General features: G+C 62.2%; 50 protein-coding genes and 2 tRNA genes (1 of these 52 running past the window's edge). 18 read left to right on the forward strand and 34 right to left on the reverse strand.

Features of this window, described 5'->3' with window-relative positions; translation table 11 throughout:
• Positions 1 to 52: 52 nt before the first annotated feature.
• From msrQ to mrcB, 9 genes are all read right to left on the reverse strand, one after another.
• Positions 53 to 661, reverse strand: coding sequence for a protein-methionine-sulfoxide reductase heme-binding subunit MsrQ (msrQ, locus tag FEM01_RS21265; RefSeq protein ID WP_138221431.1), 609 nt, complete (start codon positions 659 to 661; stop codon positions 53 to 55).
• Complete coding sequence (gene msrP, locus FEM01_RS21270) at positions 661 to 1,674, reverse strand: protein-methionine-sulfoxide reductase catalytic subunit MsrP (RefSeq protein ID WP_138221432.1); 1,014 nt, start codon at positions 1,672 to 1,674, stop codon at positions 661 to 663. The genes msrQ and msrP overlap by 1 nt, the downstream gene beginning before the upstream one ends.
• A gap of 77 nt (positions 1,675 to 1,751) precedes the next feature.
• Positions 1,752 to 2,603: a CDP-diacylglycerol--serine O-phosphatidyltransferase gene (pssA, locus tag FEM01_RS21275; protein ID WP_138221433.1), complete on the reverse strand. Its 852-nt coding sequence runs from the start codon at positions 2,601 to 2,603 to the stop codon at positions 1,752 to 1,754.
• 151 nt (positions 2,604 to 2,754) lie between these two features.
• On the reverse strand, positions 2,755 to 3,771 hold the full coding sequence (ilvC, locus tag FEM01_RS21280) for a ketol-acid reductoisomerase (protein ID WP_138221434.1): 1,017 nt from the start codon (positions 3,769 to 3,771) through the stop codon (positions 2,755 to 2,757).
• A 54-nt stretch (positions 3,772 to 3,825) separates the two neighbouring features.
• Positions 3,826 to 4,317 carry an acetolactate synthase small subunit gene (gene ilvN, locus FEM01_RS21285; protein WP_101322126.1) on the reverse strand — a complete coding sequence of 164 codons (492 nt, stop codon included), beginning with the start codon at positions 4,315 to 4,317 and terminating at the stop codon, positions 3,826 to 3,828.
• A 1-nt stretch (position 4,318) separates the two neighbouring features.
• Positions 4,319 to 6,043, reverse strand: a complete 1,725-nt coding sequence (locus tag FEM01_RS21290; protein WP_138221435.1) for an acetolactate synthase 3 large subunit — start codon at positions 6,041 to 6,043, stop codon at positions 4,319 to 4,321.
• A gap of 413 nt (positions 6,044 to 6,456) precedes the next feature.
• Positions 6,457 to 6,783 carry a YqcC family protein gene (locus FEM01_RS21295; protein WP_138221436.1) on the reverse strand — a complete coding sequence of 109 codons (327 nt, stop codon included), beginning with the start codon at positions 6,781 to 6,783 and terminating at the stop codon, positions 6,457 to 6,459.
• Positions 6,780 to 7,532, reverse strand: a complete 753-nt coding sequence (locus FEM01_RS21300) for a tetratricopeptide repeat protein (protein WP_138221437.1) — start codon at positions 7,530 to 7,532, stop codon at positions 6,780 to 6,782. Before FEM01_RS21300 ends, FEM01_RS21295 begins: the two co-directional genes overlap by 4 nt.
• Before the next feature lie 26 nt (positions 7,533 to 7,558).
• Entirely contained in the window at positions 7,559 to 9,880 is a 2,322-nt protein-coding gene (mrcB, locus tag FEM01_RS21305; RefSeq protein WP_138221438.1) for a penicillin-binding protein 1B, read from the reverse strand.
• Between the two features lie 118 nt (positions 9,881 to 9,998).
• On the opposite strand from mrcB, the gene FEM01_RS21310 reads away from it, so the two are divergent.
• The 3 genes from FEM01_RS21310 to FEM01_RS21320 all read left to right on the forward strand — a co-directional run bounded on the left by FEM01_RS21310 (position 9,999) and on the right by FEM01_RS21320 (position 12,439).
• Positions 9,999 to 11,561 (forward strand): AAA family ATPase, encoded by a 1,563-nt coding sequence (locus tag FEM01_RS21310; protein ID WP_138221439.1) that lies wholly within the window; start codon positions 9,999 to 10,001, stop codon positions 11,559 to 11,561.
• 88 nt (positions 11,562 to 11,649) lie between these two features.
• Complete coding sequence (locus tag FEM01_RS21315) at positions 11,650 to 11,997, forward strand: pentapeptide repeat-containing protein (protein ID WP_138221440.1); 348 nt, start codon at positions 11,650 to 11,652, stop codon at positions 11,995 to 11,997.
• A gap of 163 nt (positions 11,998 to 12,160) precedes the next feature.
• A complete protein-coding gene (locus FEM01_RS21320; RefSeq protein WP_138221441.1) occupies positions 12,161 to 12,439 on the forward strand; it encodes a TfoX/Sxy family protein in 279 nt (92 codons plus the stop codon).
• A gap of 170 nt (positions 12,440 to 12,609) precedes the next feature.
• On the opposite strand, the gene FEM01_RS21325 is transcribed toward FEM01_RS21320, so the two are convergent.
• Genes FEM01_RS21325 through FEM01_RS21340 form a run of 4 tightly spaced genes read right to left on the reverse strand, consistent with a single transcriptional unit; the run spans position 12,610 to position 16,201 of the window.
• Positions 12,610 to 13,503 carry a ChaN family lipoprotein gene (locus tag FEM01_RS21325; protein ID WP_138221442.1) on the reverse strand — a complete coding sequence of 298 codons (894 nt, stop codon included), beginning with the start codon at positions 13,501 to 13,503 and terminating at the stop codon, positions 12,610 to 12,612.
• Positions 13,504 to 13,515: 12 nt separating this feature from the next.
• Entirely contained in the window at positions 13,516 to 14,283 is a 768-nt protein-coding gene (locus FEM01_RS21330) for a heme ABC transporter ATP-binding protein (protein ID WP_138221443.1), read from the reverse strand.
• On the reverse strand, positions 14,283 to 15,266 hold the full coding sequence (locus tag FEM01_RS21335) for a FecCD family ABC transporter permease (protein ID WP_171031008.1): 984 nt from the start codon (positions 15,264 to 15,266) through the stop codon (positions 14,283 to 14,285). Before FEM01_RS21335 ends, FEM01_RS21330 begins: the two co-directional genes overlap by 1 nt.
• A 50-nt stretch (positions 15,267 to 15,316) precedes the next feature.
• Positions 15,317 to 16,201 (reverse strand): heme/hemin ABC transporter substrate-binding protein, encoded by an 885-nt coding sequence (locus FEM01_RS21340; protein WP_138221445.1) that lies wholly within the window; start codon positions 16,199 to 16,201, stop codon positions 15,317 to 15,319.
• A 144-nt stretch (positions 16,202 to 16,345) separates the two neighbouring features.
• On the opposite strand from FEM01_RS21340, the gene FEM01_RS21345 reads away from it, so the two are divergent.
• On the forward strand, positions 16,346 to 16,663 hold the full coding sequence (locus FEM01_RS21345; RefSeq protein ID WP_138221446.1) for a Rieske (2Fe-2S) protein: 318 nt from the start codon (positions 16,346 to 16,348) through the stop codon (positions 16,661 to 16,663).
• On the opposite strand, the gene sfsA is transcribed toward FEM01_RS21345, so the two are convergent.
• Complete coding sequence (gene sfsA / locus FEM01_RS21350) at positions 16,653 to 17,366, reverse strand: DNA/RNA nuclease SfsA (RefSeq protein WP_138221447.1); 714 nt, start codon at positions 17,364 to 17,366, stop codon at positions 16,653 to 16,655. The two genes, FEM01_RS21345 and sfsA, sit on opposite strands and share 11 nt — an antisense overlap.
• The gene (locus FEM01_RS21355) at positions 17,366 to 18,538 is read right to left on the reverse strand and encodes a pyridoxal phosphate-dependent aminotransferase (protein ID WP_138221448.1); all 1,173 of its coding nucleotides are present in this window, start codon (positions 18,536 to 18,538) and stop codon (positions 17,366 to 17,368) included. Before FEM01_RS21355 ends, sfsA begins: the two co-directional genes overlap by 1 nt.
• Before the next feature lie 213 nt (positions 18,539 to 18,751).
• On the opposite strand from FEM01_RS21355, the gene dksA reads away from it, so the two are divergent.
• From dksA to FEM01_RS21420, 13 genes are all read left to right on the forward strand, one after another.
• Complete coding sequence (gene dksA / locus FEM01_RS21360; protein ID WP_138221449.1) at positions 18,752 to 19,201, forward strand: RNA polymerase-binding protein DksA; 450 nt, start codon at positions 18,752 to 18,754, stop codon at positions 19,199 to 19,201.
• 64 nt (positions 19,202 to 19,265) lie between these two features.
• The gene (gluQRS, locus tag FEM01_RS21365; RefSeq protein ID WP_138221450.1) at positions 19,266 to 20,153 is read left to right on the forward strand and encodes a tRNA glutamyl-Q(34) synthetase GluQRS; all 888 of its coding nucleotides are present in this window, start codon (positions 19,266 to 19,268) and stop codon (positions 20,151 to 20,153) included.
• A gap of 168 nt (positions 20,154 to 20,321) precedes the next feature.
• The gene (locus tag FEM01_RS21370; protein WP_003250005.1) at positions 20,322 to 20,498 is read left to right on the forward strand and encodes a hypothetical protein; all 177 of its coding nucleotides are present in this window, start codon (positions 20,322 to 20,324) and stop codon (positions 20,496 to 20,498) included.
• Entirely contained in the window at positions 20,482 to 23,457 is a 2,976-nt protein-coding gene (locus tag FEM01_RS21375) for a sensor histidine kinase (RefSeq protein ID WP_171031006.1), read from the forward strand. The genes FEM01_RS21370 and FEM01_RS21375 overlap by 17 nt, the downstream gene beginning before the upstream one ends.
• Positions 23,458 to 23,461: 4 nt before the next feature.
• On the forward strand, positions 23,462 to 24,910 hold the full coding sequence (locus FEM01_RS21380; protein ID WP_138221452.1) for a sigma-54-dependent transcriptional regulator: 1,449 nt from the start codon (positions 23,462 to 23,464) through the stop codon (positions 24,908 to 24,910).
• A 753-nt stretch (positions 24,911 to 25,663) separates the two neighbouring features.
• Positions 25,664 to 27,058, forward strand: coding sequence for a polynucleotide adenylyltransferase PcnB (locus FEM01_RS21385; protein WP_138221453.1), 1,395 nt, complete (start codon positions 25,664 to 25,666; stop codon positions 27,056 to 27,058).
• Complete coding sequence (gene folK, locus FEM01_RS21390; protein ID WP_138221454.1) at positions 27,055 to 27,537, forward strand: 2-amino-4-hydroxy-6-hydroxymethyldihydropteridine diphosphokinase; 483 nt, start codon at positions 27,055 to 27,057, stop codon at positions 27,535 to 27,537. The genes FEM01_RS21385 and folK overlap by 4 nt, the downstream gene beginning before the upstream one ends.
• A 248-nt stretch (positions 27,538 to 27,785) precedes the next feature.
• Positions 27,786 to 28,586 (forward strand): 3-methyl-2-oxobutanoate hydroxymethyltransferase, encoded by an 801-nt coding sequence (panB, locus tag FEM01_RS21395; protein WP_138221455.1) that lies wholly within the window; start codon positions 27,786 to 27,788, stop codon positions 28,584 to 28,586.
• On the forward strand, positions 28,583 to 29,446 hold the full coding sequence (gene panC, locus FEM01_RS21400; RefSeq protein WP_138221456.1) for a pantoate--beta-alanine ligase: 864 nt from the start codon (positions 28,583 to 28,585) through the stop codon (positions 29,444 to 29,446). The genes panB and panC overlap by 4 nt, the downstream gene beginning before the upstream one ends.
• A gap of 185 nt (positions 29,447 to 29,631) precedes the next feature.
• On the forward strand, positions 29,632 to 31,296 hold the full coding sequence (pgi, locus tag FEM01_RS21405; RefSeq protein WP_138221457.1) for a glucose-6-phosphate isomerase: 1,665 nt from the start codon (positions 29,632 to 29,634) through the stop codon (positions 31,294 to 31,296).
• Between the two features lie 261 nt (positions 31,297 to 31,557).
• On the forward strand, positions 31,558 to 33,492 hold the full coding sequence (gene acs / locus FEM01_RS21410; RefSeq protein ID WP_138221458.1) for an acetate--CoA ligase: 1,935 nt from the start codon (positions 31,558 to 31,560) through the stop codon (positions 33,490 to 33,492).
• Positions 33,493 to 33,532: 40 nt separating this feature from the next.
• Positions 33,533 to 34,402 (forward strand): oxygenase MpaB family protein, encoded by an 870-nt coding sequence (locus FEM01_RS21415; RefSeq protein ID WP_138221459.1) that lies wholly within the window; start codon positions 33,533 to 33,535, stop codon positions 34,400 to 34,402.
• Positions 34,403 to 34,481: 79 nt separating this feature from the next.
• On the forward strand, positions 34,482 to 37,418 hold the full coding sequence (locus FEM01_RS21420; protein ID WP_138221460.1) for a DUF748 domain-containing protein: 2,937 nt from the start codon (positions 34,482 to 34,484) through the stop codon (positions 37,416 to 37,418).
• A gap of 192 nt (positions 37,419 to 37,610) precedes the next feature.
• Here FEM01_RS21420 and FEM01_RS21425 read toward each other — a convergent pair whose 3' ends face one another.
• The 16 genes from FEM01_RS21425 to rlmE all read right to left on the reverse strand — a co-directional run bounded on the left by FEM01_RS21425 (position 37,611) and on the right by rlmE (position 53,669).
• On the reverse strand, positions 37,611 to 37,961 hold the full coding sequence (locus FEM01_RS21425) for a BON domain-containing protein (RefSeq protein WP_138221461.1): 351 nt from the start codon (positions 37,959 to 37,961) through the stop codon (positions 37,611 to 37,613).
• 345 nt (positions 37,962 to 38,306) lie between these two features.
• Complete coding sequence (gene pnp / locus FEM01_RS21430; protein WP_138221462.1) at positions 38,307 to 40,412, reverse strand: polyribonucleotide nucleotidyltransferase; 2,106 nt, start codon at positions 40,410 to 40,412, stop codon at positions 38,307 to 38,309.
• 248 nt (positions 40,413 to 40,660) lie between these two features.
• Entirely contained in the window at positions 40,661 to 40,930 is a 270-nt protein-coding gene (gene rpsO / locus FEM01_RS21435; RefSeq protein WP_138221463.1) for a 30S ribosomal protein S15, read from the reverse strand.
• 150 nt (positions 40,931 to 41,080) lie between these two features.
• On the reverse strand, positions 41,081 to 41,998 hold the full coding sequence (gene truB, locus FEM01_RS21440) for a tRNA pseudouridine(55) synthase TruB (RefSeq protein WP_138221464.1): 918 nt from the start codon (positions 41,996 to 41,998) through the stop codon (positions 41,081 to 41,083).
• A gap of 3 nt (positions 41,999 to 42,001) precedes the next feature.
• Positions 42,002 to 42,400, reverse strand: coding sequence for a 30S ribosome-binding factor RbfA (rbfA, locus tag FEM01_RS21445; RefSeq protein WP_138221465.1), 399 nt, complete (start codon positions 42,398 to 42,400; stop codon positions 42,002 to 42,004).
• Positions 42,401 to 42,517: 117 nt separating this feature from the next.
• On the reverse strand, positions 42,518 to 45,058 hold the full coding sequence (infB, locus tag FEM01_RS21450; RefSeq protein WP_138221466.1) for a translation initiation factor IF-2: 2,541 nt from the start codon (positions 45,056 to 45,058) through the stop codon (positions 42,518 to 42,520).
• A gap of 27 nt (positions 45,059 to 45,085) precedes the next feature.
• On the reverse strand, positions 45,086 to 46,567 hold the full coding sequence (nusA, locus tag FEM01_RS21455; protein WP_138221467.1) for a transcription termination factor NusA: 1,482 nt from the start codon (positions 46,565 to 46,567) through the stop codon (positions 45,086 to 45,088).
• Positions 46,568 to 46,626: 59 nt separating this feature from the next.
• Positions 46,627 to 47,085, reverse strand: coding sequence for a ribosome maturation factor RimP (gene rimP / locus FEM01_RS21460; protein WP_171031009.1), 459 nt, complete (start codon positions 47,083 to 47,085; stop codon positions 46,627 to 46,629).
• Positions 47,086 to 47,214: 129 nt separating this feature from the next.
• A tRNA-Met gene (locus tag FEM01_RS21465) sits at positions 47,215 to 47,291 on the reverse strand.
• A gap of 99 nt (positions 47,292 to 47,390) precedes the next feature.
• Positions 47,391 to 47,476 (reverse strand) — tRNA-Leu (locus tag FEM01_RS21470).
• Positions 47,477 to 47,497: 21 nt separating this feature from the next.
• Positions 47,498 to 47,890, reverse strand: coding sequence for a preprotein translocase subunit SecG (gene secG / locus FEM01_RS21475; protein WP_138221468.1), 393 nt, complete (start codon positions 47,888 to 47,890; stop codon positions 47,498 to 47,500).
• 4 nt (positions 47,891 to 47,894) lie between these two features.
• A complete protein-coding gene (gene tpiA, locus FEM01_RS21480) occupies positions 47,895 to 48,650 on the reverse strand; it encodes a triose-phosphate isomerase (RefSeq protein ID WP_138221469.1) in 756 nt (251 codons plus the stop codon).
• A 66-nt stretch (positions 48,651 to 48,716) separates the two neighbouring features.
• Entirely contained in the window at positions 48,717 to 50,057 is a 1,341-nt protein-coding gene (glmM, locus tag FEM01_RS21485; protein WP_138221470.1) for a phosphoglucosamine mutase, read from the reverse strand.
• A gap of 16 nt (positions 50,058 to 50,073) precedes the next feature.
• Positions 50,074 to 50,925, reverse strand: a complete 852-nt coding sequence (gene folP, locus FEM01_RS21490; protein WP_138221471.1) for a dihydropteroate synthase — start codon at positions 50,923 to 50,925, stop codon at positions 50,074 to 50,076.
• An 8-nt stretch (positions 50,926 to 50,933) separates the two neighbouring features.
• Positions 50,934 to 52,841, reverse strand: coding sequence for an ATP-dependent zinc metalloprotease FtsH (gene ftsH / locus FEM01_RS21495; protein WP_138221472.1), 1,908 nt, complete (start codon positions 52,839 to 52,841; stop codon positions 50,934 to 50,936).
• 201 nt (positions 52,842 to 53,042) lie between these two features.
• Entirely contained in the window at positions 53,043 to 53,669 is a 627-nt protein-coding gene (gene rlmE / locus FEM01_RS21500) for a 23S rRNA (uridine(2552)-2'-O)-methyltransferase RlmE (protein WP_138221473.1), read from the reverse strand.
• A gap of 102 nt (positions 53,670 to 53,771) precedes the next feature.
• Here rlmE and FEM01_RS21505 point away from each other — a divergent pair, with 102 nt between their 5' ends.
• On the forward strand, positions 53,772 to 54,080 hold the full coding sequence (locus FEM01_RS21505) for a YhbY family RNA-binding protein (RefSeq protein WP_138221474.1): 309 nt from the start codon (positions 53,772 to 53,774) through the stop codon (positions 54,078 to 54,080).
• A 127-nt stretch (positions 54,081 to 54,207) separates the two neighbouring features.
• On the opposite strand, the gene FEM01_RS21510 is transcribed toward FEM01_RS21505, so the two are convergent.
• The 3 genes in view from FEM01_RS21510 to carB are tightly spaced (each overlapping or abutting the next) and all read right to left on the reverse strand, a layout consistent with a single transcriptional unit that may run on beyond the window.
• A complete protein-coding gene (locus FEM01_RS21510) occupies positions 54,208 to 54,648 on the reverse strand; it encodes an MFS transporter (protein WP_138221475.1) in 441 nt (146 codons plus the stop codon).
• Positions 54,626 to 55,108, reverse strand: a complete 483-nt coding sequence (greA, locus tag FEM01_RS21515) for a transcription elongation factor GreA (protein ID WP_171031007.1) — start codon at positions 55,106 to 55,108, stop codon at positions 54,626 to 54,628. Before greA ends, FEM01_RS21510 begins: the two co-directional genes overlap by 23 nt.
• Positions 55,105 to 57,671 carry the 3' portion of a carbamoyl-phosphate synthase large subunit gene (gene carB, locus FEM01_RS21520; protein ID WP_138221476.1) on the reverse strand. The gene runs 655 nt beyond the window's last position, so only the last 2,567 of its 3,222 coding nucleotides appear in the window; its start codon lies off the right edge, out of view — the gene reads right to left on this strand; it ends in the stop codon at positions 55,105 to 55,107. Before carB ends, greA begins: the two co-directional genes overlap by 4 nt.

Raw genomic sequence — 57,671 nt, forward strand, 5'->3', positions numbered from 1 at the left:
GGCGCATTATAAGGGGATCTGAAACCCCGTCAACCCTTAATTTGCAAAAATCTCAAAATCCCCTGGCCCGCCCGAACAACCGCGGCACACGCCGCCAAACCGGGGGAATACGTAGCACCATCAACAGCCCGCCTATGCCGGCATAAATGGCCCACTCCTTGAGGTCGGAACGCACGATCCACAGAAAATGCAGCAACCCCAATCCAAGAATCACGTAGACCAACCGATGCAGCTTCTTCCACCGACTGCCCAGGCGCTTCTGACTGTAGCGATTGGACGTCACCGCCAACGCCAGCAAGCCCAGAAAACCAAGCGCCCCCACAATGATGTAGGGCCGCTTGCGCAACTCCACCCCCAACTGCCCCCAGTCCAAGCCAAGGATGAACACCATATAGGCCATCAGGTGCAGCACAATATAAGCAAAGCACCACAACCCCAGCTGGCGGCGTACCACGATCCAGCCAGACCAACCGCTCAAGCGCTGCAACGGCGTCATCGACAGGGTGATCAGCAGGAACACCAAGGCGCCCAGCCCAAGCCGGTCCATCAGGATTTTCCCAGGGTCCGGCCCCAACAGCCCCATCGCGGCTTCATACAACCACGCAGCGGGGAACAGGCAACCGGCCACGAAAATGGCCAGACGAAACCAGGGATAACGCATCAGTAATTCTTCCGCAGGTCGAGGCCGCTATACAGAGACGCCACTTCATCGGCATAGCCATTGAACATGAGCGTATCGCGCACATTTGGACTGAGCAGCCCGCTGGGCAGTCGGCGTTCGCGGGCCTGGCTCCAACGCGGATGATCGACCGTCGGATTGACGTTGGCATAGAAGCCATACTCGTCCGGCGCCAACCCCTGCCAGGTGGTGCCTGGCTGCTCAGCCACCAAGCTGATGCGTACGATCGACTTGATGCTCTTGAAGCCATACTTCCACGGCACCACCAGACGCAACGGCGCACCGTTCTGGTTGGGCAACGCCCGCCCGTACATCCCTACCGCCAGGATCGCCAACGGGTTCATTGCCTCATCCAGACGCAACCCCTCTACATAAGGCCAATTGATCAAGGCAAAACCGGAACGCTGCCCCGGCATGCTCTTGGGGTCTTGTAGCGTTTCGAAGCGCACATAGCGCGCCTTGGAGGTCGGCTCCACCTGCTTGAGCACCTGGGCCAGCGAAATGCCCAACCAGGGAATCACCATCGACCAGGCCTCGACGCAGCGCAAACGATAGATACGCTCTTCGAGCTGATAGGGTTTGACGAAGTCTTCCAGGGCATAACGTCCAGGCTTGCCCACCTCGCCATCCACCACCACGCTCCACGGCTCGGTCTTGAGACTCCCGGCATTGGCCGCAGGGTCGCCTTTGTCGGGCCCGAACTCATAGAAGTTGTTGTAGTGGGTGGCGTCCTTGAACGGGGTAATCGCCTCCCCTTGTACCGTCACCGCCTGCCAGCGCGCGGCATCGAGCTTGCTCGCGAACCAGCCAGGTGCGGTCCCAGGCTCGACATCGGCATAGCGAGACGCCTCGCCAGCCACTCCCAGGCGCGGCAATGCGCCGACAGCCAAGCCGGCCAGCGTGCCACCCAGTAGGTGACGGCGGGACAGGTAAAGTGCTTCGGGGGTAACGTCCGACAGTTTGCAGTCAGAGGTGCGGGGGATCTTGATGAGCATGGCGGCTCCACAGTACGGGTAACTGATGTACCCGTAAGACTATGGAGCCGGCAGGTTATTCCGCGATTAAATTTTTATCAGGCTTTCTTTCGACGCGTGCGCAACAGGTACTGCACAGGACCCGAAATCGCATAGCCGAGGAAGATCAGCAGCAGGATGCGCGGCGGATCGCTGAACACCACGGCGAACACCAACACCACGGCCAAAATCGCAACGAACGGCACGCGCCCCTTGAGATCCAGCTCCTTGAAGCTGTTGTACTTGATATTGCTGACCATCAGCATGCCGGCAGCAGCCACCAGCAGCGCCACCAGGAACGACAGCTTCGAGCCCTGGATACCATAGTCGCTGAACGCCCACACAGTACCGGCCACCACGCCCGCAGCAGCGGGGCTGGCCAAGCCGATGAAGTAGCGCTTGTCGGCAGTGCCGACCTGGGTGTTGAAACGCGCCAGACGCAACGCCGCACCCGCCACATAGATGAAGGCAACCATCCAGCCGACCTTGCCCATGTCTCCCAGCGCCCAGCCGAACGCCAGCAGCGCCGGCGCCACGCCGAATGCGACCATATCCGACAGCGAGTCGTACTCGGCCCCGAAGGCGCTCTGCGTATTGGTCATGCGCGCGACACGGCCGTCAAGGCTATCGAGCACCATGGCCACGAAGATCGCGATGGCGGCAAAGGCAAAATACTTGCTCGCCTCTCGCGGGTCACCGGCGCTCAGGGCGCTTTGCGCGCTCATCGAGCTGATGATGGAATAGAAACCAGCGAACAGGTTCGCGGTGGTGAACAGATTGGGCAGCAGGTAGATGCCGCGGTGGCGGACCTTGCGCCCTTCGGCGTCATGCCCTTCTTCGACGTGCTCATCGACAGGTAGCAGGCTTTCGGCGTCGGAGGGCTTATTCGGCTCTTCGGGACGTTCGCTCATGAAAAGTACCTTGCAACAGGGTGGAATATGTTCGACATGGGCCCGCGAAACAGGTTCTAACGGCGGGCCACTGGTCGCTTTATACCAGATGCAGCCCACACAAACGAAAAAACGCGGCCGAAGCCGCGTTTTTCATCTACCGAAGCAAGACTCAGTTCTTGGTCTTGTCGACGATCTTGTTGGCCGAGATCCACGGCATCATCGAGCGCAGTTGCTCGCCGATGATTTCGATGCCGTGAACGGCGTTGTTACGACGCTTGGCGGTCATCGATGGGTAGTTGGTGGCGCCTTCGGAGATGAACATCTTCGCGTACTCGCCGTCCTGGATGCGCTTCAGAGCATTGCGCATGGCCTTGCGGGATTCTTCGTTGATGACTTCTGGGCCGGTGACGTACTCACCGTACTCGGCGTTGTTGGAGATCGAGTAGTTCATGTTGGCGATACCGCCTTCGTACATGAGGTCAACGATCAGCTTCAGCTCGTGCAGGCACTCGAAGTAGGCCATTTCTGGCGCATAACCCGCTTCGACCAGGGTTTCGAAACCGGCCTTTACCAGCTCGACGGTACCGCCGCACAGAACGGCCTGCTCACCGAACAGGTCGGTTTCGGTCTCGTCCTTGAAGGTGGTTTCGATGATGCCGGTACGACCGCCACCCACGCCTGCGGCGTAGGACAGCGCGACGTTCTTGGCATTGCCCGAGGCGTCCTGGTAGATCGCGATCAGGTCAGGGATACCGCCGCCTTTGACGAACTCGGAACGTACGGTGTGGCCCGGAGCTTTCGGCGCGATCATGATCACGTCGAGGTCGGCACGCGGAACGACCTGGTTGTAGTGGATCGAGAAGCCGTGGGAGAAGGCCAGGGTAGCGCCCTTCTTGATGTTCGGCTCGATTTCGTTCTTGTACAGGGCGCCCTGGAACTCGTCCGGGGTCAGGATCATGACCAGGTCGGCAGCAGCGACGGCAGTGGCGACGTCGGCGACTTTCAGGCCGTGGGCTTCTGCCTTGGCCACGGTAGCCGAGCCTTTACGCAGACCGACGGTGACGTCTACACCGGAGTCCTTCAGGTTGCACGCCTGGGCGTGACCTTGCGAACCGTAACCGATGATGGCGACTTTCTTACCCTGGATGATGGAAAGGTCGCAGTCTTTATCGTAGAAAACTTTCATGAAATACCCCTGGTTATATCTCGGCCCCTGAGGAGCCATCGCTAATTTTTGATGTTAAACGCTGAGCACTTTGTCGCCACGGGCAATGCCGGTAACGCCGCTGCGCACGGTTTCGAGAATCGATGCAGTGCCGATGGCCTGGATGAAGCTGTCCAGTTTGTCGCTGGTGCCGCTCAGTTGCACGGTGTACACACTGGCAGTCACATCGACGATCTGGCCACGGAAGATATCCGTGGTGCGCTTGATCTCGGCACGCTGGGCACCGGTAGCCTTGACCTTGACCAGCATCAGTTCGCGCTCGATGTGCGCGCTTTCCGACAGGTCGACCAACTTGACCACTTCGACCAGCTTGTTCAGGTTCTTGGTGATCTGTTCGATCACTTCATCATGGCCAACGGTGGTCAGCGTCAGACGCGACAGGGTCGGGTCTTCGGTTGGCGCCACCGTCAGGCTTTCGATGTTGTAGTTGCGCTGAGAAAACAGGCCGACCACGCGAGACAAGGCACCGGGTTCGTTTTCCAGCAGCAAGGAGATGATGTGCCGCATATCAGGTACGCTCCGTCTTGCTCAGCCACATGTCACGCATCGAACCGTCCTTGATCTGCATTGGGTAGACGTGTTCGGTACGGTCGATCGCGATGTCGATGAACACCAGTCGATCCTTCATCGCAAAGGCCTCTTCCAGCTTCGGCTTGAGGTCCTTCAGGCTGGTGATGCGGATACCCACATGGCCATAGGCCTCAGCCAGCTTGACGAAGTCAGGCAGCGACTCGACATAGGAATGCGAGTGACGGCCGTTGTAGGACATGTCCTGCCACTGGCGCACCATGCCCAACACACCGTTGTTCATGTTGACGATCTTGACCGGCAAGCCGTACTGCATGCAGGTGGACAGTTCCTGGATGTTCATCTGGATACTGCCTTCACCGGTAACGCAGGCGACATCCTGATCGGGGAAGTTCAACTTCACGCCCATGGCCGCCGGGAAACCGAAGCCCATGGTGCCCAGGCCACCGGAGTTGATCCAGCGATTGGGTTTGTTGAAGCGGTAATACTGCGCCGCGAACATCTGGTGCTGGCCCACATCGGAGGTGATGAAGGCGTCGCCGTGGGTAACCTCGCACAGGGTTTCGATCACGTGCTGCGGCTTGATCACACTGCCGTCGCCCTTGTCGTAGGGGAACAGGCCAGCGTCACCACGCCACTCGTCGATCTGCTTCCACCAGGCATCGAGCGCCACCTTGTCAGGCTGCTCGCCGATTTCCTTGAGGATGGTCAGCATTTCGTTCAGCACGCTCTCGACCGGACCTACGATCGGTACGTCGGCCTTGATCATCTTAGAGATCGACGCCGGGTCGATGTCGATGTGAATGATCTTGGCGTTCGGACAGAATTTGGCCGGGCCGTTGACCACACGGTCGTCGAAACGCGCACCGACCGCGAAGATCACGTCGGCGTTGTGCATGGCCAGGTTGGCAGTGTAGCTGCCGTGCATGCCGAGCATGCCGAGGAACTGGCGATCGGTACCTGGGAAGCCGCCCAAGCCCATCAGGGTATTGGTGACTGGCAGGTTGAGCGACTTGGCGATTTCGGTGAGGGCTTCGGAGCCGCCGCCGAGGATCACGCCACCGCCGGAGTAGACGATCGGACGCTTGGCCGCCAGGAGCATTTCGGCTGCCTTGCGGATCTGGCCGGAGTGACCACGTACAGCCGGGCTATAGGAACGCAGCTTGACCTTTTTCGGGTAGATGTACTCGAACTTCTCGGCCGGGTTGGTCATATCTTTTGGAATGTCGACCACGACCGGGCCTGGACGGCCGGACTGCGCCAGATAGAAGGCTTTTTTCAGGACTTCCGGGATTTCCGAAGCGTGTTTGATCATGAAGCTGTGCTTCACGATCGGCCGGGAAATACCGATCATGTCGGTTTCCTGGAAGGCATCGGTGCCGACCATGGTGCTAGGCACCTGGCCCGACAGGATGACCATCGGAATGGAATCCATGTAGGCAGTGGCAATACCGGTGATGGCATTGGTCGCGCCGGGGCCGGAAGTCACCAGCACCACACCGGCCTTGCCGGTGGCACGGGCATAACCGTCCGCCATATGGGTAGCAGCCTGTTCGTGACGGACCAGGATGTGCTGGACTTCCGGTTCCTTGAACAGTGCATCGTAAACATGCAGGAGAGCACCACCAGGGTACCCGTAGATGTGCTTAACGCCTTCGTCACGCAAGAAGCGGACGACCATTTCAGCGCCGGATAAGAGCTCCACGTTGTTCACCTCTAAAACGCCAGAATACCGTCCTCACTGGACGGGTCTTAATAGGTTTACTGCCAAGCAGAGCATGAGCGAACGTCAGCACTGACTGAGCAAGTATTGGGAAAGCCCTGATGTGTTGCGGGTCTTCCCACCCAGCGCGAGGTAACGCGTTGCGGGGTGTAACAAGTCGGCGCGGGTGTGCGCCTCATGATCTGCTTAGCGGGTCTGCTTCTGGCAGTCCCCCTACAGCGGAATCTGGATTCTTGTGATTTGGCGCCTACAAGTCAAGAAAAATTATTGCCAATTTTTCCGCAAGATGAATCGCTACAACCACTAAAAACCTAAGCAGCAGCAGGAAAATTAAGATTTCTACAAAAAAGGGCCACAATCTGCGGCCCTTGAAGAAAAAACTGAGGAATTCCGGCTCAAGCACTGATCAATTGGTCGAACGCTGCCAGCAGTCGGCGCAGCTCGCGGCTTTGCTCAGGACGGTCGGTAAACACGGTTTCGGCCATGACCAAGATGCCCGAGGCGTTAGGCAGCGGATGGCCGTGTTCGAGAATCTGTGCCATGCGCGGCAGGAAGATCCACTGCAACCACTGCTCGAAGGCCATGCTGTCGACCGCGAACGGCACCGTGCTGGCGAGTGCTTCGGCGCTGGGCACCTGGTCGCTCCACCAGCCCTGGGTGCGCAATTCGTGCTCGATCAGCAACAGGTGATCGGCGATATCCAGGATGCGCTGCTCCATCACAGGTTGACCTGTGCCTTCTGCCGCGCCAGCGCCGCGCCAGCACTATCGCCCTGCTTCTCACGGGCCTGGGCGATGGTGTTCCACAGCTGGGCTTGCAGGTCAGGACGACCGTTGGCGTAAGTCAATGCGCGGCGGGCAAGCTGCTCGGACTGCGCCGCATCGCCTTGCGAGAGACGCACCTGGGCCAGGCGGAACAGCACCTGAGGCTCGCGCGGGGCAATACGCTGGGCACGCTCCAGGCTAGAGGCGGCGCCATTGAAATCGCCACTGCCTTGTTGTTGCTGGGCAGTGGTCAGCAACGCCAGCACCGGGCCATCGAGCTGTTCGTCGGCAGACAAGCCGCCGCTGCTGGCCCGTGGAATACCGGTCGGGGCCTGGGTGGCGGCCGGCGCGCTGCTCATCGATGCGATGTCGAACGGTTCATCGGCCACCGGGTTGGGGTTGGTGCTGATCGGACCACTGCTGACCGGGCCCGGGGTGATCGGGCCGGTGCTGATTGGCGTGGTGCTGATCGGTGCGCTACCGGCACCCTGCGGAATCATCACGGTCACGCCGGAATCTTCTGGCAGGGCCTGCGCCTGGCTGGTGCCGCCACTGGTCGGGTAGGCCGACGTGCGATTGGCCGAGACGCGCTCGCTATTGGAAACCCGGGTGCTCGAATCCACCACCGGAATGTTGCCACGCGGCACACTGGCACAGCCGTGCAGGACGGCCACCGAGGCCAAGGCAGGAATCCACCACTTGTTCACTTCACACCCTCTTCAAAAGCTCGCGCTCAATTCATCCAGCCCTTGACCCAGTCCATGACCGATTCAGCCGGGTTCTGTTCGCCACCGCAGGTAGCCCCGGCGGGCGGCTCGCTGCCGCGAATATACGGCATCTGCACCGCTCCCGGACAGCTGCCGTCGGAACCCTGCCCGGTGTGCGGGTCGATCCAGGCCTGCACCACGTTGTCTGGCTGTGGCATGTCCAGCGGCAGCGGGTCGGCCTTCTTCATGAAGCTGGTCCACACTTGCAGTGCACCGGTGGCGCCGGTGAACGGGGTCTTGCCGTTGTCGTCCCGGCCCAGCCACACCACCGCCAGCAGATCCTGACTGAAGCCCGAGAACCAGCTGTCGCGCGAGTCGTTACTGGTACCGGTCTTGCCCGCCAGGGTCAGCGAGCTTGGCAATACGTTGTACACCGAGCGGCCGGTCCCTTCACGCATCACCCGCTGCATGGCGTTCTGCACCAGATAGATGGCACCCGGATCGAACGTCTGCTGGATCTGGAACGGGTAGCGCTTGAGCGGCTCGCCCTCAGCGGTGAGCACACTGCGGATCCCGCGCATGGGAGTATTGAAGCCACCATTGGCGATGGTCTGGTACATGGTCGCGACCTGCATCGGCGACATACCGCCAGCACCCAACAGCATCGCCGGGTACGCCGGCCAGTCCACCTGCACGCCCAGGCGGCCGATAGTCTTGATCACGTTCGGCACGCCCACTTCCAGGCCCAGCTTGGCGGTGGACAGGTTCAGCGAGTTGGCCAGGCCTTGGTACAGGTAGATGGTGCCGTGGGGCCGACGATCATAGTTCTGTGGGCGCCACACTTGCCCGTCGGCGCCCTTGACCGAGAACGGCTCGTCCTGCACCCAGGTGGTCAAGGTGTACTTGCTCGGTTGCTCCAGTGCCGTCAGGTAGACCGACGGCTTGACCAGCGAGCCAATCGGCCGCACGGCATCCAGCGCACGGTTGAAACCGGCGAAGCCCGCCTGGCGGCTACCGATCAGGGCCTGCACCTCGCCAGTTTCCGGGTTGGTGACGACCATCGCCGACTCCACATCATCAGCGCCCTTGCGCCCGCCCAGGCGTTTGAAGGTTTCGCTCATGGCGGTCTCGGCCTTCATCTGCAAGATCGGGTCGAAACTGGTGAAGATGCGCAGCCCTTCTCCGGTCAAGTCTTCATCGCGGTAATCCTGGCGCAGCTGACGTTTGACCAGGTCAAGGAAGGCCGGGAATGAGCTGTCGGCCAAGCTGCCGCGCTTGGTCACGCCCAGCGGCATCTTCTTGGCCGCATCGACCACTTCCTGGCTCGCCACACCCTGCTCTGCCAGCAGGTCCAGGACCAGGTTGCGACGCTGCAACGCACGTTCCGGGTAACGGCGCGGGTTGTAGTAGGACGGGCCCTTGACCATGCCCACCAGCAAAGCGATCTGGTGCAGTTTCAGTTCCTGCAGCGGCTGGCTGAAGAAGAACTGACTGGCCAGGCCAAAGCCATGCACCGCGCGCTGGCCATCCTGGCCGATGAACACTTCGTTGAGGTAGGCCTCGAGGATCTCACGCTTGTCGTAGTGAATCTCCAGCAGGACCGACATCATCGCTTCGGTCAGCTTGCGGCTGAGGCTGCGCTCGTTGGTGAGGAAGAAGTTCTTCACCAACTGTTGGGTGAGGGTGCTGCCGCCCTGGCGCATGGCACCCGAGGAGGTGTTGACCCAGATTGCCCGGGCGATGGACTTGGGCGACACGCCGAAATGGCTGTAGAAGTCGCGGTCTTCGGTGGCGATCAGGGTTTCGACCAGATACGGCGGCACCTGGTCGATCTTGATCAGGATGCGGTCTTCGAGGTTCTTGGGGTAGATCCCGCCAATCATCAGCGGCTCCAGGCGAACGACGTCGAGCTTGGCGCCATTGGCGCCGTTGAGCCCGGCCACGTAGTCGCCGGAGAACCGCACGCGCACGAATTGCGCAGGCTCCATGCCCTCGTAGAACTGGAAGCCACGGGTGTTGATGTCGATGCTATTGCCATTTACCGAGGCGGCCCCCGGCCCGTTGGCCGTGCTTTCACGGCGGTAGCCAAGGGCATCGAGTTCAGTGAGAAAGTCGTTCTTGCTCAGTTTCTGGCCAACGAACAGCTCGAGCGGCCGGGCATACACCTTGGCCGGGATCGTCCAGCGCTTGCCGGAGAACTTCTCCTGCACGGTGGCATCGAGGTAGACCGCGAAGCCGGCGATCAGGACCAGACCGACCAGGCTGAGCTTGATGGCCCAGCCCAGCCAGGCGCGTGTGCGGCCGGTCGGGCGTTGTTTGGAGGGGCGAGAATTTCGGGTACGAGTCATGGCCGCGGATTATACGCACTTTGTAAAAGGGAGGCAGACGCCCCTCGGCTGTTTGCAGGGACGGCACCATTGACCATAATGGCGCATTCGAATTCCCTGACTCCCAAAAGGATGCTCCGTGAGCCAAGCCCTGATCAGCGCGCTGCAGAACCCCGCCCTTTATCCGCACCCGGTCGAGGGCTTCACGCTCATCGAGACACACATTTCCTGGGTACTGCTCACCGGCAAGTACGCCTACAAGATCAAGAAACCGATGAACTTCGGCTTCCTCGACTTCACCACCCTCGAACAGCGTGGCCACTTCTGCAACGAAGAGCTGCGCCTGAACCAGCGCCTGACAGAAGGCCTTTACCTGGAGGTGCTGCCGATCACCGGTAGCGCCGAAGCACCGCAGATCGGCGGCGAAGGCGTGGCAATCGAGTACGCGCTGAAGATGCGCCAGTTCCCCGAAGGCCAGATGCTCAACACCTTGCAGGCCAACGGCGAGCTGAACGCCGGGCACATCGACCAGATGGCCCAGCAGATCGCCGAGTTCCACCTGCAAGCACCGAAAGTGCCGGTGGATCATCCACTGGGCAGCCCGGACGCGGTCATGGCGCCGGTCGAGCAGAACTTCGAGCAGATCCGTCCGTTCCTCACCGACGCCGCCGACCTGCAACAGTTGGACAACCTCCAGGCCTGGGCCCAGGACAGCTTCAAGCGTCTGCACGGGCTGTTCGAAGCGCGCAAGGCCAATGGTTTCATCCGCGAGTGCCACGGTGACATCCATCTGGGCAACGCCACCTTGATCGACGGCAAGGTGGTGATCTTCGATTGCATCGAGTTCAACGAGCCGTTCCGCCTGACCGACGTCTACGCCGATATTGCCTTCCTGGCCATGGACCTCGAAGACCGTGGTCTCAAGTGCCTGTCGCGCCGCTTCATCAGCCAGTACCTGGAGCTGACCGGCGACTACGCAGGCCTGGAGCTGCTCAACTTCTACAAGGCCTACCGGGCCCTGGTGCGTGCCAAGGTCGCGCTGTTCAGCCTGTCGCCCGACAGCGATGGCGTGCAGCGCGCCACCACCCTGCGCACCTACCGCAACTATGCCAACCTGGCCGAAAGCTACGCGGCCATCCCTTCGCGCCTGCTGGCCATCACCCATGGCGTGTCGGCAGTGGGCAAGAGCCATGTCGCGATGCGCCTGGTCGAATCGCTGGGCGCGGTGCGCGTACGCTCCGACGTCGAACGCAAGCGCCTGTTCGGCGAGCAGCCAGCAGCGGCCAACGGCCAACTGCAAACCGGTATCTATGCCCAAGAGGCCAGCGCCGCCACTTACGCGCACCTGCACCAACTGGCAACGACCATTCTGCGCGCCGGTTTCCCGGTGGTGCTGGACGCCACCTACCTCAAGCACGCCCAACGCCAGGCCGCGGCGGAAGTTGCCAGCCAAACCGGCGTGCCGTTCCTGATCCTCGACTGCCACGCGCCCGAAGCGGTGATCACCAGCTGGCTGGCGCAGCGCCAAGTCGAAAACGTCGATCCATCGGATGCCACGCTGGAGGTGGTCAAGGCCCAGCAGGCCAGCCGAGAGCCTCTGGATGCCCAGGAGCTGCAGCAGTGCACGCCTGTCGACACGCAACACAGCAGCAGCATGGACCAGGTGATCGAGCAGATTCGCCAGCGCCTGCCGGGCCTCTAGCGTGAAGCAGTCGACAGTTCCCGCTTGAAATTCGGCGCCTCCCTGCCGATAGCATTAAAATGACATCATCCACACAGGAGGCGCCGCCATGAACCAACCCCGTCAGCTGGACAACGTGCTGTTCACGCTGGTGCGTAACGAACAGATCGCCGCCTTCAACCGCGAGAAAGCCCAGTACGCCGCCATCGACTTTCGTGGCGGTGACTTCCGCGGCCTGGATCTGCGTGAACTGGACACCCGCGGCATCGACTTCACCGATGCTTACTTCCGTGCCGCCGACCTGCGGGGCCTGGACCTGCGGGACAATGGTCTGGAAGGCGCCAGCCTTGCCCATGCGCAGATCTCCGGTACGTATTTCCCGGCCGAACTGTCTGCCGACGAGATTCTGATGTCGGTGAAATACGGCACCCGCCTGCGATATCGCACAATTCGTTAAGCGCAGTGCTGGGCCAGGTCGCCTCATGGCGAGCTGGCCCAGCGTGCCGCTATCCCATCGGCCCCCGGCGAAAGGCCGCATAATCGCCAAGCCCCGCTACACTCCTTTCTGACCTGCTCGCGATTTATCCACAAGACCCGTTCAGCCATCGCAAGGAGGCTCGATGAACGATGAATTGCAGCACCTGAAAAACCTTGGCAAGACCTCCGCGCAATGGCTGCACGCCGTCGGCATCCACAGTGCGTCGGACCTTCGTCGCCTGGGCGCGGTGGGGGCCTATCAGGCCGTGAGAACGCGAGGATTCCGGGCTTCCAAAGTGCTGCTGTATGCCATCGAAGGGGCCTTGCTGGACATGCACTGGAACGATCTGCCAGAAGAACGCAAGCAAGCACTGAACCAGCAACTCGACGCTAAAAGCCCCGCGCCACGCGCCGAAAAATAAATTCGGAAAAGGCATTGACGATTAAATGAGAATCGTTATGATTATCACAACTGGTCGCGAGACTGGTTGGATAAGCTGAAAGCCCCTGGTTCGGGCCTCAGATTATCTCCTCATCAGGCTAATCACGGTTATTGACCCGCCCATTGGGCGGGTCTTTTTTTGCCCGCGATTCAACGCCCCTTGCGCAGCTGCGCGCAATAATCCTGTTCAGGCAGCGCTGCGGTGTACCAGACAAAGTCGGCCATGCCCGGCTCGACTTCTGCGCCAACCTCCGCCAGCAACACCACCACGGTATCGCCCTCAGCCCCCAGATCAGCCAGGTGCAGCGGCACGCCCAGGTCCTTGCGTGCGTGGTAGCTGCCGGTGAACAGCAACGCCGGCTGTGGTGCGGCCAGCAGGCGCTCGGCAATACGCCGATCACGCTGCTGCTGGACCGCGAGCATGGCCGACACCTGGCTTTCCGGCAATAGGTTGCAGTGCCCCGTGCGCACCTGCTCGCGCAGCGCCTCAAGCACTCTGGGTTGGTTGGAGCGCTCGCCCACCGGACGCTGCGGATAGCGATAGGCCTCGCGGATCTCGCCAGGTGAGAGGTTGGCGGCAAGCAACGGATAAGGCTGCTGCATGGCATGCCGCACGATAGCCCCATACAGCGCCCAGTCCCAGCCCGCGTCCCAATCCAACGCCTTGGGCAGATCCGGCGGCAATGGCGTATTGGCCTGTAGCGTATCGACCAACGGCTGCTGCTCAGGCTCCAGCATCTCCAACAGCAAGCTGCCCTGCGCTCGACGACTCTCCAGCGCACGCAACAACCACAGCTGCAAGGCATGCTGATCGGGATTGTCGTGCTTCTCGCCCACCAGCACCCGCGGCGCACCAGCCAGGCGCTGTATCAGCTGCGCCGGACTAAGCAACTCACCACTGGCCAGGTCGCGGATCTGCCCCAAGCGCGAATCGTCGCGCCCTTCGCTGCTCTGCCAGACCGGCAGCGGCGCCAGTTGAGTTTGGCAAGCGCTCAAGGCCAGCGCCAGGCAGATCGACACACCAGACAACAGCGGATAGCGCATTGCGGCAAGCTCCTAGCGGGTGATGATCAGCGGATGGCCGCGCTCCGGGTGCGGCTGCACCAAGACGTCAATGCCGAACACAGCCTTCAGCGCGGTCGGGGTGAGCACCCGCTGCGGGGTATCCAGCGCGTGGCAACGGCCCTGCTCGAGCAGCAGGATATGGTCACAGTAACGCGCCGCCAGGTTCAGGTCATGCAGGATCACCAGCACCGCTGCGCCACGCTCGGCAAAACGACGCACCGCCTGCAACGTAGTGTGCTGGTGCAGCGGGTCGAGCGCCGAAGTGGGTTCGTCGAGCAGCAGCGTGGTCCCGGGCTCGCCGGGCCATAACTGCGCCAGCACCCGCGCCAGATGCACGCGCTGACGCTCGCCGCCTGACAACGCCAGGTAGCTGCGTTCGGCCAGGTGCGAAGCGTCTGCCGCCGCCAGCGCAGCGCTGACGATCTCGCGGTCACGGGCCTGGCCGCTGGCGTGGGGCAGACGCCCCATGCCGACCACTTCCTCGACGCTGAAGGAAAATCCAAGCGTGGAAACCTGCGGCAGCACCGCCAGGCGCTGGGCCCGCGCCTGGCCGGGCCAGTCGCCCAACGCGCGGCCATCCAGGCGCACCTCGCCCGAGGTAGGCGTCAGCTCGCCACACAGCGCACCGAGTAAGCTGCTCTTGCCAGCGCCATTGGGCCCCAGCACACCGAGCACCTGCCCCGGTTGCAGTTGCAGGTGGATACCGTGCAACACCTCGGTGGTGCCCCGGGTGAGCGAAAGGCTTTCGACATCGAGCATCAGCTACGCCCTCGCACCAGCAAAAACAGAAAGAACGGCGCGCCGATGAACGCCGTGACGATACCGATCGGCAGCTCCGCCGGCGCCAGCGCCAAGCGGGCGATCAGATCGGCGAACAGCAGCAGCGTCCCCCCGGCCAGCAACGAGGCCGGCAACAGCACGCGATGATCGGGCCCAGCCACCAACCGTACCAGATGCGGGACCACCAGGCCGATGAAGCCGATCAGCCCCGCCGCCGCCACCGCCGCACCAACGCCAAGTGCGGTGCAGAACACCAGTTCGCGCTTGAGCCCCTCGACATCGACGCCCAGATGACGCGCCTCCGACTCGCCCAGCAGCAAGGCATTGAGCGCCTGCGCACGGCGCGGCAGCCACAGGGTCACGGCGACGGACACCAGTAATAGGGGCCACAACCGCTGGTAGCTGGCACCATTGAGGCTGCCGAGGTTCCAGAACGTCAGGGTGCGCAGGGTGGCGTCGTCGGCCAGGTAGCTGAACAACCCCACCGCCGAGCCGCCCAGTGCAGTCATGGCGATACCGGCCAGTAACATGGTGGCGACGTTGGTCTGGCCATCACGCCGGCCCAGGCGATACACCAGAGCGGTCACGCCCAAACCACCGACGAAAGCGCACAGTGACAACAGGTAAGGCGCGAACCACGCCGGCATACCACCCAGCCAGCTACCGCCGACGATCGCCAGCGCCGCCCCAAGTGCAGCGCCACTGGCCACCCCCACCAGACCGGGGTCTGCCAGCGGGTTGCGGAACAGCCCCTGCATGGCCACGCCCGACAGCGCCAGTACCGCCCCCACCGCCAGGCCAAGCAAGGTGCGCGGCAGGCGGATCTGGCCAAGGATCATCTCGGCCTGTTCGAGCCCGTTGGCATCGAGCGGCACACCGATCAGGCGCACACCAGCACGCAGCGTGTCGAACAACGGCAGGCTGACTGGCCCCAGCGCCAACGACAGCCATACGGCCAGCAAGCACAGCAGGACCAGGCAGGTGAACAGCGTACGCGGCTGAACCCGCGGCTTCATGGGTTCAGCAGAGCCTTGGCGCCAGGGTAGAAGCTGGCCGCCAGGACATGCAGGGCAGCCGGCAGACGAGGACCCAGGCCACCGACCAGCAAGGTTGGGTCAAGCGCTATCAGGCGTTTTTCACGCACCGCGCGGCTGCTGGCCAGCGCCGGGTTTTCCTTGATCAGTGCCTGTAACGCCTGCTCACCACTCAGGGCGCGGTCGGAGAACACCACCACGTCCGGGTCCAGGGCGGCCAGGGCTTCTACCGAGAAATTCTTGTAGCCCTGGTGGTCGGCCAGGTTGCGCCCGCCCGCTTGGCGCAGCACCCAGTCACCCGAGCTGCCCTGCCCTGCGATCAGCGGCTTGGCGCCCGCATGGCCGACCAGCAGTAGCACCCCCGGCGCCTTCTGCCCGGCCTGGGCTTGCTTGATCTGCGCGTGCAGCGCATCCAGCTGGCGGCGATAGTCAGCCGCCAGTTCGCCCGCCTTCTGCTCACTGCCCAGCAGCGTCCCTAGGTGCTTGAGGTTGTCGTCCACCGCGCTCAGCTCGGCCTTGCTGGAGAACAGCTCGACCCGCACCCCGGCGTTGCGGATCTGCGCCAGCACCGGCGGCGGGCCCATTTCTTCAGTACCTACCAGTACATCCGGGCGCAGGCTGAGAATGCCCTCGGCCGAAAGTTGGCGCTGGTAGCCAATGCTCGGCAATGCCTTGAGCGATTCGGGATGCTGACTGGTCGTGTCGACGCCAACCAGGCGTTGCTCACCGCCCAATGCGCTGATCCACTCGCTCAACGCGCCGCCGGCGCTGACCCAGCGTTGCGGCAGCTCGGTAGCCAACGTGTGGGAGGACAGCAACAGACCGGCGCACAAGACAATCAGGGCAGAGGGGCGGCGCATCATCGAATTCCTTTGCAGAAGGCGGGCTGCACGCCTTGTGGCGGGCAACGTAACTGCGCACCATGGACAGCCTGGCGCAGCGAATGCGGGCAATTTGATAATTGTTCGCATTGAAGCGTCAAGCCACACACTATTAAGAAGCCTTTAATGCACTACCTCTGCCCCAGCGCCGCCCTCGCCGAAGGTCAAAGCCGCGCATTCGCCGTCGCCGACTTGTCACTGTTCGGCGTGCGCCACAACGGCTCGGTATACCTCTATCGCAACCGCTGTCCGCACCGTGGCATCGCCCTGAACTGGAACGCCGAAGGTGTGCTCGACGCCAGCGGCAAGTTGATCCAATGCGCCCACCATGGTGCGCAATTCATCATTGCCAGCGGCGAATGCGTCACCGGCCCCTGCACCGGCGAATGGCTGGAGGCCCTGGACTGCCGCGAAGACAGACAAGGCATCTGGCTCATGCTGTAAGCAGCACCGGCAGGCGGCGGTCGATGACGATACCGGTGGCATCCAGGCGAGCGCCGTAGGCCAATACCTCGACCCCCTGCGCCACCGCCTCGCGCAACGCTTGCGCATAGGCGGGATCGATCTCATCCGCCGGTCGCACCGCCTCGATGCCGGTCAGGTTCACGCAGTACAACTGCACCGCACGAATGCCCTGTCGAGCCAGCGCCGCCAGTTCACGCAAATGCTTGGCACCGCGCTGGGTGACCGCATCTGGAAACGCCGCCACAGCGGTGTCGGGATAACCGAGGGTGACGCTCTTGACCTCGACATACGCTGGGCCGTCCTCGAACGTCAGGTAGAAGTCGATGCGACTGCGCTCCTCGCCATAGGCCACTTCACGCCGTAGCGCCGTGAACCCGGCAAGCTCGGTGATCACCCCAGCGCGCAAGGCCTCCTCCACCAACGCATTGGCCCGCCCGGTGTTGACGCAGGCCAGGCGCCCCTGCGGCGTCTCGCTGATTTCCCAGGTGCCGGGCAGCTTGCGCTTGGGGTCGGTGGAGCGACTGAACCACACCTGCCCGCCCTCACGCATGCAGTTGAGCATGGAGCCGGTGTTAGGGCAGTGGATGGTCAGTTGCTCACCGTTGGCCAGCTCGATGTCGGCGAGAAAGCGCTTGTAGCGGCGCAGCAGCCGCGCGTGTTCCAGTGCTGGAAAGAACTCCATCAGCCTTGCCAGCTGCGCAGGCCACGGGCGATGCGCTGCACCGCCTCTTCCAGGCGCGGCAGGCTCTGGGTGTAGGAAAACCGAACGTGGTGACCGGCTTGATGGCGCCCGAAATCCAGCCCCGGGGTAAACGCCACATGTTCGGTTTCCAGGAAGTGCCGGCAGAACGCGAAGGCATCGTCGCCGAACGCGCTGATATCGGCATACAGATAAAAGGCTCCCTGAGGCTCGACGGCGATGCCGAAGCCCAACTCACGCAAAGCTGGCAGCAGGTAGTCCCGACGCAGGCCGAACTCGGCGCGGCGCGCTTCGAGAATCGCCAAGGTGTCGGGCTGGAAGCACGCCAACGCCGCGTGCTGGGCCATGCTCGGGGCACTGATGTAGAGGTTCTGCGCCAGCTTCTCCAAATCGCCGACTGCCGAAGGTGGCGCGACCAGCCATCCCAGACGCCAACCGGTCATCCCGAAATACTTGGAAAAACTATTGAGGACGAACGCCTGGTCATCCACTTCCAGCACGCTGGGTGCGTCCATACCGTAGGTCAGGCCGTGGTAGATCTCGTCCACCACCAGATGGCCATGCCGCTCACGGGTGGCCTGGGACAAACTGGCCAGCTGCTCGCGGTCGAGCACCGTCCCGGTGGGATTGGCCGGCGAGGCCACCAGGGCGCCGACGGTGTCCTTGTCCCAGTGGCGCTGTACCAGATCGGCGGTGAGCTGGTAGTTGACTTCCGGTCCGACCGGCACCAGCTGCGCACCGCCTTCGACCAGGCGCAGGAAATGGCGGTTGCACGGATACCCCGGGTCAGCCAGCAGCCAGTGTTTACCCGGATCGACCAACAGGCTGCTGGCCAGCAGCAGGGCGCCTGAGCCACCGGGGGTGATCAGTACCCGCTCGGGGTCCAGGTCTACGCCATAGCGCTGACCATAGAAGCCCGCGATGGCTTCGCGCAACGCCGGCAGGCCACGGGCTGCGGTGTAGCGCGTGTGTCCGGCAGCCAACGCAGCCTGGCCTGCGGCGACGATGGGCGCAGCGGTGGTGAAATCCGGCTCGCCGATCTCGAGATGGATCACATCATGGCCTGCAGCCTGCAATTCATTGGCACGCGCCAGCAGTGCCATGACGTGAAAGGGTTCGATAGCGCGACTGCGCGCGCTGTGTGGCTGAGCCATGGGCCTTCTCTCATTTGGGTCTAGACTGGTGATTCTACCCGTGCGCACCTGCGAACGTGCGGCTCACGCCGCTGTCAATAGCAGGCATAGCGCGGGGTAGCGCACCCCGGATCTATCTGGTAAGTTCGGCGGCTCGCAGTCGCAGGGCCGGCGGGTGCCGGAGATGGAAGCAAGCCTGCGCATTGGATCAGATGAGTGAGAGGCGGTCTATTCATGTCCACCGTAGAAAAGCAAAAAGCCCAGACCATGTACGGTGTCGAACCCTACGTAGAGACCAAGGGTGAAGAGTACATGGGCGAGCCCATGAAAAAGCACTTCATCAAACTGCTCAGCGCCTGGAAAGGCGAGCTGATGGTCAGTGTGGATCGCACCGTAGACCACATGAAGGACGAAGCCGCCAACTTCCCAGACCCGGCCGACCGTGCCAGCCAGGAAGAAGAGTTCGCCCTTGAGCTGCGCAACCGCGATCGCGAGCGCAAGCTGATCAAGAAAATCGACAAGACCCTCGACAAGATCAAGGAAAAGGACAGCGACTACGGCTGGTGCGACTCCTGCGGCGTCGAGATCGGCCTGCGCCGTCTCGAGGCACGCCCGACCGCCGATCTGTGCTTCGACTGCAAGGAAATCGCGGAGAAAAAGGAAAAGACCGTCGGCAAAGGCTGACCCTTTCCTCATCCGAACGGGGCGCATCATGCGCCCCGTTTTCATTTATATAGCTGTGCAGCCCATGACCGACTCCCGCTACATCGGACGCTTCGCCCCCACCCCCAGTGGCTTCCTGCATTTCGGCTCGCTGGTCGCCGCCCTCGCCTCCTGGCTCGACGCCCGCGCCGTGGGTGGCCGCTGGCTGCTGCGCCTGGAAGACACCGACCCACCCCGCGAGATGCCCGGCGCACGCGACGCAATCCTGCAAACCCTGGAGCGCTATGGCCTGGAATGGGACGGCGAAGTGGTGTGCCAGAGTCAGCGGCACGACGCGTATGCGGCGGTGGTCGATCGCTTGTTCAACCTGGGGCTGGCCTACGCCTGTACCTGCTCGCGTAAACAGCTCGAAGGGCATGCTGGGATCTACCCAGGTCTGTGCCGCAACGCTGGGCACCCACGGGAAGGGGCAGCGATCCGCCTGCGGGTCCCCGAGCTGATCTACCGCTTCGAAGACCGGGTACAGGGCCATTTCGAGCAGCACTTGGGCCGCGACATCGGTGATTTCGTCATCCAGCGGCGCGACGGGCTGTACGCCTACCAGCTGGCAGTGGTGCTGGACGATGCCTGGCAAGGCGTGACCGATATCGTGCGCGGCGCCGACCTGCTGGACAACACCCCACGCCAGCTCTATCTGCAAGAGCTGCTGGGTTTCTCGCAGCCGCGCTACCTGCATATTCCGCTGATCACCCAGCCGGACGGGCACAAGTTGGGCAAGTCCTACCGCTCGCCGCCGCTCGAGGCAGATCAGGCCACGCCGCTGTTGCTGCGGGCACTGCGAGCCCTCGGCCAGACGACCGAGGCGCAGCTGCAAAGCGCCAGCCCCGCCGAAGTACTGGCGGTGGCGCGCCAGCGCTGGCAGCCTGAGCGTATTGCCCGGCAACTGACAGTGCCCGAGGCGGATTTGCACTGAGACCGCAGCGGCCGGTTCGCCGGCCTGCACGCACACGTCACCGCCAAACAATCAAAAGCCCAAACATTTCAAACCCTTGGCCAAGCGTACCGATTCCCGCTAACCTCGCCTGCGCCAATTGCGCCAATAATAACGCCAAGCCCGCAGCGCCTAACCATCGAGGCCAACATGTATATCTATCGCTTGGTCCTGCTTCTGGTCGTGGGGATCTACCTGTTCTCCCCGGCCATCATGGACTGGTGGATCGAGCCGACCGGAGCCTGGTATCGCCCCTACCTGCTCTGGCTGATCCTGATCGTCGTCACCTTCATCCTGCAGAGCCAACGAGATGCCGATGAGCTTTAGCCTGACCCAGATGATTCTGATCAGCGCCGCCTACCTGCTGGTGCTGTTCAGCGTGGCCTGGATCAGCGAACGCGGACTGATCCCGCGCGCAGTCATCCGCCACCCCCTGACCTACACCTTGTCGCTGGGCGTTTATGCCAGTGCCTGGGCCTTTTATGGCTCGGTGGGCCTGGCTTACCAGTACGGCTATGGCTTCCTCGCCTGCTACCTGGGCGTGTCGGGCGCCTTCCTGCTGGCGCCGGTGCTGCTCTACCCGATCCTCAAGATCACCCGGACCTACCAGCTCTCCTCGCTGGCCGATCTGCTCGCGTTTCGCTTCCGCAGCACCTGGGCGGGCGCGCTGACCACCATTTTCATGCTGATCGGCGTGCTCCCGCTGCTGGCGCTGCAAATCCAGGCGGTGGCTGACTCCATCAGCATCCTGACCGGCGAGCCGGTCAAGGCACGGGTGGCATTCGCGTTTTGCGTGCTGATCGTGCTGTTCACGATTTTCTTCGGCTCGCGGCATATCGCCACCCGGGAAAAACACGAAGGACTGGTGTTCGCCATCGCCTTCGAGTCGGTGATCAAGCTGCTGGCACTCGGCGGGATCGGCCTGTACGCGTTGTATGGGGTATTCGGCGGCCCCCACGAGCTGGAAGTGTGGCTGCTACAGAACCAGACTGCCCTCGCCGCCCTGCACACACCGCTGCAGGAAGGCCCGTGGCGCACGCTGCTGCTGGTGTTCTTCGCCTCGGCGATCGTCATGCCGCACATGTACCACATGGCCTTCACCGAAAACCTCAGCCCGCGCTCGCTGGTCAGCGCCAGCTGGGGCCTGCCACTGTTCCTGCTGCTGATGAGCCTGGCCGTGCCGCTGGTGCTGTGGGCCGGACTACGCCTGGGCGCAAGCACCAATCCCGAATACTTCACCCTGGGACTGGGGATTGCCGCCAACAACGAAGCCCTGGCGCTACTGGCCTACGTCGGCGGGCTGTCGGCAGCCAGTGGCCTGATCATCGTCACCACCCTCGCGCTCTCGGGCATGGCCCTGAACCATCTGGTGCTGCCGCTCTACCAGCCCCCAGCCGAAGGCAACATCTATCGTTGGCTGAAATGGACCCGCCGCGCATTAATCGTGGCGATCATCACCGCCGGTTTCGTCTTCTACCTGACCCAGAACAATCACCAGAGCCTGGCCAACATGGGCATCGTCGCGTTCGTCGCGACCCTGCAGTTCCTGCCCGGCGTGCTTTCGGTGCTGTACTGGCCGACCGCTAACCGACGCGGCTTCATCGCCGGGCTGCTGGCCGGCATGCTGGTCTGGATGCTGACCATGCTCCTGCCGCTGCTGGGCAACCTGCAGGGCTTCTACATCCCCATGTTGGATGTGATCTACGTCCTCGACGATACCAGTTGGCACATGGCTGCTATCGGCTCGCTGGCAGTCAACGTGCTGTTGTTCACGCTGATCTCGCTGTTCACCAACGCCAGCAGCGAAGAGGCCAGTGCCGCCGAGGCCTGCGCGGTGGACAACGTGCGTCGCCCGCAGCGCCGTGAGCTGCATGCCGCTTCCCCGCAAGAGTTCGCCACACAACTGGCCAAACCGCTGGGCGCCAAGGCGGCGCAGAAAGAGGTCGAGCAGGCGCTGCGTGACCTCTACCTGCCCTTCGACGAGCGTCGTCCCTATGCCCTGCGCCGTCTGCGCGATCGCATCGAGGCCAATCTGTCCGGCCTGATGGGCCCAAGCGTCGCCCAGGACATGGTCGAAACCTTCCTGCCATACAAGTCCGGTAACGAAAACTACGTTACCGAGGACATCCACTTCATCGAAAGCCGCCTTGAGGACTACCACTCGCGCCTGACCGGCCTTGCCGCCGAACTCGACGCGTTGCGCCGCTACCACCGCCAGACCTTGCAGGAACTGCCCATGGGCGTGTGCTCGCTGGCCAAGGACCAAGAGATCCTGATGTGGAACAAAGCGATGGAAGAACTGACCGGCATCGCCGCCAAGCATGTGGTCGGCTCGCGCCTGGTGACCATCGCCGACCCGTGGCGCGGCCTGCTGCAAGGTTTCATCAACCTGCCCGACGAGCACCTGCACAAGCAACGCCTGGCCCTCGACGGCCAGCCGCGCTGGCTGAACCTGCACAAGGCCGCCATCGACGAGCCGCTGGCACCCGGTAACAGCGGCCTGGTGCTGCTGGTGGAGGACCTCACCGAAACCCAGGCACTGGAAGACAAGCTGGTGCACTCCGAACGCCTGGCCAGCATTGGTCGCCTGGCAGCCGGCGTGGCCCACGAGATCGGCAACCCGATCACCGGCATCGCGTGCCTGGCCCAGAACCTGCGCGAAGAACGCGAAGACGACGGCGAGATCATCGAGCTGTCCAGTCAGATCCTGGAACAGACCAAGCGGGTGTCACGCATCGTTCAGTCCCTGATGAGCTTCGCGCATGCCGGCGGCAGCCAGCAGAACAGCGAAGAACCGGTGTGCCTGGCCGAAGTGGCGCAGGACGCGATTGGCCTGCTGGCGTTGAACCGGCGCAATTTCGAAGTGCAGTTCTTCAACCTGTGCAACCCGGACCACTGGGTCGAGGGCGATCCCCAACGCCTGGCCCAGGTCCTCATCAACCTGCTGTCCAACGCCCGCGACGCCTCGCCCGCAGGCAGCGCCGTGCGCGTGCGCACTGAAAGCAGCGAGCACACCATCGACCTGATCGTCGAAGACGAAGGCAGTGGTATCCCGAAGAACATCATGGACCGCCTGTTCGAGCCCTTCTTCACCACCAAGGACCCAGGCGAAGGCACCGGACTGGGGCTCGCTCTGGTCTATTCCATCGTGGAAGAGCATTATGGGCAAATCACCATCGACAGCCCGGCCGATATCCAGCGCCAGCGTGGTACCCGGATCCGCGTGACCCTGCCCCGGCATGTCGTAGCGACGTCCCCTGAAATTCGAGACCGTCGAGAGAATTGAATCAATGCCGCACATTCTGATCGTCGAAGACGAAACCATCATCCGTTCGGCCTTGCGCCGCTTGCTCGAACGCAACCAGTACCAGGTCAGCGAAGCCGGCTCGGTGCAGGAAGCCCAGGAACGCTTCAGCATTGCCACCTTCGACCTGATCGTCAGCGACCTGCGTCTGCCTGGCGCACCGGGCACCGAGCTGATCAAGCTCGGCATGGGCACGCCGGTGCTGATCATGACCAGCTATGCCAGCCTGCGCTCGGCCGTGGACTCAATGAAAATGGGCGCGGTGGACTACATCGCCAAACCCTTCGACCACGACGAGATGCTTCAGGCGGTGGCGCGCATCCTGCGTGATCGGCAAAACGCCCCGGCCCCAGGATCGGCCCCTGAAGCCCGCGCCAGCAATGGCAAGGCCGCTGCTGAAAAACCCGCACCGGCCGCCGCCAACGGCGAGATCGGCATCATTGGCTCGTGCGCACCGATGCAGGAGCTGTACGTCAAGATCCGCAAGGTTGCGCCCACCGACTCCAACGTGCTCATCCAGGGCGAGTCGGGCACCGGTAAAGAGCTGGTGGCCCGGGCCCTGCACAACCTGTCGCGGCGGGCCAAGGCACCGATGATTTCGGTGAACTGCGCGGCGATTCCAGAAACCTTGATCGAGTCCGAACTGTTCGGCCACGAAAAAGGCGCATTCACTGGCGCCAGCGCCGGGCGTGCCGGTTTGGTCGAAGCCGCCGACGGTGGCACGCTGTTCCTTGACGAAATCGGCGAGCTGCCACTCGAAGCGCAAGCCCGCCTGCTGCGCGTGTTGCAGGAAGGCGAGATTCGCCGGGTCGGCTCGGTGCAGTCGCAAAAGGTCGATGTGCGTCTGATCGCCGCGACCCACCGCGACCTGAAGAACCTCGCCAAGGCCGGCCAGTTCCGCGAAGACCTGTATTACCGCCTGCATGTGATCGCCCTCAAGTTGCCGGCCCTGCGCGAACGTGGCAGCGACGTGTTGGAGATCGCCAGCGCCTTCCTGGCTCGCCAGAGCGCGCGCATTGGCCGTGACGACCTGCACTTCTCGCACGACGCCGAACAGGCCATCCGTCACTACAGTTGGCCAGGTAACGTGCGCGAGCTGGAGAACGCCGTGGAGCGCGCGGTGATCCTCAGCGAGAGCGCGGAGATTTCCGCCGACCTGCTGGGCATCGACATCGAGCTGGCGGACCTCGAGGACGACGACGGCCTGGACAACTTGCCCCCGTTGGCCGCAGGCGGCGCCAACAATGCCAGCCATGAGCCCACCGAGGACCTGTCGCTGGAGGACTACTTCCAACACTTCGTACTCGAACACCAAGATCACATGACCGAGACGGAACTGGCCCGCAAGCTGGGTGTAAGCCGCAAATGCCTGTGGGAGCGCCGCCAGCGCCTGGGCATTCCACGTCGCAAGAGCAACGCCACCAGCGACAACTGACACAACGCCACGTCCCTCGCGCGGGGCAAGTCGCATCGGTACGCCGACGCGCCTTGCCCCGCGCTGCGTTTGGGCGCCGGTAACACAAGCCAGCGCCCGCAAAAATCTGTTACCTCTGCCCTGCGGCGTAACAGCGCACGAGGCGTACGGTAACGAAATTTCTACATTTGCCCGGCACCGACAGCCGTCAAAATCGCCAGAACCCCCGGTTTCATTGGACTTTCAAAAGTTGGCACGGCACCTGCTATATGTTTGGCACAAGAACAATAACAAGCACTGCAACTCAGAATAAGAACAAGACGAAACGGCTCACGCACAATAAGAACAAGATGGCGGAGGCGCAGCTAACTGATTGTTTTGGAGAGGAGTTGTGTTTGGGGCTTGCCCCACGATCAGGCAGAGAACAACAAAAACTGCACTTAAAAGCAGCACCTGAACTGATTGGACCGTAAGGTCAGCATTATCTCGGCGACCAAAGCAATCCGTTTGCTCTTAACCCCCGGTTTGGGGGTCGTTCACAAGCTTCGAGATTTGTGAACAGGGCACTCAACAAAAACAAGAAGCCCAGCAAAAAAATAATAAGAGCACACAACGACTTGATGGGGAGCTTAGGCTCCCCATGTCGTTTCTCCCTCTCTGCGATGCCCCTTGGCACACCGCCTACACCATTCCCCCAGTAAATGCTAGAATCCCCGCCCATCATGCGGCCATTCTCATACCCTTGGCCGAACATTCCTTCAAACAGTGCATCCCATGCTGAAGAAGCTGTTCCAGTCTTTCCGCCCGCCCGTCCGGGGCCAACACCACAGGCGCACCACGCCTGAAGTGATCAACAAGAGCCAGCACTCGCTGCAACGCAGCCAGTTCAGCCGCCATGCCGTGAGCATCGTCGAGCGCTTGCAGTCGGCCGGTTACGAGGCCTACCTGGTTGGCGGTTGCGTACGCGACCTGCTGCTGGGCATCACGCCCAAGGACTTCGATGTCGCCACCAGCGCTACGCCAGAGCAGGTGCGCGCCGAATTCCGCAATGCCCGCATCATCGGCCGGCGCTTCAAGCTGGTCCACGTGCATTTCGGTCGCGAGATCATCGAGGTCGCGACCTTCCGCGCGCCGCACTCGGACGAGGACCAGGCCGACAGCCACCGCTCCTCGCACAATGCCAGCGGCCGCATTCTGCGCGACAACGTCTACGGCACCCTGGAAGAAGACGCGCAGCGCCGCGACTTCACCATCAACGCGCTGTATTACGACCCGGTCAGCGAGCGCATCCTCGATTACGCCAATGGCATCCACGACGTTCGCAACCGCCTGCTGCGCCTGATCGGCGACCCGACGCACCGCTACCAGGAAGACCCGGTGCGCATGCTGCGAGCCGTGCGTTTCGCCGCCAAGCTGGACTTCGGCATCGAGAAGCACACCGTAGCACCGATCCGCGACTTGGCGCGCATGCTGCGGGATATCCCGCCAGCCCGCCTGTTCGAAGAGAGCCTCAAGCTGTTCCTCAACGGCCAGGGCGCGATCACCTTCGAGATGCTGGTCGACCTGAACCTGTTCGAGCCCCTTTTCCCAGCCAGCAGCCATGCCCTGGAAGAGCGCCCGACCTACACCCATACCCTGATCAGCCAGGCGCTGGCCAACACCGACCTGCGCGTCAAGCAGGGCAAGCCGGTGACCCCGGCGTTCCTGTTCGCCGCCCTGCTGTGGCCGGCCCTGCCAAGCCGCGTGCTGTACTTGCAGAGCCAAGGCGTGCCGCCGATTCCAGCCATGAACGGCGCGGCTCACGACCTGATCGCCGAGCAGTGCCAGCGTATCGCGATTCCCAAGCGCTTCACCCTGCCGATCCGCGAGATCTGGGACATGCAGGAGCGCCTGCCACGGCGCAGCGGCAAGCGCGCCGACATGTTGCTGGACAACCCACGCTTTCGCGCCGGCTACGACTTCCTGCTGCTGCGTGAAAGCGCCGGTGAGCAGACCGACGCGCTGGGCCAGTGGTGGACCGACTACCAGGATGCCAACGACAGCGAACGCCGCGAGATGATCCGCGAGCTGGGCAGCCGTGACGAGGCCGCCGCCCCAGGCACCGGTCCACGCAAGCGCAAGCGCAGTGGCAGTAAACGCAAGCGTGACGACGAGCAGGCCTGGGATTGAACACCACCCGAGCCTTCATCGGCCTGGGCAGCAACCTCGATGCGCCGGCCGAACAGTTGCGCAGCGCCCTGCAGGCCCTCGACCTGATCGAAGGCAGCCGCCTGGTGGCGGCCTCGGCGCTGTACACCAGCGACTCGCTGTTGCCGGGCCAGCCGCGTTACACCAACGCGGTGGCCGCGATCGACACCGCGCTCGCGCCACTGGCCCTGTTGGACGCCCTGCAAGCCATCGAAAACGACCAGGGCCGTGTGCGCGCAGAGCGCTGGGGCCCGCGTACGCTGGACCTCGACGTGCTGTTGTTCGGTGACCAGGTCATCGACCTGCCGCGCCTGAAAGTGCCGCACTACCACATGCATGCCCGCCCGTTCGTGCTCTACCCGCTTGCCGAGCTGGTCCCGGAAAGCTTCCGCCTTGCCGATGGCCGCAGTCTCGCGCAAATGCTTCAAGACTGCCCGTTCGTCGGCCTGGAACGCCTGTAATTCGGGCGTTTCAGACAGCGGTAACGCCAGTAACACCCCTGCCGTAACAATGCGGTAACAGGGTCATTGACTTCCCCCACCTCGCTCACGACTATAAGCGTCCCGCGGCACCAACCCGCCGCTATCACCCATTTAGGCCCGGACGGACCTGTGCCCGAACATCACAACGATGATGTGCCGCTCCGATTGATGAATACACGCGTTGTACGCAGTCGTCTTTCACAGCGCCTGAACGAGGATGCCCCTACATGCCTGAAGTAACCCTGACCACCCTCAATGGCCTGAAGGCCAAGGGTGAAAAAATCACCATGCTGACCTGCTATGACGCCACCTTCGCCAAGGCCGCCAGCGCAGCCGGCGTCGAAGTGTTGCTGGTGGGCGACTCGCTGGGCATGGTCCTGCAAGGCCATGACAGCACCCTGCCGGTCGACAACGACGACATGGCCTACCACACCGCCTGCGTCAAACGTGGTAACACAGGTGCACTGATCCTCGCCGACCTGCCGTTCATGGCCCACGCCACCCCCGAACACGCCTTCGCCAACGCCGCCCAACTGATGCGCGCAGGCGCGCACATGGTCAAGATCGAGGGTGCAGCGTGGTTGGCCGACACTATTGGACGGCTAGCCGAGCGTGGTGTACCGGTTTGTGCGCACATGGGCCTCACGCCACAGACCGTGAATGTGCTTGGCGGCTACAAGGTCCAAGGTCGCCAGGAAGCCCAGGCGCGGCAGATGCGCGCCGACGCCATCGCCCTGGAGCAGGCCGGCGCAGCGATGCTGCTGCTCGAATGCGTGCCCAGCGAGCTGGCCGCCGAAATCACCCAGGCGGTAGGCATTCCGGTCATCGGTATCGGCGCAGGCAGCGCGACCGATGGCCAGGTGCTGGTGCTGCACGACATGCTCGGGCTGTCGCTCAGTGGCCACGTGCCGAAATTCGTGAAGAACTTCATGCACGGCCAACCCGATATCCAGAGTGCCCTGGCGGCCTACGTACAGGCTGTGAAAGACGTCAGTTTCCCCGCCAGCGAACATGGGTTCAGCGCATGAATACCGTCAAGACCGTCCGTGAACTGCGCGCTGCCGTGGCGCGCGCCCGAGGCGAGGGCAAGCGCATCGGCTTCGTGCCGACCATGGGCAACCTGCACAGCGGGCATGCCGCCCTGGTGACCAAGGCCGCCCAACGTGCCGACTTCGTGGTGGCGAGCATCTTCGTCAACCCGCTGCAATTCGGTGCCGGCGAAGACCTCGACAAGTACCCACGCACCCTCGCCGCCGACCAGGAAACACTGCTCCAGGCCGGCTGCCACCTGCTGTTCGCCCCCAGCGTCGAAGAAATGTACCCCGACGGCATGGCCGTACAGACCCGGGTCAGCGTGCCACAGTTGTCCGAAGGCCTGTGCGGCGCCAGCCGCCCAGGGCACTTCGAGGGTGTAGCGACCGTGGTCAGCAAGCTGTTCAACATGGTCCAGCCCGACCTGGCGGTGTTCGGCGAGAAAGACTTCCAGCAACTGGCGGTGATCCGCGCGATGGTGCGCGACCTGAACATGCCGATCCAGATCATCGGCGAGCCGACCGTGCGTGCCGAAGACGGCCTGGCGCTGTCGTCGCGCAATGGTTACCTAAGCGCAGAACAGCGTGCTGCCGCGCCTGCACTGTACCGCGTACTGGGCAGCATCGCCGAAGCGATCCGCCATGGCCGACGCGACTTCGACGCGCTGCTTGCCGAGGGCCAGGCGCATCTGGAGGCCGCAGGGTTTCGCAAGGACTACCTGGAAGTGCGCCATGCCCTGACCCTGCGCCCGGCGCAACTCGATGACCGTGACCTGGTGGTGATCGCGGCCGCGTACCTGGGTAACACGCGCCTGATCGACAACCTGTACCTGCACCTGGCAGCCCCGACCGCCTGAGGTACACCGTGTAGGCGCGGCCGCGTGCCGCGCCTACACTGATCGCGCCAGCTGGCAGGAAAATTTCATCCGCCGCCTCACCCTGGCCATTCCCGCCTTGCGACCAATGCCTATAATGAGCAGCTTGCAACTGGCAAAGGTTGCCAGTGTCATAGCCTGACCATGCACCAAGGAAACCATCCGCAATGGCGTATTACCGTACACCCCACGATGTGACGGCGCTGCCTGCCTGGCAGGCGCTTCAGCAACACCGCGACGCCATGCAGGGCTTCAGCATGCGCGAAGCCTTCGCCGCCGACAGCAAGCGCTTCGAACAATTTTCCCTGAGCTGCTGCGGGCTGTTCCTCGACTACTCGAAGAACCTCATCGACGAAAAAGCCCGCGAGCTGCTGGTCAACCTGGCCACTGAAGTCGAACTGGGCGACGCCATCAAGTCGATGTTCAGCGGCGAGATCATCAACGCCTCCGAAGGCCGCCCAGTGCTGCACACCGCCCTGCGCCGCCCGGTCGGCGACAAGCTGAGCGTCAACGGCGTCAACGTGATGCCCGACGTGCACAAGGTACTCAACCAGATCACCGAACTGGTCGGGCGCATCCACGATGGCCTGTGGCGCGGCTACAGCGAAAAGCCAATCACCGACGTGGTGAACATCGGCATCGGTGGCTCGTTCCTGGGCCCCGAGCTGGTTTCCGAGGCCCTGCTGCCCTATGCCCAGCGCGGCGTACGCTGCCACTACCTGGCCAATATCGACGGCAGTGAATTCCATGAGCTGTCGGCCAACTTGCGCGCCGAAACCACCCTGTTCATCGTCTCGTCGAAGTCGTTCAACACCCTCGAGACCCTGAAGAACGCCATGGCCGCGCGTACCTGGTATCTGGCCCAGGGCGGTTCGGAAGCCGAGTTGTATCGCCACTTCATTGCCGTGTCGAGCAACAAGGCCGCAGCGGTGGCCTTCGGCATCCGCGAAGAGAACATCTTCCCGATGTGGGACTGGGTGGGGGGGCGCTACTCGCTGTGGTCGGCCATCGGCCTGCCAATCGCCCTGGCCATCGGCACCGCCAACTTCAAGGAGCTGCTGTCCGGCGCCTATACCATGGACCAGCACTTCCAGACCGCGCCGTTCGACAAGAACATGCCGGTACTGCTGGCCCTGCTGGGGGTGTGGTACGGCAACTTCTGGGGTGCCCAGGCTCACGCGATCCTGCCCTACGACCACTACCTGCGCAATATCACCAAGCACTTGCAGCAACTGGACATGGAGTCCAACGGCAAGAGCGTGCTGCAAGATGGCAGCCCGGTCAAAACCGACACCGGGCCGGTGATCTGGGGCGGCGTCGGCTGCAACGGCCAGCATGCCTACCATCAGCTGCTGCACCAAGGCACGCAGTTGATCCCGGCCGACTTCATCGTACCGGTGGTCAGCTTCAACCCGGTGGCCGACCATCACCAGTGGCTGTACGCCAACTGCCTGTCGCAAAGCCAGGCGCTTATGCTCGGAAAGACCCGTGAGGAAGCCGAAGCCGAGCTGCGCGCCAAGGGCCTGAACGAAGCCGATATCGCCAAGCTCGCACCGCACAAGGTCATTCCGGGCAACCGCCCGAGCAACACCCTGGTGGTCGAGCGCATCAGCCCACGTCGTCTGGGCGCGCTGGTGGCGATGTATGAACACAAGGTATTCGTGCAGAGCGTGATCTGGGGTATCAACGCCTTCGACCAATGGGGCGTGGAGCTGGGCAAGGAGTTGGGCAAGGGGGTCTACCAGCGCCTGGTCGGCAGCCTGGAAGACAGCGCCGAAGATGGCTCGACCCAGGGCCTGATCAACTACTTCCGCGGGCGTCACCGCGGCTGATATCGAGCTGATGCACCGCCGCCCTCACGGACCTGCAAATAAATCGCTGATTTGCACTGGCCTGTGGGAGCGGCTTCAGCCGCGAACACCGGCAAAGCCGGTGCCATCCACCGCGTCGTCTGCTTCGCGGCTAAAGCCGCTCCCACAGGGTACGCGCTGATCACACGATCACAGTGCTTTCAGGAACACACCCACCTTCTACACTGTCCATCGAATAGCCGTTGCAGTCCCTCGCCCCTAACAAGAGCAGGACCACCCGCCATGTTCGATATCCGCAACTACCCGCAAGCCCTGGCCACCTGCCAGGCCGCCGAACTGACCGACGCCGACTACCAACGCCTCTATCGCCAGTCCATCGACGATCCCGACACATTCTGGGCCGAGCAGGCCAAACGCCTGGACTGGATCAAACCCTGGTCGAGCGTGCAGCAATGCGACCTGAATACGGGCAAGGCACGCTGGTTCGACGGTGGTCAGCTCAACGTCAGCTACAACTGCATCGACCGCCACCTCGCCCTGCGCGGCGAGCAAACCGCCTTGCTCTGGGAAGGCGATGCGCCGGGCGACAGCAAGGCCATCAGCTACCGCGAGCTGCACCGCCAGGTATGCCGCCTGGCCAACGCGCTCAAGGCGCGTGGCGTGAAAAAAGGCGACCGGGTGTGCATCTACATGCCGATGATCCCCGAAGCCGCTTACGCCATGCTCGCCTGCACGCGCATCGGCGCCCTCCATTCGGTGGTGTTCGGCGGTTTTTCCCCCGACGCGCTGCGTGACCGTATCCTCGACGCCGACTGCCATACCGTGATTACCGCAGACGAAGGCGTGCGCGGCGGAAAGCGCGTGCCACTCAAGCACAATGTCGACAAGGCCCTGGCCAGTTGCCCGGCGGTCAGCAGCGTACTGGTCGTCAAGCGCACCGGTGGCGACATCGCCTGGAGCGAGGGCCGCGACCTTTGGTACCACGAGGCCACGCAACAGGCCGACGAGGACTGCCCGCCCGAAGCCATGGAAGCCGAAGACCCGCTGTTCATCCTTTATACCTCCGGCAGCACCGGCAAGCCCAAGGGTGTGCTGCACACCACCGGCGGCTACCTACTGCACGCCACGATGACGTTCAAGGTAGTGTTCGACTACCGCGACGGCGAGGTGTTCTGGTGCACCGCTGACGTGGGCTGGGTCACCGGCCACAGCTATATCGTCTACGGCCCGTTGGCCAACGGTGCGACCTCGCTGATGTTCGAGGGTGTGCCCAACTACCCTGATACCTCGCGCTTCTGGCAGGTGGTGGACAAGCATCAGGTGAACATCTTCTATACCGCGCCGACGGCCTTGCGCGCCTTGATGCGTGAAGGCGCAGCGCCACTGCAAAGCACCTCGCGGGCTAGCCTGCGCCTGTTGGGCAGCGTCGGTGAGCCGATCAACCCGGAAGCCTGGGAATGGTATTTCGAGGCCGTCGGGCAGCAGCGCTGCCCCATCGTCGATACCTGGTGGCAGACTGAAACCGGCGGCATCATGCTCACCCCGCTGCCCGGCACGCCACGCCTCAAGCCCGGTTGCGCCACGCAGCCGATGTTCGGCGTGCAACCGGTGCTGCTGGACGATCAAGGCAAGCTCATCGAAGGGCCAGGCACCGGACTGCTGGCGATCAAAGCCAGTTGGCCGGGGCAGATCCGCAGCGTCTATGGCGATCACCAGCGCATGGTCGACACCTATTTCAAACCCCTGCCCGGCTACTACTTCACCGGCGACGGCGCGCGCCGCGATGCCGACGGCGACTATTGGATCACCGGGCGCATCGATGATGTGATCAACGTCTCCGGGCACCGCATCGGTACCGCCGAGGTAGAAAGCGCGCTGGTGCTGCACGCGCGCATCGCCGAAGCAGCCGTGGTCGGTTACCCCCACGATCTCAAGGGCCAGGGCGTGTATGCGTTCGTCACCCCGATGCACGGCGTAACCCCGGACGATGCGCTAAAGGCCGAGCTGCTGGCGCTGGTGAGCAAGGAGATCGGCAGCTTCGCCAAGCCGGAGTTGATTCAATGGGCGCCGGCCTTGCCCAAGACCCGCTCGGGCAAGATCATGCGGCGTATACTGCGCAAGATCGCCTGCAACGAACTGGACAACCTGGGAGATACCTCGACCCTCGCTGACCCCAGCGTTGTCCAGGACCTGATCGACAAGCGCCTCAACACCTAACCTGCGGCCCCCTCGGCGGCCGCCTCAGCGCAAGGCCGCCATGGAAGCTCTACGCCGTCGCATCGAAACCCAGGTCATGAGCCTTACCGGCCTGGCCCTCGGCCAGCTCGATCTGGAGTCGCCCAAAGGCGACCCAGGCCTGTTTGGCCCGCAGAGCATCAGCTGGCAGGTGCACGGCGACTTTCCCAGCATGCTGGTCGGCGGCATCAGCGCGTTGATGCTGCAACTGCTGCATCCGTTGGCGCTGGCGGGCGTGTGGGATCATTCGAATTTCCGCCAGGACTTGCTCGGGCGCCTGCGCCGCACCAGCCAGTTCATCTCCGGTACGACCTTCGGCTCGACCCGCGACGCCGAATGGCTGATCGACAAGGTGCGCAGCATTCACCTGCAAGTAGTCGGCATCGCCCCCGATGGGCGCGCGTACGCGGCCAGCGACCCCGATCTGCTGACCTGGGTGCATGTGGCAGAAGTCAGCAGTTTTCTCGCCGCCCACCTGCGTTATCGCAACCCCGCCTTGCCGCGCGCCAGGCAGGACGCTTACTACAACGAAATCGCCCTGATCGCCGAACGCCTGGGCGCGCGCGACGTGCCGCGCTCCTGCGCTGAAGTCGAGGCGTATCTGCAGCGTATGCGCCCACAACTGCAATGCGATGCGCGTAGCCTCGAGGTGATCGACATCCTGCTGCAAGCGCCGGCACCCAGCCGCATGGCGCAGCCAGTGGGCAAACTGATGCTCAAGGCCGGGGTCGACCTGCTGCCGGACTGGGCCGCACAGATGCTCGGCCTGACGCAGACACCGTTGCAGCGGCGCATGGTACGCCTGGGCCTGGCCCAGACGGCCCAGTTGCTGCGCTGGGCCATGCGTGATGGCTCGGCGCATCGCGCCAGACGCCGCATGGGCCTTGAATAAGGTATTTTGGTGGCCTCAGCGGAACCCGTTTAACGTGCCATACTCCAAGCTCACCAGCCTGATACAGACGATGCGACACATGCCCAAAGGATTGACCCGCGCCGTTGGCGCACTGCTAGCCCTCGTGGCCCTGTACAGCCTGCTCGGCTTCCTCATTCTTCCCGGCATCGCCTTGCGCATCGCCAACCATCAGCTTGCGCAGTACGCCACAGTCCCTGCCCACCTGCAACGCATCGAACTCAACCCATTCAGCCTGGAGCTGACGCTCTGGGGCTTGCAGATCGGCGAGCCGGGCAAGGAACAGGTGGGCTTCGAACGCCTGTACGCCAACCTGTCCCTGGACAGCCTGTGGACCAAAGCCTTGCACCTGGACGCGGTGGAGCTGGACAAGCCGCGTACCGAGCTGCTGTTCGCCAAGGACGGTAGCCTCAACCTGACCCAGTTGTTCAAGCTGCCCGCCAGCGAACCCAAGGCCGACGAGCCGCCCAGCGACCCTTTCCCGCTGCGCATCGGCAGCATCAAGCTCAGCGAAGGCTACCTGCACTTCGAAGACCTGCGCCCGAGCGAGCCCATCGAATTCCTCTACGACTCGCTGAACCTGGAGCTGAAGAACCTCAGCACCCTGCCCGACGACAACGCCGACATGACCCTGGTGGCCAATGGCCCGAATGGCGGGCGCATCGATTGGGCCGGCACCCTGAGTCTGGCGCCGATCGCCTCCGAAGGCACACTGAAGATCACCGATGGCAAGATGAAACTGTTCTGGCCCTATGTGCGCGATGCCGTGCCGCTGGTGCTCGACGACGGCATGCTCAGCCTCGACAGCCACTACAAGATCAACCTCGCCAAAGAAACCGAGCTGTTGCTCGACAACGTATCGCTGCGCGTCGCGCCGTTTGCCATCAATGCCCCCGACGGGCGCCCGTTGGCACGCCTAGCCAGCCTGGATGTCAGCGAAACCTCCATCGACCTGGCCAAGCAGCTAGTGACCGTCGGCAAGGTACGCAGCGAAAAACTGGAAACCTGGGCAGCCCTTGAAAAAGACGGCCAACTCGATTGGCAGAAGCTCTTCGCCAGCCAACCGGCCAAGGCCACGCCGAAGGAAAAGGCCGAGCCCGCCGCCGCCGAACCAACCGACAAGGAAAAAGCCGCCAAGCAGCCGAGCAAACCCTGGCAGGTGCTGCTCAAGGACGTGCAGGCGCGCAACTACCTGATCCATCTGGCCGACCGTAGCCAGAAAGAGCCCGTGGCACTGGATGTCGGCCCACTCAACCTGGACCTGCAGAATTTCGACAGCCTCAACCAGTCACCCTTCAAGCTCAAGCTCGATACCGGTGTGGGCAGGCAAGGCAAGCTGCAAGCGGCAGGCGAAGTCAACCTGGCCCCGGTGACCGCCAAGCTCGACGTTGCCACGCGTGACATCGACCTACGCGTAGCCCAGGCCTACATCAGCCCGTTCATCCGCCTGGAGCTTCGCAGCGGCATGCTCTCCAGCGACCTCAAGGTAGACCTGAAGAACACCGCCCCACTGGCCTTCGCCATTACCGGCAAGGCCCAGGTCAATCAGCTGCACACGCTGGACACCATCAAGAACCGCGACTTTGTCAAATGGCAACAGGTCAACGTCGATGGCTTGTCGTACGTGCATGGCGACGCGCTGTCGATCGACAAAGTTACCCTGTCGCAGCCCTACGCCCGCTTCATCATCAACGAAGACCGTACCACCAACGTCGATGACCTGCTGATCCCACAACCCGCCGGAGCGTCTGCCGCCCAATCCAAGCCTGCGGCGAGCACGCGCGCGGACAGGCCGCTGGGTATTCACATCGGGCAGATCGACATCAAGGACGGTTCGGCCAACTTCGCCGACCTGACCCTGACCCCGAACTTCGCCACCGCCGTGCAGCAGCTCAATGGCCAGATCGGCACCATCGACAACCGCAAGCCGCTGCCGGCCAAAGTCGATGTGAAGGGCAAGGTGGACCGCTATGCACCGGTCACCATCAAAGGTGCACTGAACCCGTTCAATCCGCTGGCCAGCCTCGATATCGCCACCAGCTTCAAGCGCGTCGAGCTGACCACGCTGACCCCCTACTCCGGTAAGTTCGCGGGTTTCCGCATTCGCAAGGGGCGGCTGAACCTCGACCTGCACTACCTGATCACCAACGGCCAGCTCAAGGCACAGAACAAGGTGGTAGTCGAGCAGTTGCAATTGGGTGAAAAGGTCGACAGCCCGGATGCCGTGGACCTGCCGATTCGCCTGGCAATTGCTCTGCTCAAGGATACCGAGGGCAAGATCTCGATAGAGCTGCCGATTTCCGGCGACCTGAACAACCCGCAATTCAGCGTCATGCCAATCGTCTGGCAAACCCTGCGCAACCTGGTGCTGCGCGCGGCGCAGGCGCCGTTCAAGTTCATCGGTGGGCTGGTATCCGGTGGTGGCGCCGAGGACCTCGGCACCGTCTCGTTCGCCCCAGGCTCCAGTGACCTGGCTCCGGATGCCCAGGCCGCCCTGGACAAACTGGCTTCTGCGCTAAAGGAGCGTCCACAACTGCGCCTGGAAATCGAAGGCACTGCGGCCCAGGCCAGTGACGGCCCACTGATCGCCGAGCAACGCCTGGAGCGTGAATACCAGGCCACCTGGTACAAGATTCTGCAGCGCCGTGGCGACAAAGTGCCGGCCAACCCTTCGCTGCTGGTGGTCGAAGACAGTGACAAACCGGCCATGCTCGAAGGCATCTACCGCAGCCGCCTGAAACAGCAGCCGCCACCCCAATGGGAAAACCTCGGGCGTGACGAGCGCAGCGCCAAGCTGCGCGAGGCCGTCATCAAGTCCTGGGCAGAGAGTGCTCCTCTGCTACGCAACCTTGGTCAGGAACGGGCCAGCAGCATCAAGGACTACCTGGTCGACAAGTGCCAGCTGGAAGACGACCGGGTGTACTTCATCGACGCCGCACTCGGCCAGCCCGAGCGTGATGGCCGGGTCGTCACACCGCTGCACCTGGACGCAGAATAACCACTTTTCGCCGGGGAACGCCCGGCGATAAGTGGTCAAGCGAGCCGTTGCCCACCCCATAACGGCACAAGGCCGCTCCTACAAAGTCCGCAATTGGCTTAAGCGGTCGGTGTAGGAGCGGCCTTGTGTCGCGATGGGCTGCGTAGCAGCCCTAAATAGGTGGCCAAGTCCTTTTGGCCGACGGGAAATTCCTTATTCGGACTTCAGGCCATCAGCCGAAACGGCCTGCACGCCCTTGATCTTCTTGGTGATGGCCACAGCCATCTCTTTCTGTGCATCGGTGACAGCTACATCAGAGGAGAGGGACACCACACCTTTGTTGGTTTCAACCTTGATGTCGCTGCCTGGGATACCCTTCTCGGTCAACAAATCAGCTTTGACCTTGGTGGTGATCCAAGTATCCGAGGTGGCTTCCTTGGCCTTGGTCACCTCACCGGCCGCCAGTTGCATCGGGGCCTGGGTAGACTGCTGGGCGAATGCCGCGTTAGCCATGGTCAGGGTCAGAGCGGTAGCAGTAGCGGCAGCAATGGCGAACTTCTTCATGTGAGTCACTCCTGTTGTTCGAAAGGTCTGCGCCAAAGTAGATGGCGTCAGATAACAGGGATGTTGCACGGCCTGTGCCAGCTTTTCCGCTTCGCTTAAATCCTTTAAAAACAATGACTTACGCTAAAATCGAACACGCGCGAATCGTGCATTTTGCAAGCCTTGGCAATTTCCTGCGTGCAGGATGCAAGTCCGCCAGATAAAAACACAGGCATAAAAAAGGACCCCGTAGGGTAATGCCCGTCAGCTAAGCCTTTGTTGCATTAGTTGGGGCCGCAAAGCGGCCCCATTGGCTTAACTGACTCGCATTACCCCGCAGGGTCCTGCTTTGCAGCCTTTGGAGGCTTAGACGCCCGATGCCTTGGCAGCGGCAACGTCCTTGATCGACAGCTTGATACGGCCGCGGTTGTCCACGTCCAGTACCAGCACTTCGACTTCTTGGCCTTCCTTCAGCACGTCGGTGACTTTCTCGACGCGAGCATCGCTCAGCATGGAGATGTGCACCAGACCGTCCTTGCCCGGCAGGATGTTGACGAAGGCGCCGAAGTCGACGATGCGTTCGACCTTGCCGACGTAGATCTTGCCGATCTCAGCCTCGGCGGTGATGCCCAGGATGCGCTGCTTGGCCGCGTCCGCCGCTTCTTTGGTTTCGCCGAAGATCTTGATCGAACCGTCGTCTTCGATGTCGATCGAAGCCTTGGTTTCTTCGCAGATGGCACGGATGGTAGCGCCGCCTTTGCCGATCACGTCACGAATCTTGTCGGTGTCGATCTTCATCGCGATCATAGTTGGAGCGTTGGCCGACAGCTCGGTACGCGACTGGCCGATGATCTGGTTCATCTGACCGAGGATGTTCAGGCGCGCTTCCAGGGCCTGGCCCAGGGCGATTTCCATGATCTCTTCGGTGATGCCGTTGATCTTGATGTCCATCTGCAGCGCGGTGACACCCTTGGCGGTACCGGCTACCTTGAAGTCCATGTCGCCCAGGTGGTCTTCATCACCCAGGATGTCGGTCAGAACGGCGAACTTGTCACCTTCCTTGACCAGACCCATGGCGATACCGGCAACCGGCGCCTTCATCGGTACGCCCGCGTCCATCAGGGCCAGCGAGGCACCGCAGACCGAGGCCATGGAGCTGGAACCGTTGGATTCGGTGATTTCCGAAACCACGCGGATGGTGTACGGGAACACGTCGGCGGCAGGCAGCATGGCCTGGACCGAACGACGGGCCAGACGGCCGTGGCCGATTTCACGACGACCGGCGCCACCCATGCGACCACACTCGCCCACCGAGAACGGCGGGAAGTTGTAGTGCAGCATGAACGGATCTTTCTTCTCGCCTTCCAGGGTGTCGAGCAGCTGTGCGTCACGTGCGGTACCGAGGGTAGCCACCACCAGCGCCTGTGTTTCGCCACGGGTGAACAGGGCCGAACCGTGGGTTTTCGGCAGCACACCGACTTCGATGTTCAGCGGACGCACGGTCTTGGTGTCACGGCCGTCGATACGCGGCTTGCCGTTGACGATGTTTTCGCGAACGGTGCGGTATTCGATTTCGCCGAAGATTTCTTTGACTTCGGCAGCCGAAGGCTGGCCTTCCTCACCGGAGAACTTGGCGACCGCCTGGTCGCGCAGCTCGCCCAGGCGCGCATAGCGGTCGGCCTTGACGGTGATGGTGTAGCCCTGGGAAACAGCCTCGCCGAACTCCGCGCGGATGGCGTTGAACAGCTCGGTGTTGGCAACGGCCGGTTTCCAGTCCCAGACCGGCTTGGCGGCTTCGGCAGCCAGTTCCTTGACCGCCTTGATCACGGCCTGGAACTCGTCGTGGGCGAACAGTACGGCGCCCAGCATCTGGTCTTCGGTCAGCTCTTGGGCTTCCGATTCAACCATCAATACAGCCGACTCGGTACCGGCAACGACCATGTCCAGGCTCGACGCCTGCAGTTGCTCGTAGGTTGGGTTCAGCAGGTAGCCAGTGCTTTCGTGGAAGGCAACGCGGGCAGCGCCGATCGGGCCTTCGAAAGGAATGCCGGAGATCGCCAGGGCCGCCGAGGTACCGATCATCGCAGCGATGTCCGGATCGGTCTTCTTGCTGGTGGAAACGACGGTGCAGACGACCTGCACTTCGTTCATGAAGCCTTCAGGGAACAGCGGACGGATCGGACGGTCGATCAGGCGCGAGGTCAGGGTCTCTTTTTCCGAAGGACGGCCTTCACGCTTGAAGAAGCCGCCAGGGATCTTGCCGGCAGCGTAGGTCTTTTCCTGGTAGTGCACGGACAGCGGGAAGAAGCCCTTGCCCGGATCGGCTTGCTTGGCACCGACCACGGTCACCAGCACGGTGACGTCGTTATCGACGGTGACCAGCACTGCGCCGGTCGCCTGACGGGCAATGCGGCCCGTTTCGAGAGTAACGGTCGATTGACCGAACTGGAAAGTCTTGATTACCGGGTTCACGGTTTCCTACCTTTTTCAGTGGCTCTTGGGGGAACTGGTTCTTGCGAATTCTTGGGCAGAACGGAGTATCGGCTCCATTGACCGTCCAGATACAACACGAGGCTGGGAGCCTGGCGCCGAGCGGATGAACCGCACGGCTAACCAGGCTGCCAACCTCGCAGATCGCGTGGCGTGTCCAACGGCAGCGTTGCCAGGCAACACTCCCGAAGATTGCGACACGCCATGCAACACCACTGGCCAAGCCGCTATTAGCGACGCAGGCCCAGGCGACCGATCAGGGCGCTGTAACGAGTGGCGTCTTTGCCCTTCAGGTAATCCAGCAGCTTACGACGCTGGTTGACCATACGGATCAGACCACGACGGGAGTGGTGGTCTTTTTCGTTGGCCTTGAAGTGGCCTTGCAGCTTGTTGATGTTGAAGGTCAGCAGGGCAACCTGAACTTCCGGGCTGCCGGTGTCGCCTTGGGCTTGCTGATAGTCTGCAACGATCTGGGCTTTTTCTTCGACGCTGAGGGCCATGAGGCTTCTCCTGATAAACGGATCCCGCGAGCGGGGTCCAATAGGCCAGGGACTGAATCCCTGTATTAATAAAAAGAGAAATGACCGTGCCTACTGACAGCCATCCTCGATTCCGCACGGCAAAGCGTTGACCTCGCCCTGCGGTTTCGGTCATTCCGACCGAATCAGTCGACGTGGCGCAATGCGCCCGTCTTCGCTCACTTCACCGATACCGATGAAGCGAGCATTGTGATCCTGTACCCGGACCATGCCGAACTGCGGCGCATCCGGCGCACGTACGGCCTGGCCGTGCAGCCAGTAGAACGCGCTGTGCTCGGACAATACCACCAGTGGCCAGTCCTGCAACCCGCTGTCAGAGGGCAGCAGGAAGCGATCGAGCGCTTCGTTGCCACCTTCGGCGTGGGCTTGCTCCAACGCTTCGAGCGTGACGGTCTGTGCCAGCGCGAAGGGGCCTGCCTGGGTCCGGCGCAATTCGGCGACGTAGGCACCACAACCCAACGCCTCACCGATATCCTCCACCAGGGTGCGGATATAGGTGCCTTTGCTGCAACCTACCGACAGGCGTGCACGGGTGCCTTCGCACTCCAGCAGTTCCAAGCGTCCAATAGTAACAGAACGCGCCTCGCGCTCCACTACCTCTCCTGCACGTGCCAGCTTGTACAGCGGCTGGCCATCGCGCTTGAGGGCCGAGTACATCGGCGGGACCTGGAGGATTTCACCGCGAAAACGCGGAATCACCGCCTCGATGTCGGCGCGACCAACGGTCACCTCGCGGGTCTGCAGCACTTCACCTTCAGCATCTGCGGTACTGGTGGTCTGGCCAAGCTGCATGACCGTCTCGTAGCCCTTGTCGGAATCGAGCAAGTACTGCGAGAACTTGGTCGCCTCACCGAAGCACAGCGGTAGCACGCCGGTGGCCAACGGATCGAGGCTGCCGGTGTGGCCGGCCTTTTCCGCGTTGAGCAGCCAGCGCACTTTCTGCAGCGCAGCGTTGGAGGTGAAGCCCAGCGGCTTGTCGAGCAGGATGATGCCGCTGACGTTGCGGCGAATACGTTTGACCTGGGCCACCGCTTACTCCTCGGCGTCCGGCTTGTCGGCATCCTTGTGCAGACGGTCTTCGGCGACTGCACGCTCGATCAGTGCCGACAGGTGGGCACCACGGCTAACGCTCTCGTCGAAGTGGAAATGCAGTTGTGGCACGCTGCGCAGCTGCATCACCCGGCCCAGGTGCAGGCGCAGGAAACTGGCGGCGCTGGTCAGGGCCTTGAGGGTTTGCGGCACCGCGTCGGCAGCTTCCTGGCCCATCACGGTGATGAACACCTTGGCGTGGCCCAGGTCACGGCTGACGTCTACGGCGGTGATGGTCACCAAGCCGACACGCGGGTCTTTGACTTCACGGCGGATCAGCTCGGACAGCTCACGCTGCATCTGATCGCCGATGCGTTGGGTACGGCTATATTCTTTTGCCATTCTTGCTACCTGTAACTTAAAGCGGCAAACGCCCGGTCAAGCTGTGGGCCTGACCGGGCGCTACCTACAGAGGCGCTGCCAACCGCCCTACTACGGGGGCTGGCAACGGGCTCACCCTTACAGGGTACGAGCCACCTGGACTTTCTCGAAGACTTCGATCTTGTCGCCGACCTTGACGTCGTTGTAGCTCTTGACGCCAATACCGCACTCCATGCCGTTACGCACTTCGGAGGCGTCGTCCTTGAAGCGACGCAGCGATTCGAGTTCGCCTTCGAAGATCACCACGTCCTCGCGCAGTACGCGGATCGGACGGTTGCGGTACACGGTACCCTCGATGACCATACAGCCAGCGATGGCACCGAACTTCGGCGAGCGGAACACGTCACGCACTTCGGCCACACCCAGGATGTTCTCGCGAACATCGCTGCCGAGCATGCCGGTCAGGGCCTTCTTGACGTCTTCGATGATGTCGTAGATCACGTTGTAGTAACGCATATCCAGACCTTCCTGCTCGACGATCTTGCGCGCACCGGCATCGGCACGCACGTTGAAGCCGAACAGCACCGCGTTCGAGGCCAGTGCCAGGTTGGCGTCGCTTTCGGTGATACCACCGACGCCGCCACCGATCACGCGTACCTGAACTTCGTCGTTGCCCAGGCTACCGAGCGAGCCCTGCAGCGCTTCGAGCGAACCACGCACATCGGTCTTGAGGACGATGTTGAGGGTCTTCTTCTCTTCCTGACCCATGGTCTCGAAGATGTTTTCCAGCTTGCCAGCGTGAGCACGGGCCAGCTTGACCTCGCGGTACTTGCCTTGACGGAACAGGGCCACTTCACGGGCCTTCTTCTCGTCAGCCACTACCGACAGCTCGTCACCGGCGTCCGGGGTGCCATCCAGGCCGAGGATCTCGACCGGGATCGACGGGCCAGCTTCCTTCACAGGCTTGCCGTTCTCGTCGAGCATGGCGCGCACGCGGCCATAGTTGGAGCCGACCAGGACCATGTCGCCCTGACGCAGGGTGCCGTCCTGAACCAGGATGGTGGCAACCGGGCCGCGGCCCTTGTCCAGGCGCGACTCGACCACGACACCACGGCCAGGCGCGGTTGGAGTGGCCTTGAGTTCAAGGATCTCGGCTTGCAGCAGGACCGCTTCGAGCAGCTCGTCGACACCGGTACCCATCTTCGCCGAAACCTTGACGAACGGAGTGTCACCACCCCAGTCCTCGGAGGTCACGCCTTCGACGGACAGTTCGTTGCGGATACGATCGAGGTCGGCACCCGGCTTGTCGATCTTGTTCACCGCGACCACCAGCGGTACGCCGGCAGCCTTGGCGTGCTGAACGGCTTCGCGGGTCTGCGGCATCACGCCGTCGTCCGCCGCCACCACCAGGATGACGATGTCGGTCGCCTTGGCACCACGGGCACGCATCTGGGTGAACGCAGCGTGACCAGGGGTGTCGAGGAAGGTGACCATGCCGCGGTCGGTTTCCACGTGGTAGGCACCGATGTGCTGGGTAATACCACCGGCTTCGCCTGCGGCAACCTTGGCACGACGGATGTAGTCGAGCAGCGAAGTCTTACCGTGGTCAACGTGACCCATGACGGTCACGACCGGCGCACGGGATTCGCTCACGCCTTCGAACTTCAGCGATTCGGCCAGCGAATCTTCGAGGGCGGTATCGCTGACCAAGGTGACCTTGTGGCCCAGTTCCTCGGCGACCAGCTGAGCGGTCTCCTGGTCCAGAACCTGGTTGATGGTCACCGGGGTGCCCAGCTTGAACATGAACTTGACGACTTCAGCGCCCTTGACCGACATCTGCTGTGCCAGGTCCGAAACGGTGATGGTCTCGCCGATGGTCACGTCACGGATGACTGGACCGGTCGGGTTCTGGAAGCCGTGCTGGTTGCGCTTCTTGGCTTTGCTCTTGCCACCGCGGCCACGACGGAAACCGTCGCTTTCTTCATCGGTGGTACGCGGCGCAGCGCGTGGAGTCGGAGCCTTTTCCTTCTCCTTGACCTTGACCTTGACCGACATGCGCGGCGCATCGCCGCGACCGGCGGCTGCCGGGCCACCACCGCGACGATCATCATCACGGCTGCGGCTTTCGTTGCGGCGGGTCTCGTCCTTCTTGCGCTCGGCAGCACGGGCTGCGGCGTCTTCGGACACCGGAGCCTCGACTACCGGAGCGGCAGGGGCAGGCGCAGGCTCGGCCTTCGGCGCAGGCGCAGCGGCCGGTGCTTCAGCCGCCTGACGGCGCGCCTGCTCTTCGGCACGCTGGCGAGCGTCGGCGTCAGCCTTCTCGCGCTCGGCGTTCTCGGTGGCGCGGCGCTCTTCCAGCTCGCGCTTCTGCTCGGCCTGGATCTCTTCCGGGCTGCGCTGCACGAATACTTTCTTCTTGCGTACTTCTACGCTGATGCTTTTGCTACCGGCGACACGCAGCGTGCTGGTGGTCTTGCGCTGCAAGGTAATCTTGCGCGGCTCTTCCGCCTTGCTTTTGTGGCTGCTCTTCAAATGAGTCAGCAGGGTCTGCTTCTCATTGTCGGTCACTACCTGACCGGCGTCGGTGTGCGGCAGACCTGCCTCACGCATCTGCTGCAGCAGGCGCTCTACCGGTGCCTCGACCTCTTGGGCCAGTTCTTTCACCGTGACTTGCGTCATGCACTTCTCTCCTCAGGCCGCGCCTAATTACTCGAACCAGTGGGCTCGGGCGGCCATGATCAACTTGCCGGCACGCTCTTCGTCGATGCCGTCGATGTCGAGCAGATCGTCGATCGACTGCTCGGCCAGGTCTTCGCGGTTAACCACGCCGCGCACCGCCAGTTCCGCCGCCAGGTCCTTGTCCATGCCCTCGAGAGAGAGCAGGTCTTCGGCCGGATGGGCGTCTGCCAGTTTTTCTTCGGTAGCGATGGCCTTGGTCAACAAGCGGTCCTTGGCACGAGCGCGCAGCTCATTGACGATGTCCTCGTCAAAGCCATCGATGTTGAGCATTTCTTCCAACGGTACGTAGGCAATTTCTTCGAGGCTGGTGAAGCCTTCGTCGACCAGCACTTGTGCCAGCTCCTCGTCGACTTCCAGTTCTTCGATGAAATTGCGCAGGATGTCGCCGGTTTCAGCCTGTTGCTTGGCCTGGATGTCCTTCTCGGTCATCACGTTCAAGGTCCAGGCCGTCAGCTGGCTAGCCAGACGAACGTTCTGACCGCCACGGCCAATCGCCTGGGCCAGATTGTCTTCGGCAACGGCGATGTCCATCGCATGGGCGTCCTCGTCAACGATAATCGCGGCAACCTCTGCCGGCGACATGGCGTTGATGACGAACTGCGCCGGGTTCTCGTCCCACAGGACGATATCCACACGCTCACCACCCAGCTCACCGGATACGGCCTGGACACGCGACCCCCGCATGCCGATGCAGGCGCCTTGCGGGTCAATGCGTTTGTCCTTGGAGCGGACGGCGATCTTGGCACGCGATCCCGGATCACGGGAAGCGGCCATGACTTCGATGAGACCTTCAGCGATTTCCGGCACTTCGATGCGGAACAGCTCGATCAGCATCTGTGGCGCGGTACGCGACAGGATCAGCTGCGGACCGCGGTTCTCGGTGCGGATTTCCTTGAGCAGCGCACGCAAGCGCACGCCGACACGGAAAGTCTCACGCGCAATGATGTCTTCACGGGCCAGCAACGCTTCGGCGTTGTTGCCCAGGTCGACGATGACGTTGTCGCGGGTGACCTTCTTCACGGTGCCGGAGATGATCTCGCCCACGCGTTCACGGTAGGCATCGACCACCTGGGCACGCTCGGCTTCGCGAACCTTCTGCACGATGACCTGCTTGGCGGTCTGGGCGGCGATACGACCGAATTCGATCGACTCGATCTTTTCTTCGATCACGTCGCCGATTTTGGCGTCCGGGTGGGTATCCTGGATCTTGGCCAGCCAGGTCTCGATCGCCGGATCATCCAGGTCGTTTTCGTCGACCACGGTCCAGCGACGGAAGGTCTCGTAGCTACCGGTGTGGCGGTTGATTTCCACACGCAGGTCGACTTCGTCTTCAAAACGTTTCTTGGTTGCAGTAGCCAGTGCCACTTCCAGCGCTTCGAAAATGACGCCGGGCGGTACACCTTTCTCGTTGGATACCGATTCAACAACCAGCAGTACTTCTTTGCTCATCGTACGCCTCGCCTTGCGCAAGCCATTGGACCCGAAACATCCGCCGGGCCCGGCACGTCTCAGTCAAAACTGGGAATAATATTGGCCTTGTCGATCGAATCGATCGGCAGCAGGAACTCGTTGTTGTCCACCTGGACCACCACATCCTGCTCCTCCACACCACGGAGAAGGCCCTGGAAGTTACGACGCCCTTCAAAAGGCGTGCGCAGCTTGATCTTCACTTGTTCGCCGGCATGCGAGGCAAACTGTTCCAGAGTGAACAGCGGGCGATCCATGCCTGGAGAGGACACCTCGAGGGTATATTCACTGCTGATCGGATCTTCCACATCCAGGATGGCGCTGGCCTGACGGCTGACCGCTTCGCAGTCGTCCACCAGAATGCCGTCTTCCTTATCGATATAGATGCGCAATACCGAATGTTTGCCCTGGGAAACGTATTCGATCCCCCAGCACTGATAGCCCAGCCCCTCGACCACCGGGGCCAACAAGGCCTGCAACTGTTCTAGCTTGCTCGACACCTGAACCCCCTCGTGCATGCTGTGCAAATAAAAAATGGGCCAAGCGCCCATCCCTGAAAGCGCCGTTGGACAACGGCGCCGAAAACTGTCGGCTAGCAAAAAGCCCCTGAAAAGGGGCTCTGCTGAAGCTGGTTGCGGGGGCTGGATTTGAACCAACGACCTTCGGGTTATGAGCCCGACGAGCTACCAAGCTGCTCCACCCCGCGACAAAGCTGGGGCGAAAGTATAAGACCGAACCCCCTACAGGGTCAATCTAACCTCCACCTGCAAGAAAGCCCGCTCAAAGCGGGCTTTCATGCTTCAATTGGTACCGAGAAGGGGACTCGAACCCCTACACCCTATGGGCACAACCACCTCAAGGTTGCGTGTCTACCAATTCCACCACCTCGGCAATACTACTTCTTGAAACCCGTTACTGCTGCTCTTTCGCCGGAGGAGGTACGTCACCGGATTGGGTGGCTTCGCTCTTCTGCTGCTGGAGCACCGGTACATCATCATTGACTGCCGGCTTTTGCTCTTTGACTTCCAGCACTGCTGGATCTGGCAGACCAGCTTGAGTGAGCTGGTGAGCCTGCTGCTTGGCGAAGTATCCTAACCCAAGTGCAGTCAAAAAGAAAGTGGCAGCAAGTATAGCAGTAACTTTACTCAAAAAGGTAGCGGAACCTTGGCTTCCGAACACAGTATTTGAAGCACCTGCGCCGAAAGATGCACCTGCTTCCGCACCTTTACCCTGTTGCAGCAGCACCATAACAACCAGCGCCAACGCCGCCAACAGATGAAAAACAACTACGACTGTTTCCAGCATTTGTTCAGTTTCCTGCGGCGCGACAAATTGCACCGAATTCGTCTGCGTTCAGGGACGCTCCACCAATGAGCCCCCCATCGATATCCGGCATGCCGAACAGTTCGGCCGCATTGGCCGCCTTCACGCTGCCGCCGTAGAGAAGCTGCACGTTACCGGCAACTTCGGCGTCCTGCGCTGCCAGCTGCTTACGGATGGCTGCATGCACATCCTGGGCTTGCTGGGGCGAGGCCGTCAAACCTGTACCGATGGCCCATACAGGCTCATAGGCAATTACTGCATTGGCAAAAGCCTTGATACCGAACGCGTCGATAACACTGCTTAGTTGACGCCCTACAACTTCTAGCGTCTTGCCTGCCTCACGCTCTTCGAGAGTTTCCCCTACACAGAGCACTGGCGTCAAACCACTTTTTTGTGCGGCTGCAAACTTGCGATTCAGCACTTCCTCGGTTTCACCAATAATCTGGCGACGCTCAGAGTGACCAATCAACACCAACTTACAACCGACTTCAGCCAACTGACTCGGTGCAACTTCACCTGTCAGCGCGCCCTCTTCGGGCAATACGGCAGAATTCTGTGCGCCTACGATGATTCCCTTGCCTTTGAGCCCATCGACAACTTCGCTGATGAACAAGGCCGGTGGAAACACCGCTACTTCGATACCGCCAGGAATGGGCATTTCGCCCAAGCCACGAGTGAGCTCAGCGACGCTGGCGCGGGTACCGTGCATTTTCCAGTTACCAGCTACCATGGGGCGACGCATGCTTTACCTCGTCGGTCAAAGTGGGCGCAGATCTTACCCAACCCGATCTGCGCTGGCAAGCCTCTTTCAGGCACAAACTTCCGCGACCAGTTTGGCCAGGGCTTCGGCATGGCCACGCACCTGGCTTTCGTCGTCACCCTCGACCATTACCCGCACCAGCGGCTCGGTCCCGGATTTGCGCAACAACACGCGCCCGCGGCCCGCCATGTCTTCGGTAGCCTGGGCACTGGCCTGCTTGACCCGCGGGTTTTCCAACGGATCGCTCTTGCCTGCCTCGAAGCGCACGTTGATCAGCACCTGCGGGCACTTGCGCACCCCCTGACGAGCCTGGGCCAGGGTATCGCCACGGCGCTTGAGCGCCATCAATACCTGCAACGCGGCGATGATCGCATCGCCCGTGGTGGTGTGGTTGCAGCACACCACATGCCCAGAATTCTCGCCACCCAGCAACCACTCACGCTCGAGCAGCTCGGCCATCACATAGCGATCGCCTACCTTGGCACGCACGAACGGGATATCCAGCTCCTTGAATGCCAGCTCCAGGCCCAGGTTGCTCATCAACGTGCCGACCACGCCGCCCTGCAACTTGCCACGGTCGTGCAGGTCGCGGCCGATGATGTACAGCAGTTCGTCGCCGTCGACGATAGCGCCGGTGTGATCGACCATCAGCACCCGATCGCCATCGCCATCGAAGGCGATACCAAGGTCAGCATGCCCCACCAACACGGCGGCTTGCAGGGATTCGATATGGGTCGAGCCACAGTTCTCGTTGATGTTCAGCCCATCAGGCGCGGCATTGAGCACCGTGACCTGGGCACCCAGCTCGCGAAACACGCTCGGGGCGACCTTGTAGGTCGCGCCATGGGCACAGTCCACGACGATCTTCAGGCCTTCGAAATTAGTACTGGTAGGCACGCTGCTCTTGCAGAACTCGATGTAGCGACCGGCGGCATCGTTGATACGCGAAACCTTGCCCAGCTTGCTCGACTCGACCACATTCATCGGCTGGTCGAGCAGTTCCTCGATCATCAGCTCGACTTCGTCGGGCAGCTTGGTGCCATTCCCGGAGAAGAACTTGATGCCGTTGTCATCGTGCGGGTTGTGCGAAGCACTGATGACGATACCGGCCTCGGCATGGAAGGTCCGGGTGAGGTAGGCGATGGCAGGTGTCGGCATCGGGCCGAGCAGCATCACGTCGGCGCCTGCTGCGGACAAGCCCGCCTCCAGGGCGGACTCGAACATGTAGCCGGAAATTCGCGTGTCCTTGCCCACCAGTACGCGGCAATTGCCTTGCTTGCGGAAGGCCATGCCTGCGGCCCAGCCGAGTTTCAGCATGAAGTCCGGGGTGATGGGGTACTGGCCAACGCGGCCACGGATACCATCGGTGCCAAAGTATTTTCTGCTCATAGGAACTCCAGTGTTCTTATTCGGCGCCCTGCACCGCTGCGATCATGCGCACCACGTCGGCGGTTTCGGCCACGTCGTGCACGCGCAGGATGCTGGCACCCTTGGTCATGGCCAGCGCCGCCAGGGCTAGGCTGCCATAAAGGCGCTGGTCGACCGGGCGATTCAAGGTGAGACCGATCATGCTCTTGCGCGAGACACCCACCAGCAGCGGCCGTCCGAGTCGATAGAGCGACTCCATGTGCTTGAACAAGCTCAGGTTATGCGCCAGGTTCTTGGCAAACCCGAAACCCGGGTCGAGGATGATGCGCTCGGCAGCAATGCCAGCCGCCGCACAGGCAGCGATGCGCTGTTCCAGATAGCGCCCCACCTCGACGGTCACGTCATCGTAATGCGGGTCGTCCTGCATGTTACCCGGCTCGCCACGCATGTGCATCAGACACACCGGCAGGCCGGTATCGGCTGCCGCATCCAGCGCACCGTCACGCTCCAAGGCCCGCACGTCATTGATCAAGCCGGCACCGAGGCGGGCCGACTCACGCATGACTGCGGGCGTCGAGGTATCGACGGAGATGATCACATCCAGGCGACTGTTGATCGCCTCGACGATAGGCGCGACGCGTTCGAGTTCCTCGATAGGGGACACTGCCCGCGCGCCCGGGCGGGTTGACTCGCCCCCCACATCGATCAGCGTGGCGCCCGCCTCGACCATCGCCTCGGCGTGCCGCAGGGCTTCGTCACGCTGACTGAAGCGCCCACCATCGGAGAACGAGTCGGGGGTGATGTTGAGAATACCCATGACGTGGGTACGGGACAAATCAAGAACCCGGCTGCCGCAAGGCAACCGGGTCGGGTACTGCTGAAAGGTCATAGATGCCCTTAGTGTTGAGCCGCTGGACCGCCGATCGGCGACTCCGGACGATCACCCTCAGAAGCCTGATTGCCAGAAGTGCCGGCATCATTGTCCCAGTCGCGCGGCTCGCGTGGCGTGCGGCCCGCCATGATGTCGTCGATCTGGTCGGCATCGATGGTTTCGTACTTCATCAAGGCATCGGCCATCGCGTCGAGCTTGTCACGATTGTCCGTGAGGATCTGCTTGGCGGTGGCGTAGCACTGATCGATGATCGCGCGCACTTCCGAGTCGATCAGCTTGGCGGTCTCGCCGGATACACTGGCGTGCTGGCTAGCAGCACTGCGACCGAGGAACACTTCACCCTCTTCCTCTGCGTACATCAGCGGACCGAGTTTCTCGGACAGGCCCCATTTGGTGACCATGTTCCGGGCAATCTGGCTGGCGCGCATGATGTCGTTGGAAGCACCGGTGGTGACGCCATCGAAGCCCAGGGTCATTTCTTCGGCGATACGGCCGCCGTACAACGAGCAGATCTGGCTGATCAACGCACGCTTGGAGAGGCTGTAGCGATCTTCCTCGGGCAGGAACATGGTCACACCCAGGGCGCGACCACGCGGGATGATCGACACCTTGTAGACCGGGTCGTGCTCGGGAACGATGCGACCGACGATGGCATGACCGGCTTCATGGTAAGCTGTGTTCTGCTTTTCTTTCTCGGACATGACCATGGTCTTGCGCTCGGCGCCCATCATGATCTTGTCCTTGGCCAGCTCGAACTCCTTCATTTCCACCAGGCGCTTGCTTGCGCGGGCGGCGAACAGCGACGCTTCGTTGACCAGGTTGGCCAGGTCAGCACCGGAGAAGCCAGGCGTACCACGAGCAATCACAGCAGCGTTGACGTTCTCGCCAATCGGGACCTTACGCATGTGGACCTTGAGGATCTGCTCGCGACCACGGATATCCGGCAGGCCAACCACCACCTGGCGGTCGAAACGGCCTGGACGCAACAGCGCTGGGTCGAGCACGTCCGGGCGGTTGGTCGCGGCGATGACGATGATGCCATCGTTCATCTCGAAGCCATCCATTTCGACCAGCAGCTGGTTGAGGGTCTGCTCGCGCTCGTCGTGACCACCACCCATGCCGGCGCCACGGTGGCGACCAACGGCGTCGATCTCGTCAATGAAGATGATGCACGGTGCGTGCTTTTTAGCCTGCTCGAACATGTCGCGCACACGGCTGGCACCGACACCAACGAACATTTCAACGAAGTCGGAGCCGGAAATGGTGAAGAACGGCACCTTGGCTTCGCCAGCGATGGCCTTGGCCAGCAGGGTCTTACCGGTACCGGGCGGGCCGACCATCAGCACGCCACGCGGAATACGCCCGCCCAGGCGCTGGAACTTGCCAGGATCGCGCAGGAACTCGACCAGCTCGCCGACTTCTTCCTTGGCTTCGTCGCAACCGGCAACATCTGCCAGGGTCGTCTTGACCTGGTCTTCGGAGAGCAGGCGCGCCTTGCTCTTGCCGAAGCTCATCGGGCCACCCTTGCCGCCGGCACCACCCTGCATCTGGCGCATGAAGAACATGAACACGGCGATAATCACGAGGATCGGGAAGCTTGCCACCAGCAGTTGCGTCCAGATGCTCTGCTGCTCAGGCTGCTTGCCTTCGACGGTAACGTGATTGTCGACCAGGTCGCCGATCAGGCCGTTGTCGGTGATGGCAGGACGCACGGTCTTGAAGTTGTCACCGTCGGTGCGCTTGCCGGTAATGATGTAGCCGTCGACGGTCACGCGCTCGACCTTGCCATCCTTGACCTGCTGGATGAAGTCGGAGTAGTTGAGGGTCTGCGGCTCGTTAGGGCTGGAGAAGTTGTTCATCACCGTCACCAGGACGGCGGCGATGATCAACCACAGGATCAGATTCTTTGCCATGTCGTTCAATTCGCTACCCTCTGAGGCCGGCGCACGACGCAGCCGTGCCTCGCATGATATTCATCGCCCTAACTTACTACATTACCTACGCAGCCGCAGGCACCGTCTGTAACCCTTTGTGAAAGCTAGACTACACGAAGTTCGGACGATCCTGACGCGGCAGCCGATTGGAAATAACTATCGGGCGCCCCGCAAAACCGCTTACACCCCTTTGAAACCGCGGGCCAGCAGGTACTGTTCGCGGGAGCGGTCCCGCGAAGACGACGGCTTGCGCATCTGCACCTTGTCGAACTTGCCCCGTACCTCCTTGAGGTACACATCGAAACCTTCACCCTGGAAGATCTTGATCAGGAAGTCGCCACCAGGGCGCAGTACACGGGTTGCCAGGTCGAGCGCGAGCTCGCAAAGGAACATCGCCCGCGGTATGTCCACTGCGGGCGTACCACTCATATTGGGGGCCATGTCGGAAATCACAAGGTCCACGTGCGAATCGCCCACCGCCTGGAGAATCTGGGCGAGCACTTCGTCCTGGGTAAAATCGCCCTGGATGAAGGTCACGTCGGCGATTGCGTCCATCTCCAGGATGTCAGAGGCAATCAAACGGCCCTGCCCACCAATCAGACGACTGGTCACCTGGGACCACCCCCCAGGCGCGGCGCCGAGGTCGATCACGCTCATGCCAGGACGGATCAGCCTGTCCTTTTCCTGGATCTCCAGGAGCTTGTAGCTGGCGCGCGAACGGTAGCCGTCCTTCTGCGCCTGTTTGACGAAGGGGTCGTTGAAATGCTCGCGCAGCCAGTTTGCGCTGCTTTTGGAACGTTGTACCACGGGGCACCTCGATGATATGCGTCGTGATTGACTGGGCGGAGCCACAGGCCCTCGGGTAAAATGCCCGTCAATTTTACAGAATCAGACGAAAAGGGTCAGATTATGCCGCTCAACAACGAGCAGAAGAAGCAATACAAGTCCATTGGTCATGACCTGAAACCGGTTCTGATCGTCGCGGGCAATGGTTTGAACGAAGGCGTCGTCGCCGAACTGGAACGGGCGCTGGTCGATCACGAGCTGATCAAGGTCGAAATCCGTTCCGAAGACCGTGAAGAGCGCGCTGCCGCGATTGCCGAACTGTGCAAGGTCGGCCGCGCCGAGCTGGTGCAGACCATCGGCAAGAAAGCGCTGATCTACCGCAAGAACCCACAGCCGAACAAACAGCTGTCCAATATCCACCGTTACAAGTAACGGACACGCTCCCTGTAGGAGCGGCCTTGTGCCGCGAGAGGGCCGCCAAGCGGCCCCGGCTGCATCTACTGCAAGGCTGACTTTCGCGGCGCAAGGCCGCTCCTACAAGGGTCGCGTCAAGTCTGGACTAGCGCCGCGCCCTGACCGGGACCGGCTGGGCCACCAGCACGATGCCGGAGAAGCCCAACACCAGGAAGCAGAACATCTGCCAACGCTCCCCTACGGAAATCCCGTAGCGCAGCGTGTAGTACCCGACACAGGCACCAAAGCCAAGCAACAGCATCTGGCCGCGAAATTGCCGCCACCAGGCCGTCAGGCCATCGACCCTCGCCAATACCGCCAGCTGAGTCAATAGCCCGAGCATCGCCACGCCGATCAACCAGCGGTCGATCTGCGCGGCCACGTCATGCACCAGCAACGGTGCAAGACCACTGACTTTCAGCGCCGGCACCAGCCCCACGTGGAACACCCAAAGGCCGCCGACCCAGAACACCTGGGCCAGCTGCCAGAGGATACCCTCGAGCGAAGGCGCCCGCAGGCGTCGGTCAGATGTGCTTGACTTCGACAATCTCGTACTCGACCGTGCCGCTTGGCGTCTTGACGACAACGGTATCGCCCTCTTCCTTGCCAATGATGGCGCGTGCGATTGGCGCACTGGCCGAGAGCTTGCCTTTCTTGATGTCAGCCTCGTCCTCGCCAACGATCTGGTAGGTCACCTGCTCGCCCGTCTCGGTGTTTTCCAGGTCCACGGTGGTCCCGAAAATCACTTTGCCGGTGTGCGCGATGGTGGTGACGTCGATCACCACCGAGTTCTGCAGACGGCCTTCGATATCGCGGATACGCGCCTCGACCATGCCCTGCTCCTCACGGGCGGCATGGTACTCGGCGTTTTCCTTGAGATCGCCCAGCTCGCGGGCTTCACCAATCGCCTGGCTCAGGCGCGGGCGTTCGGTCTTGCTCAGGAACAGATGCTCTTCTTCCAGGGCGCGCGCGCCCTGGACGGTCATCGGGTACTTGGTAATGCTCATGCTTTGAGTCCTGCATGCAGATCTTGAAGGCGACGAACGGTCTTCTCAGGACCGAACTTCAGCGCTTCGCAGATGGCTTCACCGGCCGCAATGGTGGTGGTGCAGTAAATCTTGTGTTGCAGCGCATTGCGGCGAATCGAGTACGAGTCGGCGATCGACTGGCGGCCTTCGGTGGTGTTGATGATCAACGACACTTCGTCGTTCTTGATCATGTCAACCACATGCGGACGACCTTCGGTCACCTTGTTCACACGACGCACTTTCAGGCCGGCCGCTTCGATCACCTTGGCGGTGCCAGCCGTGGCGACTACTTCGAAGCCCAGGGCGATCAGGTCGCGGGCAACGCCAGCCACTTGTGGCTTGTCGTCGTCACGCACGCTGATGAACGCAGTGCCGCCGCTTGGCAGAACTTCGCTGGCCCCCATCTGGGCCTTGGCGAACGCTTCACCGAAGCTGTCGCCCACACCCATGACTTCACCGGTGGATTTCATCTCAGGGCCGAGGATCGGGTCAACACCTGGGAACTTGGCGAACGGGAAGACGGCTTCCTTGACGCTGTAGAAGTTCGGGATGATTTCCTGGGTGAAGCCCAGTTCCTTCAGGGTTTTGCCAGCCATGACGCGCGCGGCGATCATCGCCAGCGAGGTGCCGATGCACTTGGAGACGAATGGCACGGTACGCGAGGCGCGCGGGTTGACTTCGATCACGTAGATCTTGTCGCCCTGCAAGGCCAGCTGCACGTTCATCAGACCGACAACGCCCAGCTCCAGGGCCATCTTCTTGACCTGGACGCGGACTTCGTCCTGCACCTGCTGGCTCAGCGAATAAGGCGGCAGCGAGCATGCCGAGTCACCGGAGTGAACACCGGCCTGCTCGATGTGCTGCATGATCGCGCCGATCACCACGTCGGTGCCGTCGCTGACCGCATCCACGTCCATCTCGATGGCGCAGTTGAGGAAGTGGTCGAGCAGGACCGGGCTGTCGTTGGAGACCTGGACCGCTTCACGCAGGTAGCGCTTGAGTTCGTCCAACTCGTAGACGATCTCCATGGCGCGACCACCGAGCACGTACGACGGGCGCACCACCAGCGGGTAGCCGATGCCGCCTGCGGCATTGATGGCCTCTTCTTCGCTGCGCACGGTGGCGTTTGGCGGCTGCAGCAGGTTCAGGCGCTGCACCATCTGCTGGAAACGCTCGCGGTCTTCGGCGCGGTCGATAGCGTCTGGGCTGGTGCCGATGATCGGTACGCCGGCTTCTTCCAGGGCGCGAGCCAGTTTCAGCGGGGTCTGGCCGCCGTAATGGACGATCACGCCCTTCGGCTTCTCGACGCGGCAGACTTCCAGCACGTCTTCCAGGGTCAGCGGCTCGAAGTACAGGCGGTCGGAGGTGTCGTAGTCGGTGGAGACGGTTTCCGGGTTGCAGTTGACCATGATGGTCTCGTAACCGTCTTCACGCAGCGCCAGGGCTGCGTGCACGCAGCAGTAGTCGAACTCGATGCCTTGGCCGATACGGTTCGGGCCGCCACCCAGGATCATGATCTTGTCGCGGGTCGACGGGTTGGCCTCGCACTCTTCCTCATAGGTGGAGTAGAGGTAGGCGGTGTCGGTGGCGAACTCGGCCGCGCAGGTGTCGACGCGCTTGTAGACCGGGAACACTTCCAGCTTGTGGCGGTGGCGACGCAGGTTCTTGTCGGTGATGCCGAGCAGCTTGGCCAGGCGCTGGTCCGAGAAGCCCTTGCGCTTGAGGCGCAGCATGTAGTCCTTGTCGATCGCCGACAGGGCCAGGGTCTTGACCTTCTCTTCTTCCTTGATCAGATCTTCCATCTGCACCAGGAACCACAGGTCGATACCGGTCAGTTCGAAGATCGCTTCGATGGTCATGCCCGAACGGATGGCATCGGCGACATACCAGATACGCTCGGCGCCCGGCACGGTCAGTTCGCGCTTGAGGATGCTGGCGGCTTCCGGGTTGGCCAGGTCGACTTTCGGGTCCAGGCCGCAGGCACCGACTTCCAGACCGCGCAGGGCTTTCTGCAGGGACTCCTGGAAGGTCCGGCCGATGGCCATGACTTCACCGACGGATTTCATCTGGGTGGTCAGGCGGGCGTCGGCCTTGGGGAATTTCTCGAAGGCGAAGCGTGGCAGCTTGGTGACGACGTAGTCGATCGAAGGCTCGAAGGACGCCGGGGTACGGCCGCCGGTGATGTCGTTCTGCAGCTCGTCGAGGGTGTAGCCGACCGCCAGCTTGGCAGCGATCTTGGCAATCGGGAAGCCGGTGGCTTTCGATGCCAGGGCGGACGAACGCGATACACGCGGGTTCATCTCGATCACGACCATGCGACCAGTGTTCGGGCAGATACCGAACTGCACGTTGGAGCCACCGGTCTCGACACCGATCTCACGCAGCACCGCCAGCGAGGCGTTGCGCATGATCTGGTATTCCTTGTCGGTGAGCGTCTGTGCCGGCGCCACGGTGATCGAGTCACCAGTGTGCACGCCCATCGGGTCGAAGTTCTCGATGGAGCAGACGATGATGCAGTTGTCCTTCTTGTCGCGGACCACCT

The organism is Pseudomonas mosselii (genome assembly GCF_005796105.1).
Classification (GTDB): Bacteria; Pseudomonadota; Gammaproteobacteria; order Pseudomonadales; family Pseudomonadaceae; genus Aquipseudomonas; species Aquipseudomonas mosselii_C.

Bases quoted from the DNA above. Each gene is read 5' to 3' on its own strand.
- msrQ (WP_138221431.1), bottom strand. From the start codon at position 661: ATGCGTTATCCCTGGTTTCGTCTGGCCATTTTCGTGGCCGGTTGCCTG.
- msrP (WP_138221432.1), bottom strand. From the start codon at position 1,674: ATGCTCATCAAGATCCCCCGCACCTCTGACTGCAAACTGTCGGACGTT.
- pssA (WP_138221433.1), bottom strand. From the start codon at position 2,603: ATGAGCGAACGTCCCGAAGAGCCGAATAAGCCCTCCGACGCCGAAAGC.
- ilvC (WP_138221434.1), bottom strand. From the start codon at position 3,771: ATGAAAGTTTTCTACGATAAAGACTGCGACCTTTCCATCATCCAGGGT.
- ilvN (WP_101322126.1), bottom strand. From the start codon at position 4,317: ATGCGGCACATCATCTCCTTGCTGCTGGAAAACGAACCCGGTGCCTTG.
- mrcB (WP_138221438.1), bottom strand. From the start codon at position 9,880: ATGACTCGTACCCGAAATTCTCGCCCCTCCAAACAACGCCCGACCGGC.
- FEM01_RS21315 (WP_138221440.1), top strand. From the start codon at position 11,650: ATGAACCAACCCCGTCAGCTGGACAACGTGCTGTTCACGCTGGTGCGT.
- FEM01_RS21320 (WP_138221441.1), top strand. From the start codon at position 12,161: ATGAACGATGAATTGCAGCACCTGAAAAACCTTGGCAAGACCTCCGCG.
- FEM01_RS21325 (WP_138221442.1), bottom strand. From the start codon at position 13,503: ATGCGCTATCCGCTGTTGTCTGGTGTGTCGATCTGCCTGGCGCTGGCC.
- FEM01_RS21330 (WP_138221443.1), bottom strand. From the start codon at position 14,283: ATGCTCGATGTCGAAAGCCTTTCGCTCACCCGGGGCACCACCGAGGTG.
- FEM01_RS21340 (WP_138221445.1), bottom strand. From the start codon at position 16,201: ATGATGCGCCGCCCCTCTGCCCTGATTGTCTTGTGCGCCGGTCTGTTG.
- FEM01_RS21345 (WP_138221446.1), top strand. From the start codon at position 16,346: ATGCACTACCTCTGCCCCAGCGCCGCCCTCGCCGAAGGTCAAAGCCGC.
- sfsA (WP_138221447.1), bottom strand. From the start codon at position 17,366: ATGGAGTTCTTTCCAGCACTGGAACACGCGCGGCTGCTGCGCCGCTAC.
- FEM01_RS21355 (WP_138221448.1), bottom strand. From the start codon at position 18,538: ATGGCTCAGCCACACAGCGCGCGCAGTCGCGCTATCGAACCCTTTCAC.
- dksA (WP_138221449.1), top strand. From the start codon at position 18,752: ATGTCCACCGTAGAAAAGCAAAAAGCCCAGACCATGTACGGTGTCGAA.
- gluQRS (WP_138221450.1), top strand. From the start codon at position 19,266: ATGACCGACTCCCGCTACATCGGACGCTTCGCCCCCACCCCCAGTGGC.
- FEM01_RS21370 (WP_003250005.1), top strand. From the start codon at position 20,322: ATGTATATCTATCGCTTGGTCCTGCTTCTGGTCGTGGGGATCTACCTG.
- FEM01_RS21375 (WP_171031006.1), top strand. From the start codon at position 20,482: ATGCCGATGAGCTTTAGCCTGACCCAGATGATTCTGATCAGCGCCGCC.
- FEM01_RS21380 (WP_138221452.1), top strand. From the start codon at position 23,462: ATGCCGCACATTCTGATCGTCGAAGACGAAACCATCATCCGTTCGGCC.
- FEM01_RS21385 (WP_138221453.1), top strand. From the start codon at position 25,664: ATGCTGAAGAAGCTGTTCCAGTCTTTCCGCCCGCCCGTCCGGGGCCAA.
- panB (WP_138221455.1), top strand. From the start codon at position 27,786: ATGCCTGAAGTAACCCTGACCACCCTCAATGGCCTGAAGGCCAAGGGT.
- panC (WP_138221456.1), top strand. From the start codon at position 28,583: ATGAATACCGTCAAGACCGTCCGTGAACTGCGCGCTGCCGTGGCGCGC.
- pgi (WP_138221457.1), top strand. From the start codon at position 29,632: ATGGCGTATTACCGTACACCCCACGATGTGACGGCGCTGCCTGCCTGG.
- acs (WP_138221458.1), top strand. From the start codon at position 31,558: ATGTTCGATATCCGCAACTACCCGCAAGCCCTGGCCACCTGCCAGGCC.
- FEM01_RS21415 (WP_138221459.1), top strand. From the start codon at position 33,533: ATGGAAGCTCTACGCCGTCGCATCGAAACCCAGGTCATGAGCCTTACC.
- FEM01_RS21420 (WP_138221460.1), top strand. From the start codon at position 34,482: ATGCCCAAAGGATTGACCCGCGCCGTTGGCGCACTGCTAGCCCTCGTG.
- FEM01_RS21425 (WP_138221461.1), bottom strand. From the start codon at position 37,961: ATGAAGAAGTTCGCCATTGCTGCCGCTACTGCTACCGCTCTGACCCTG.
- rpsO (WP_138221463.1), bottom strand. From the start codon at position 40,930: ATGGCCCTCAGCGTCGAAGAAAAAGCCCAGATCGTTGCAGACTATCAG.
- rbfA (WP_138221465.1), bottom strand. From the start codon at position 42,400: ATGGCAAAAGAATATAGCCGTACCCAACGCATCGGCGATCAGATGCAG.
- infB (WP_138221466.1), bottom strand. From the start codon at position 45,058: ATGACGCAAGTCACGGTGAAAGAACTGGCCCAAGAGGTCGAGGCACCG.
- nusA (WP_138221467.1), bottom strand. From the start codon at position 46,567: ATGAGCAAAGAAGTACTGCTGGTTGTTGAATCGGTATCCAACGAGAAA.
- secG (WP_138221468.1), bottom strand. From the start codon at position 47,890: ATGCTGGAAACAGTCGTAGTTGTTTTTCATCTGTTGGCGGCGTTGGCG.
- tpiA (WP_138221469.1), bottom strand. From the start codon at position 48,650: ATGCGTCGCCCCATGGTAGCTGGTAACTGGAAAATGCACGGTACCCGC.
- glmM (WP_138221470.1), bottom strand. From the start codon at position 50,057: ATGAGCAGAAAATACTTTGGCACCGATGGTATCCGTGGCCGCGTTGGC.
- folP (WP_138221471.1), bottom strand. From the start codon at position 50,925: ATGACCTTTCAGCAGTACCCGACCCGGTTGCCTTGCGGCAGCCGGGTT.
- ftsH (WP_138221472.1), bottom strand. From the start codon at position 52,841: ATGGCAAAGAATCTGATCCTGTGGTTGATCATCGCCGCCGTCCTGGTG.
- FEM01_RS21505 (WP_138221474.1), top strand. From the start codon at position 53,772: ATGCCGCTCAACAACGAGCAGAAGAAGCAATACAAGTCCATTGGTCAT.
- greA (WP_171031007.1), bottom strand. From the start codon at position 55,108: ATGAGCATTACCAAGTACCCGATGACCGTCCAGGGCGCGCGCGCCCTG.